This window comes from Thermoplasmatales archaeon (assembly GCA_026127925.1).
Taxonomy (GTDB): domain Archaea; phylum Thermoplasmatota; class Thermoplasmata; order Thermoplasmatales; family Thermoplasmataceae; genus JAKAYB01.
This window is the reverse complement of the sequence record JAJSLM010000005.1, coordinates 1-57,671: the sequence shown is the minus strand read 5'-3', so window position 1 is coordinate 57,671 and position 57,671 is coordinate 1. Positions and strand designations below refer to the sequence as shown.

54 protein-coding genes (1 of these 54 running past the window's edge) are annotated in these 57,671 nt (G+C 41.5%); 33 read left to right on the top strand and 21 right to left on the bottom strand.

Annotated features, from left to right (window positions below; genetic code table 11):
• Positions 1-744, top strand: the 3' portion of a protein-coding gene (locus tag LVQ96_05785; protein MCW6170664.1) for a trehalose-6-phosphate synthase. It extends 609 nt beyond the left edge of the window; the window shows 744 of its 1,353 coding nt (coding positions 610-1,353); its start codon lies beyond the left edge, outside the window; its stop codon occupies positions 742-744.
• 143 nt (positions 745-887) lie between these two features.
• Positions 888-1,187, top strand: a complete 300-nt coding sequence (locus tag LVQ96_05780) for a hypothetical protein (protein MCW6170663.1) — start codon at positions 888-890, stop codon at positions 1,185-1,187.
• Positions 1,188-1,251: 64 nt separating this feature from the next.
• Here the strand turns inward: LVQ96_05780 and LVQ96_05775 are convergent, their stop codons facing one another.
• A complete protein-coding gene (locus LVQ96_05775; GenBank protein MCW6170662.1) occupies positions 1,252-2,241 on the bottom strand; it encodes a hypothetical protein in 990 nt (329 codons plus the stop codon).
• A 227-nt stretch (positions 2,242-2,468) separates the two neighbouring features.
• Here LVQ96_05775 and LVQ96_05770 point away from each other — a divergent pair, with 227 nt between their 5' ends.
• The 4 genes from LVQ96_05770 (at position 2,469) to LVQ96_05755 (ending at position 6,499) form a co-directional block, all read left to right on the top strand.
• A complete protein-coding gene (locus LVQ96_05770) occupies positions 2,469-3,413 on the top strand; it encodes a 3-hydroxyacyl-CoA dehydrogenase family protein (GenBank protein ID MCW6170661.1) in 945 nt (314 codons plus the stop codon).
• 117 nt (positions 3,414-3,530) lie between these two features.
• A complete protein-coding gene (locus tag LVQ96_05765; protein MCW6170660.1) occupies positions 3,531-4,982 on the top strand; it encodes a 4-hydroxybutyryl-CoA dehydratase in 1,452 nt (483 codons plus the stop codon).
• Positions 4,979-6,136: a thiolase domain-containing protein gene (locus LVQ96_05760; protein ID MCW6170659.1), complete on the top strand. Its 1,158-nt coding sequence runs from the start codon at positions 4,979-4,981 to the stop codon at positions 6,134-6,136. Before LVQ96_05765 ends, LVQ96_05760 begins: the two co-directional genes overlap by 4 nt.
• Positions 6,137-6,499 (top strand): OB-fold domain-containing protein, encoded by a 363-nt coding sequence (locus LVQ96_05755; protein ID MCW6170658.1) that lies wholly within the window; start codon positions 6,137-6,139, stop codon positions 6,497-6,499. It abuts the gene before it with no gap.
• A 10-nt stretch (positions 6,500-6,509) separates the two neighbouring features.
• Here LVQ96_05755 and LVQ96_05750 read toward each other — a convergent pair whose 3' ends face one another.
• The gene (locus LVQ96_05750) at positions 6,510-8,168 is read right to left on the bottom strand and encodes an AMP-binding protein (GenBank protein MCW6170657.1); all 1,659 of its coding nucleotides are present in this window, start codon (positions 8,166-8,168) and stop codon (positions 6,510-6,512) included.
• A gap of 400 nt (positions 8,169-8,568) precedes the next feature.
• Between LVQ96_05750 and LVQ96_05745 the strand changes: the two genes are divergently transcribed.
• Positions 8,569-10,245, top strand: coding sequence for an AMP-binding protein (locus LVQ96_05745; GenBank protein MCW6170656.1), 1,677 nt, complete (start codon positions 8,569-8,571; stop codon positions 10,243-10,245).
• 137 nt (positions 10,246-10,382) lie between these two features.
• Complete coding sequence (locus LVQ96_05740; GenBank protein MCW6170655.1) at positions 10,383-11,531, top strand: acyl-CoA dehydrogenase family protein; 1,149 nt, start codon at positions 10,383-10,385, stop codon at positions 11,529-11,531.
• Positions 11,532-11,837: 306 nt separating this feature from the next.
• On the opposite strand, the gene LVQ96_05735 is transcribed toward LVQ96_05740, so the two are convergent.
• From LVQ96_05735 to LVQ96_05725, 3 genes are all read right to left on the bottom strand, one after another.
• A complete protein-coding gene (locus LVQ96_05735) occupies positions 11,838-12,914 on the bottom strand; it encodes a 5-(carboxyamino)imidazole ribonucleotide synthase (GenBank protein MCW6170654.1) in 1,077 nt (358 codons plus the stop codon).
• Entirely contained in the window at positions 12,911-13,387 is a 477-nt protein-coding gene (purE, locus tag LVQ96_05730; protein ID MCW6170653.1) for a 5-(carboxyamino)imidazole ribonucleotide mutase, read from the bottom strand. The genes LVQ96_05735 and purE overlap by 4 nt, the downstream gene beginning before the upstream one ends.
• 361 nt (positions 13,388-13,748) lie before the next feature.
• A complete protein-coding gene (locus LVQ96_05725; GenBank protein ID MCW6170652.1) occupies positions 13,749-15,509 on the bottom strand; it encodes an amino acid permease in 1,761 nt (586 codons plus the stop codon).
• Between the two features lie 273 nt (positions 15,510-15,782).
• On the opposite strand from LVQ96_05725, the gene LVQ96_05720 reads away from it, so the two are divergent.
• Positions 15,783-16,550, top strand: coding sequence for an enoyl-CoA hydratase-related protein (locus LVQ96_05720; protein MCW6170651.1), 768 nt, complete (start codon positions 15,783-15,785; stop codon positions 16,548-16,550).
• A gap of 65 nt (positions 16,551-16,615) precedes the next feature.
• Here the strand turns inward: LVQ96_05720 and LVQ96_05715 are convergent, their stop codons facing one another.
• Positions 16,616-16,981 carry a NifB/NifX family molybdenum-iron cluster-binding protein gene (locus tag LVQ96_05715; GenBank protein MCW6170650.1) on the bottom strand — a complete coding sequence of 122 codons (366 nt, stop codon included), beginning with the start codon at positions 16,979-16,981 and terminating at the stop codon, positions 16,616-16,618.
• Between the two features lie 258 nt (positions 16,982-17,239).
• Between LVQ96_05715 and LVQ96_05710 the strand changes: the two genes are divergently transcribed.
• From LVQ96_05710 to infB, 7 genes are all read left to right on the top strand, one after another.
• A complete protein-coding gene (locus LVQ96_05710; protein ID MCW6170649.1) occupies positions 17,240-17,842 on the top strand; it encodes a hypothetical protein in 603 nt (200 codons plus the stop codon).
• Positions 17,843-17,978: 136 nt separating this feature from the next.
• Complete coding sequence (locus LVQ96_05705; protein MCW6170648.1) at positions 17,979-18,809, top strand: dihydrodipicolinate synthase family protein; 831 nt, start codon at positions 17,979-17,981, stop codon at positions 18,807-18,809.
• A gap of 98 nt (positions 18,810-18,907) precedes the next feature.
• The gene (rpl7ae, locus tag LVQ96_05700) at positions 18,908-19,303 is read left to right on the top strand and encodes a 50S ribosomal protein L7Ae (GenBank protein ID MCW6170647.1); all 396 of its coding nucleotides are present in this window, start codon (positions 18,908-18,910) and stop codon (positions 19,301-19,303) included.
• Between the two features lie 28 nt (positions 19,304-19,331).
• Positions 19,332-19,502: a 30S ribosomal protein S28e gene (locus LVQ96_05695; GenBank protein ID MCW6170646.1), complete on the top strand. Its 171-nt coding sequence runs from the start codon at positions 19,332-19,334 to the stop codon at positions 19,500-19,502.
• A 6-nt stretch (positions 19,503-19,508) separates the two neighbouring features.
• Positions 19,509-19,718, top strand: a complete 210-nt coding sequence (locus tag LVQ96_05690) for a 50S ribosomal protein L24e (GenBank protein MCW6170645.1) — start codon at positions 19,509-19,511, stop codon at positions 19,716-19,718.
• Positions 19,719-19,731: 13 nt separating this feature from the next.
• Positions 19,732-20,178, top strand: coding sequence for a nucleoside-diphosphate kinase (gene ndk, locus LVQ96_05685; GenBank protein ID MCW6170644.1), 447 nt, complete (start codon positions 19,732-19,734; stop codon positions 20,176-20,178).
• Positions 20,179-20,184: 6 nt separating this feature from the next.
• A complete protein-coding gene (gene infB / locus LVQ96_05680; GenBank protein ID MCW6170643.1) occupies positions 20,185-21,948 on the top strand; it encodes a translation initiation factor IF-2 in 1,764 nt (587 codons plus the stop codon).
• Between the two features lie 2 nt (positions 21,949-21,950).
• Here the strand turns inward: infB and LVQ96_05675 are convergent, their stop codons facing one another.
• From LVQ96_05675 to LVQ96_05665, 3 genes are all read right to left on the bottom strand, one after another.
• The gene (locus LVQ96_05675) at positions 21,951-22,829 is read right to left on the bottom strand and encodes a hypothetical protein (GenBank protein MCW6170642.1); all 879 of its coding nucleotides are present in this window, start codon (positions 22,827-22,829) and stop codon (positions 21,951-21,953) included.
• Between the two features lie 70 nt (positions 22,830-22,899).
• Positions 22,900-23,301: an adenosylmethionine decarboxylase gene (speD, locus tag LVQ96_05670; protein ID MCW6170641.1), complete on the bottom strand. Its 402-nt coding sequence runs from the start codon at positions 23,299-23,301 to the stop codon at positions 22,900-22,902.
• Positions 23,302-23,521: 220 nt separating this feature from the next.
• Positions 23,522-24,289 carry a hypothetical protein gene (locus tag LVQ96_05665; protein MCW6170640.1) on the bottom strand — a complete coding sequence of 256 codons (768 nt, stop codon included), beginning with the start codon at positions 24,287-24,289 and terminating at the stop codon, positions 23,522-23,524.
• Positions 24,290-24,345: 56 nt separating this feature from the next.
• Between LVQ96_05665 and lipB the strand changes: the two genes are divergently transcribed.
• Positions 24,346-25,035 (top strand): lipoyl(octanoyl) transferase LipB, encoded by a 690-nt coding sequence (lipB, locus tag LVQ96_05660; GenBank protein ID MCW6170639.1) that lies wholly within the window; start codon positions 24,346-24,348, stop codon positions 25,033-25,035.
• On the opposite strand, the gene LVQ96_05655 is transcribed toward lipB, so the two are convergent.
• Positions 25,018-26,568: an aldehyde dehydrogenase family protein gene (locus tag LVQ96_05655; GenBank protein MCW6170638.1), complete on the bottom strand. Its 1,551-nt coding sequence runs from the start codon at positions 26,566-26,568 to the stop codon at positions 25,018-25,020. The genes lipB and LVQ96_05655 overlap by 18 nt on opposite strands.
• Before the next feature lie 373 nt (positions 26,569-26,941).
• Between LVQ96_05655 and LVQ96_05650 the strand changes: the two genes are divergently transcribed.
• Positions 26,942-27,652, top strand: a complete 711-nt coding sequence (locus tag LVQ96_05650) for a DedA family protein (GenBank protein MCW6170637.1) — start codon at positions 26,942-26,944, stop codon at positions 27,650-27,652.
• Between the two features lie 297 nt (positions 27,653-27,949).
• Here LVQ96_05650 and LVQ96_05645 read toward each other — a convergent pair whose 3' ends face one another.
• Positions 27,950-28,816, bottom strand: coding sequence for a DUF929 domain-containing protein (locus LVQ96_05645; protein ID MCW6170636.1), 867 nt, complete (start codon positions 28,814-28,816; stop codon positions 27,950-27,952).
• A gap of 228 nt (positions 28,817-29,044) precedes the next feature.
• Here LVQ96_05645 and LVQ96_05640 point away from each other — a divergent pair, with 228 nt between their 5' ends.
• The 5 genes from LVQ96_05640 to LVQ96_05620 all read left to right on the top strand — a co-directional run bounded on the left by LVQ96_05640 (position 29,045) and on the right by LVQ96_05620 (position 37,194).
• Entirely contained in the window at positions 29,045-31,090 is a 2,046-nt protein-coding gene (locus tag LVQ96_05640; GenBank protein ID MCW6170635.1) for a hypothetical protein, read from the top strand.
• Positions 31,091-31,112: 22 nt separating this feature from the next.
• Positions 31,113-33,440: a DNA topoisomerase I gene (locus LVQ96_05635; protein ID MCW6170634.1), complete on the top strand. Its 2,328-nt coding sequence runs from the start codon at positions 31,113-31,115 to the stop codon at positions 33,438-33,440.
• A gap of 70 nt (positions 33,441-33,510) precedes the next feature.
• Positions 33,511-34,302, top strand: coding sequence for a hypothetical protein (locus tag LVQ96_05630; GenBank protein ID MCW6170633.1), 792 nt, complete (start codon positions 33,511-33,513; stop codon positions 34,300-34,302).
• A gap of 131 nt (positions 34,303-34,433) precedes the next feature.
• The gene (locus LVQ96_05625) at positions 34,434-36,104 is read left to right on the top strand and encodes an acyl CoA:acetate/3-ketoacid CoA transferase (protein MCW6170632.1); all 1,671 of its coding nucleotides are present in this window, start codon (positions 34,434-34,436) and stop codon (positions 36,102-36,104) included.
• A 112-nt stretch (positions 36,105-36,216) separates the two neighbouring features.
• Positions 36,217-37,194 carry a mannonate dehydratase gene (locus tag LVQ96_05620; protein MCW6170631.1) on the top strand — a complete coding sequence of 326 codons (978 nt, stop codon included), beginning with the start codon at positions 36,217-36,219 and terminating at the stop codon, positions 37,192-37,194.
• Between the two features lie 60 nt (positions 37,195-37,254).
• On the opposite strand, the gene LVQ96_05615 is transcribed toward LVQ96_05620, so the two are convergent.
• The 6 genes from LVQ96_05615 to LVQ96_05590 form a co-directional block, all read right to left on the bottom strand.
• On the bottom strand, positions 37,255-37,623 hold the full coding sequence (locus tag LVQ96_05615) for a hypothetical protein (protein ID MCW6170630.1): 369 nt from the start codon (positions 37,621-37,623) through the stop codon (positions 37,255-37,257).
• Positions 37,624-37,676: 53 nt separating this feature from the next.
• The gene (locus LVQ96_05610) at positions 37,677-38,183 is read right to left on the bottom strand and encodes a hypothetical protein (GenBank protein ID MCW6170629.1); all 507 of its coding nucleotides are present in this window, start codon (positions 38,181-38,183) and stop codon (positions 37,677-37,679) included.
• Positions 38,184-38,843, bottom strand: coding sequence for a hypothetical protein (locus tag LVQ96_05605; GenBank protein MCW6170628.1), 660 nt, complete (start codon positions 38,841-38,843; stop codon positions 38,184-38,186).
• Between the two features lie 257 nt (positions 38,844-39,100).
• Positions 39,101-40,960, bottom strand: a complete 1,860-nt coding sequence (locus LVQ96_05600) for an aldehyde ferredoxin oxidoreductase family protein (GenBank protein ID MCW6170627.1) — start codon at positions 40,958-40,960, stop codon at positions 39,101-39,103.
• A 125-nt stretch (positions 40,961-41,085) separates the two neighbouring features.
• Positions 41,086-42,969 (bottom strand): molybdopterin biosynthesis protein, encoded by a 1,884-nt coding sequence (locus LVQ96_05595; GenBank protein ID MCW6170626.1) that lies wholly within the window; start codon positions 42,967-42,969, stop codon positions 41,086-41,088.
• Positions 42,953-44,176 (bottom strand): molybdopterin molybdotransferase MoeA, encoded by a 1,224-nt coding sequence (locus tag LVQ96_05590; GenBank protein ID MCW6170625.1) that lies wholly within the window; start codon positions 44,174-44,176, stop codon positions 42,953-42,955. The genes LVQ96_05595 and LVQ96_05590 overlap by 17 nt, the downstream gene beginning before the upstream one ends.
• Before the next feature lie 111 nt (positions 44,177-44,287).
• Between LVQ96_05590 and LVQ96_05585 the strand changes: the two genes are divergently transcribed.
• The 4 genes from LVQ96_05585 (at position 44,288) to LVQ96_05570 (ending at position 49,314) form a co-directional block, all read left to right on the top strand.
• Positions 44,288-45,496 (top strand): substrate-binding domain-containing protein, encoded by a 1,209-nt coding sequence (locus tag LVQ96_05585; protein ID MCW6170624.1) that lies wholly within the window; start codon positions 44,288-44,290, stop codon positions 45,494-45,496.
• Positions 45,497-45,556: 60 nt separating this feature from the next.
• Positions 45,557-46,354: an ABC transporter permease gene (locus tag LVQ96_05580; GenBank protein MCW6170623.1), complete on the top strand. Its 798-nt coding sequence runs from the start codon at positions 45,557-45,559 to the stop codon at positions 46,352-46,354.
• Complete coding sequence (locus tag LVQ96_05575; protein MCW6170622.1) at positions 46,344-47,237, top strand: ABC transporter ATP-binding protein; 894 nt, start codon at positions 46,344-46,346, stop codon at positions 47,235-47,237. Before LVQ96_05580 ends, LVQ96_05575 begins: the two co-directional genes overlap by 11 nt.
• A gap of 262 nt (positions 47,238-47,499) precedes the next feature.
• A complete protein-coding gene (locus tag LVQ96_05570; protein ID MCW6170621.1) occupies positions 47,500-49,314 on the top strand; it encodes an aldehyde ferredoxin oxidoreductase family protein in 1,815 nt (604 codons plus the stop codon).
• Here LVQ96_05570 and LVQ96_05565 read toward each other — a convergent pair whose 3' ends face one another.
• On the bottom strand, positions 49,315-49,590 hold the full coding sequence (locus LVQ96_05565) for a MoaD/ThiS family protein (GenBank protein ID MCW6170620.1): 276 nt from the start codon (positions 49,588-49,590) through the stop codon (positions 49,315-49,317). It abuts the gene before it with no gap.
• A gap of 193 nt (positions 49,591-49,783) precedes the next feature.
• Between LVQ96_05565 and LVQ96_05560 the strand changes: the two genes are divergently transcribed.
• The 5 genes from LVQ96_05560 to LVQ96_05540 all read left to right on the top strand — a co-directional run bounded on the left by LVQ96_05560 (position 49,784) and on the right by LVQ96_05540 (position 54,622).
• Positions 49,784-51,028 carry an MFS transporter gene (locus tag LVQ96_05560; protein ID MCW6170619.1) on the top strand — a complete coding sequence of 415 codons (1,245 nt, stop codon included), beginning with the start codon at positions 49,784-49,786 and terminating at the stop codon, positions 51,026-51,028.
• Positions 51,029-51,218: 190 nt separating this feature from the next.
• Entirely contained in the window at positions 51,219-52,610 is a 1,392-nt protein-coding gene (locus LVQ96_05555) for a CoA-binding protein (GenBank protein MCW6170618.1), read from the top strand.
• Complete coding sequence (locus LVQ96_05550) at positions 52,594-53,244, top strand: acetate--CoA ligase family protein (protein ID MCW6170617.1); 651 nt, start codon at positions 52,594-52,596, stop codon at positions 53,242-53,244. Before LVQ96_05555 ends, LVQ96_05550 begins: the two co-directional genes overlap by 17 nt.
• A 150-nt stretch (positions 53,245-53,394) precedes the next feature.
• Positions 53,395-53,763: a cupin domain-containing protein gene (locus LVQ96_05545; protein ID MCW6170616.1), complete on the top strand. Its 369-nt coding sequence runs from the start codon at positions 53,395-53,397 to the stop codon at positions 53,761-53,763.
• Between the two features lie 94 nt (positions 53,764-53,857).
• Positions 53,858-54,622, top strand: coding sequence for a DUF973 family protein (locus tag LVQ96_05540; GenBank protein ID MCW6170615.1), 765 nt, complete (start codon positions 53,858-53,860; stop codon positions 54,620-54,622).
• Between the two features lie 321 nt (positions 54,623-54,943).
• Here the strand turns inward: LVQ96_05540 and LVQ96_05535 are convergent, their stop codons facing one another.
• Complete coding sequence (locus LVQ96_05535; protein MCW6170614.1) at positions 54,944-56,092, bottom strand: radical SAM protein; 1,149 nt, start codon at positions 56,090-56,092, stop codon at positions 54,944-54,946.
• A gap of 195 nt (positions 56,093-56,287) precedes the next feature.
• Between LVQ96_05535 and LVQ96_05530 the strand changes: the two genes are divergently transcribed.
• Complete coding sequence (locus tag LVQ96_05530; GenBank protein ID MCW6170613.1) at positions 56,288-56,458, top strand: hypothetical protein; 171 nt, start codon at positions 56,288-56,290, stop codon at positions 56,456-56,458.
• Between the two features lie 192 nt (positions 56,459-56,650).
• Here LVQ96_05530 and LVQ96_05525 read toward each other — a convergent pair whose 3' ends face one another.
• Complete coding sequence (locus LVQ96_05525; protein ID MCW6170612.1) at positions 56,651-57,256, bottom strand: hypothetical protein; 606 nt, start codon at positions 57,254-57,256, stop codon at positions 56,651-56,653.
• 138 nt (positions 57,257-57,394) lie between these two features.
• On the bottom strand, positions 57,395-57,671 hold a 277-nt coding region (locus LVQ96_05520), incomplete at its 5' end, for a transposase (GenBank protein ID MCW6170611.1).

The window sequence follows — 57,671 nt, the reverse complement described above, 5'->3', positions numbered from 1 at the left end:
AACATACTGAACGTTCATCCGAATAACAAAAAGAAAGTCATGGCAGTTCCGCTTGGAGTGGACTTTAAGTATTATTCGCATGAGCCCGTCAAACGAAACATATGGCAGGATAAAAAAACAAAACTAATATTCTCTATTGACAGGTTGGACTACACAAAGGGGCTCTCGAATAAGGTCGAGGCTATTGAGGCCCTACTGAGGAAACATCCAGACACACGTAAGCAGTTTACCTACGTTATGATAGTTACTCCAAGCAGGTACAGTGTTTCTGAATATCAGGAAATGAGAAGGGAATTAGAGATGCTTGTAGGGAGAATCAACGGCCTGTATTCGGACCTCTATTGGTACCCGATAATCTATATGTACAGAAGAATACCACAGGAATTGCTGTTGCAATATTATCGTTCAGCTGATATTGCACTTATTACCCCTCTAATTGATGGGCTCAATCTCGTCTGCAAGGAATTTGCGTCCGCGACAAAGAAGGGGACAGTAATACTTTCAGAATTTGCAGGCGCAGCAATTGACCTGCATGGTTCATTGATAGTGAATCCATATGATATCGATGCAACAGCTGACGCAGTATACAAAGCTTTGATAATGACCGAGGAAGATAAGTTCAATCATCTCAGGGAAATGAAAAAGAATGTGAGAACAAAAGACATTCATTGGTGGCTGTCAAGAATACTGTCCCGCTCTGATCGCTTATACACGGAATCACATCCCCAAAACATCTTGGAATAATAAGGGAATTAATGTCTGACAAGAGATAAAATACTATTCTCAAGAATATTTATTATGCGCCATCAGATCTTGTGATGTACCAAAAGATTTAAGAGTAGCTATTACAATAAACGTCTGACATATAGTCAGGAGAAAGAACAAAAATGGCATACCCATCAGTACTGGAACCTTACGCACCATACATTACGTTATTGTTAGTTTTCATCGATGGTCTTCTTTTCGGTCTATCAGTAAAGAAGGGTTTAGTTTCGATAATACTCTTGGTGGTTGCATTAGTCCTCGCTTATTTTGTCGGTCTGGACTTTATTCCTAAGATCAATATACTTAATGTAATACATACGGTCATACAGTATATGACTACTGTTAAATTTGGATCTCTTGTCCTTTCATTTGCCCTCATTTTGTTTATAGTGGGATTTGGAATAGGTGCTTGGAAAGGATAAGTGCATTCATTATCTCTTTTTTCTTTAGAATATTATTTATCAAAATATTACGTTTACTATTTTTTCATTTTAATTGTTTAAGGGTGCTTGAAAGCCAATAATCACGTAGATGTTCAGCCTTTTTCTTTAACGTGTCTCTCAACAACCTAAGAAAATTTACATCAACTTCGTCCCTTACAGCGGGACTAGTTTCAGAGTTATTTATTATACCTAAAGATTCGAGTTTAGAAATCTTATCAGGGCCAAATAATGGCGAAAAAAGTTCCCGTGTATGTTTTACCTCTATTGTATATATAACGTCCTTAAGGTATCTACTTTCTTCAAAGGCAGAAAACTCCTCGTGCAGCTTTACTTTTTCGAATGAATCCCCTATCCAGGAAAGTAGTTGTGTGAGTGTAGGCTGGTTTTCAAAAGAATAAGATCTTGATGGATAGAGGAATCGGATTCTGTTTGGAACCTTGTTTACGAATTCTGGATAAACATAAATTAGTCGAAGACTCGGGAAAGGTTGAATATCTTTTGCCATTTCATTAACGTCAAGATGGACCTCACCTTCTACGTTTAACATCAGCTGCGGTGGAATAAAATCATCAGGAATCATTAAGGTATTCTTGAGGCTAAATACAGCATCTTCAATAGATACAAGCTTATCATCTTTATTTATGGCGTCAACTAGGAAAAGATAAACATACAAATTTACTAGGGAATTAACAGATACTTCATCCGGAATTCTGATAACTTTATCTTCAACTTGGGGTAAGGATGATCTGCCGCCTTTCAGCTTGACGAGATCGAAATCTTGTCCGTACCTTTTTTCATGGTCAATCTGCAGGTAGCGTTGTTTCTCAACAATTTCCTGTATGTAAGAATCATTGACATTAATGTTTGCAGAGATTATAGGGAGAGACCAAGGTATGATGGTCTGTGATTCGGTGTCATCAATAGAAGAAAACGGCTTGAACAGTTTTTGTCTATAGCGTATGCTCCAGGTATCATACAGGTATCGTAATATCGTCTCATTTATCTCTGGTTCCTCATCGGGCAGGTTGGTCACTTCCTCTCATTTTTATAATGCATAATAAGGTTACGCGGGTGATCATGATCTATGTCCATAAGGCTGGAAGAATGCATTTCTAAACTTTTCGAAATTACCGGAGGCATTTGATTCACACGGACCTTTACAATTCCATGGTTTAAACACTTGTGCAATTCCACCCTTCCTATTTTCAAAAATTGTCTAAATAAAGAATTCTTTTAATAAATTACTGCGATAAACTCGACATGATTAGCAAAATAGGAGTTATTGGTGCTGGTTCAATGGGAGCTTCTATAGCGGAATTGTTTGCCTATAACGGTTATGAGGTCGTTCTGAAGGACCAGAACAAAGAATTGACAGAAAAGGGGACGAGAAGCATTGAGAAGATCCTAGATGACTTCATATCTTACACAACAAAGGCTCCTGAAAGGGAGATACAAAAGATCGAGAAGCTCGGAGTTAGACTTACCGAAGAACAGAAAGATGTAATACGAAAGAACCTTGGGTCCAGTATAAAGAAGGAGGATATAATCAGGAAAATACACCCTACAGAAACTTACGATGATATGCGCGAACTTGACTTTGTGATTGAAGCGATATTTGAGAATCAGTCTGTAAAGAATAAATTATTTGAAGAGCTTTCTGGAAAACTCAGAGAATCTACCGTTCTTGCATCTAATACATCATCTCTTAGTATAACTGAAATGGCTGCCCATTACAGATTTCCTGAAAAGGTTATAATTGCTCATTTCTTCAATCCGCCATATACATTACCACTCGTCGAGGTCGTTCCTGCTTTGCAAACATCGGAAGAAACGGTAAAAGATACGTTTTCATTGTTCCAGTCAATGAAGAATCACAGAGAAAAGATCATTCCTGTAAAGGCTAAAGAGAGAGCAGGCTTTGTTGTAAATCGTATCCTAATTCCAATGATAAACGAGGCTATGAAGGTCGTGGATGAAGGAATAGCGGATGTTAAAACAGTCGATATTGCAATGAAGAAGGGGGCTGGTATGCCGATGGGTCCATTTGAGCTCTCGGACTATGTAGGCGTGGACATTGTGTACCACGTACTGGAAAGCTTTAGAGAAGCGTTCGGTGATGAATACCTCCCCCCAGAAACGATGAAGCAGATGATTTCTGCTGGCTATAATGGGAGAAAATCAAAGAGGGGATTTTACACTTATTAGACGCCCCACCATTATTTTTCCATCGGATGAGAACGCGTTAACCACATTATCTACAGTAATGAAGTTCCCTGAGGAAACATTAATGATAACCTTAGCGATGAAGAAAGTGCGTTATTTATGCTGAGAAATGATGTTGAATTCAAAAAAAGTTTGCAGGACGGAAGGAGGTTATTTTACGAAGGTTCTGTCGTTGATGACGTAACAAAACATGAGGTTCTGAAAGTTGCTATCAACCATGCTTCCGATCTTTTCAAATGGCAAAACCAGAAACAATACTCTTCCTTATTGGTAAGACCCGACGATAAATATGGAAATGTAAGTACCTTTTACGTTGTCCCAAAAACAAAGGACGATTTGAAAGAGAGATTCAATGTCATTTATGAGACCACCCGTCTTGGACGTGGTATGTTCAACATTGTAAAGGCAATTGGTTCGGATGCTATGTTTGCTCTGATGATAGTGTCCCGAATTATAGACAATGATTTCAAGACTAACTATTGCGAGCGGGTAAACAGGTTCTATGTGGATACGGTTCAAAAAGACCTTGCACTATCAGTCGCCCAGACAGATGTCAAGGGAAACCGTGTACTTCGGCCTAGCGAACAACCCGACAAAGACATGTATGTAAGGATAGTTGAGAGAAGGGACGATGGAATCGTGGTAAACGGTGCAAAAGCCCACACAACCCAATCAGTCGCCAGCAATATGATAATCGTGATTCCTACAAGGAATATGACTGAGGCAGACAAGGATTATGCTGTCGCTTTTGCAGTTCCACCAAATGCAAAAGGAGTATCATTGATCTCGAGACCAATGAAAGCATCTGAAAGTGCACTCAAGGATCCTTCGCTTGTGATAGGAAACAACAATGCAGAAAATGAGACGCTGACAATATTCGATCATGTTTTCATTCCATGGGAAAGGGTTTTCATGGCAGGAGAGTGGAAATATGCGGGTTTGCTTGCTAGCATGTTTCCGACGTATCATCGGTTTACTGCAATAGCCTATAGAGCTGCGATGGGTGATCTATATCTTGGTCTTGGTAAACTTATTGCTGAGCACAACGGAACATCAGAGACGTCAAATATTAGGCGTAACATAGTTAACTTGATGACATACAAGGAAACATTGAGGCTAGCAGGAGTTGGGGCAGCGGAGTTTGCTGAAATGGATACCCAAACGGGCATTTATGTTCCAAATAGGGTTTATACGAACGTGGGAAAATTATTTGCTAATCAAAACTATCTTGATTCGGTAAAAAATCTTGTAGATATAACAGGTGGATTGGCATCGACGCTGCCACACAGCAGCGATCTAAATAATCCTGAAGAAAGGGAACTGCTTTTGAAATACCTTTCGGGTGCCATTGTAAGTAAAACGGAGGAGAGAATCAGGTTGATATCGACTGTTAGGGAAATAATCTCATCGTATGGCGCCCTTTTCACGTCCGCCATGTTGCATGCAGAAGGATCCATAGAAGCGAGTACTATTGAACTTTACAGAAGTTATGACTATGGTGAAAGTAAGAAGTTGGCCTTGTTTGCCAGCGGAGTGGTGGATAGATTATGAAGAAAGTATATGTAATCGGAACTGGCATGACAAAATTTGGGAAACTTGAGCAATCTGGCAGGGAACTGGCTATTGAAGCTGCAAAGGAAGCCATTCAAGAATCAGGCGTTGCGCCCCACGATATGGAATCGACCTACGTATCTAACGCATTTGGCATAGGAGAAAATCAATTGCACGTAGGTCCCATAATTAATAGTGCGCTTGGAATACCAGAGGTCCCGAGTCTTTCCATCGAATCAGCGTGTTCTGGAGGTAGCGCAGCATTCAACCAGGCATACATTGCGCTTTCATCTGGCTACTATAAAGTAGCGCTCGTTGTTGGTTATGAAAAACTTAGCATGAACAAGACTCCTGAGAACACAAGATATTTTGCAATGGCAAGCGATCATTGGTATGAAGGCATAAATGGCGTGACTTTCCCTGGTCTCTATGCGCTCATGGCGAGTGCTCACATGCATCTTTACGGAACCACTGAGGAGATGCTTGGCTCTGTCTCGATCAAAAACCATAGGAATGGCACCTTTAATCCTAAGGCACATCTTCAGAAGGCAATTGACATGGAAACCTACTTGAAAAGCCCAGTTGTTGCAAGTCCACTTAAGCTTTATGATGCGTGTCCTTTTAGCGATGGTGCTTCAGCAGTTGTGTTGGCGAATGAGGATTTTAACTTTGATGGTCAGGAACGGATTGAAGTCCTTTCATCTGCCAGAGCGGGAAGTCGGGCTACACTACAGGATCGCGAGGAACTTACTGGTATTCCTGGTGCACAAATAGCCACTCAGAAGGCACTTAAAACCGCGGGTATTGAACTTAAGGATATTTCTTTCGCAGAGGTCCATGACTGTTTTACCATAGCTGAATTAATGGCGCTTGAGGATATTGGCTTCTTCAAGAAGGGTGAGGCTGGAAAAGCTACTCTTGAGGGTCTTACTGCATTTGACGGAAAGATTCCGATTAATTCATCCGGTGGATTGAAGGCCAAGGGGCATCCGATTTCGGCAACCGGTGTCGCTCAGATTGTTGAGATTCACGATCAGATGCTTTACAAGGTGGACCCTCACAGACAAGTCAGCAATCCCTCGATAGGGTTGACGCATAACGTGGGTGCAACGGGGGGCTCTGTGTCCATAAATATTTTCAGGAGGTCGAGATAAATGCACAACGTGAGGGATTATGTTTCTGGGCTCAAAAATGGCAGGTTCCTTGGTTATCATTGTCGATCCTGCAATCATGAATGGCTAACATCGGTTGAACTTTGTCCTTTCTGTGGCTCCAGTGAAATAGAAGATAAGGAGTTTCCTCGAAATGGCAAAGTATTAGCATACACCGTACAGCATGTTGTTCCTGAAGAGCTTCAGCAGAAGGCGCCATTCGCGATTGCTGTTATAAGGCTTGAAAACGGAGCGAAACTACAGGCAAGGATCGAGAACTATAAACCGGAATTGGGAAACCTGATAGGCAAAAGCGTTCATCTATCAGGAGGAAATGAGAACGGACTTCTTTTCGATCTGAACTGAGATTTTCGGTTCACGTTCTTATTTTTGAATTCTCTCTTTCCTGAAGGAGTCTCCAGTCGATTTTTCCTGACCCGGTTTTTGGAATTTCGTTTACGAATTCAATTACTCTTGGATATTTGTAGTCTGCCAGGTGTTCCTTGCAGTGTTTAATTATGTCATCTTCATGAATATTTCCCTCAAATCCAGGCTTAGGTACAATTACAGCCTTGACCTCCTCTCCGACCCTGTTGTCGCGAGTGGATATAACACAACATTCTTTTATTCCAGGAATCCCATAAAGAACATTTTCCACCTCAAGTGGCCAGACCTTGAAACCCGCCCTGTTTATCATTCTCTTTAGGCGATCAACAATGAAGAAGAAACCGTCTTCATCCATATAACCTATGTCACCGCTACGCAGATATGGGATTCCATCGATATCAATCATGGCCTCCGCAGTATCTTTTCTTTTACCAAAATATTCTTTAAACTGGGAAGGCCCGTTAAATACTATCTCCCCTATTTTGCGAGGATCAAGAACCTTCCCGGTATCAGGATCTATTATCTTTGCATCGACACCAAATTGCGGGATTCCAATGCTTCCTGGTTTTCTCTTTCTTGTCGGATTCACGTGCGTCTGTCCCATCATCTCAGTCATTCCGTAACCCTCAACAAAATTAAGATGAACAAGATTCTCAAGTCTTTCGAGAAGTGGTTTAGGAACAGCTGCCCCGCCTCCACCAATAAATGTCAAAGACGAAAAATCACGTTTTTCAAGATCCGGCATGGCAAGCAGATCAGCAATCATGGTAGGAACTGTGACCCAGTGTGTCACTTTAAATTTCTCAATGCTTTCCACAGCGGCCTGTCTATCCCACCTATACAGGGGAACAATCGTCGCACTCTCATATATCGGACCAAGCACTGAGAACGATAAGCCTGTCACATGGAAGAAAGGTGCAACGGAGAGTTCTACTGATGCCGGAGTGACGCCTCTCCAGTAGGCAGATGCCATTGCATTTGCAATTATTGAACTATGAGTGTGGACACAGCCTTTCGGAACAGCAGTTGTACCAGAGGTATAAGCTATCATCGCGGTGTCGTTTGATGATATCCTTTCATGATCAGAATCGCTATCGTGTTCTATTGCATCATCCCAGGACAATGCGTTGTCCCTATCATAGTTCTTGTTTATTTGTGCTGGCACGGGAATTGAGTGTAAATTAGGTAGAAAGGAACTAACACTGCCGGACATTACTTTTAAATCAAGGCCTGATGCAACGCTCTGGACGTTAGTTAAAAGATCATCTGTTGTAAGAATAAGTTTCAACCCACTGTCTTTTGCTATAAGGGTCAACTCCTCCGATTTCAGCATTGGATTTAACAGGACAACGATACCACCTGAGTTAATTATGCCAAAAAATGATATGACCCAATTAGGGGAATTCTGCATGGAAATTCCAACGCGATCTCCCTTCTTTATTCCAAGACTCTTTAGGGAAGCGGATAGTCCAAGAATATGTCTCCAAGCCGTACCATAGTCTATTCTATTCCCGTAAAAAATCATAAATGGTTTTTCCGGGTACCACTCTGCGGATTTCTGAAAAATCTTATCAACCGATATCTCCGGGTACTCAAGGGTTTTTGTTATATTCTCATTCCAGTTTCTGAACCATACTTTTTCAGTCATAATAAAATATAACATAGAAAACCATTACTCTTTTTCATTGATAGGTAATTGGACATTTTGCCCCCAAATGTCGATCAGGGCATTTTTATTCACAAAGTTCAAGAGATCAAGTGATATGCAGAATGTGAAACTGTGGGGTGAAAAGGATTGGATTGTATAAAAGTTTCAACTGAGCTGTATCATTCTTTCAGATTACTTGGAGAGTAATTTGAGTACTTTTTTATCAATGTGAAACTTTTTCTGGTTCTTAGCGATTAAAATAGATCGAGCGACGCGGGGAATATTCTTTATTTCTTAAGTAAAGAAATTTGATAATATTCTTCAGGTATAATGATAAAGGAGGATTATCATTACAAGAGAAGGAGACAACTTTATTTAGCGCTAACGACATGTCTTTTAGATGTTTCCACCTGATCCGACAAAAAAAGAAGGATTCTATGATCTAGAGGTCTATCAGGAATGTCTAGAAAAGTACAACTCTATCGCCAATCTCCTGAGAGAAAAAGCGAAAGAAAATGGAGATAAAACCTGGCTTATATTTGAGAATGGAATCAGATATACTTACAGGGAAATGAATGAAATAACGGATAAAATGGCCTATTCTTTAATCGGACTTGACGTTTCTCGCGGCGACAGAATTGCAATTTTTGGTCTTAATTCTCCAGAATGGATTATTGCCTATTTCGCTGTCCTGAAGGCTGGGGCTGTTCCGGTAACTGTTAATACAGCTTTTATCAAAGATTCATTGTTATATAACTTAATCCAGCCCGAAGCTAAATATGTTTTCGTAGACTCAAGACTGCTTCCCCAGTACCTTGAGGTTGTTGATCAGCTTAAACTTGTTGAAAATACCATAATTTTTGGTGATATAGAAGATAGGTACAAAGACAAAATCAGTAAGTACGTTGAATTTGACAAACTTGCAAATGTAGCTGAAGCGAAAATACCAGGGATTAGTACAAGCTGGAACGATCCGAGTGCAATGATACTAACGTCAGGGACTACAGGCAGGTCCAAAGTTGTTGTTGAGACGAATTCTGAGTTTCTACTCACAGCTTTGGACATGATTGATGCAGGTGGAGTGAATGCAAACAGTGTAGTTTACGTGTACCTACCACTCTTTCATATAATGGCGCTGGATCTTGCAACAATATCCTCCATGCTTGCAAACTCAACGCTTGTCCTTGTTGAGAAATTCAATCCACGCGAGTTCTGGAACGACGTAAACAAATATGGTGTTACGCATTTCCATGCTGTTGGACCTATACTGGAAGCGCTGTTGAAACAGCCTCAGTCGGAAATCGAGAGAAAGCACGGACAACTCATAGCGATAGCTTACTCATCAAAAGAGATCTGGAATGCTGCAGTGGAGCGTTTTGGTATTCGGATCACAGGCGGATACGGGGGAACAGAAGCAGGTATACCAGTAACATCTCCATTTAGCGTTGTTATTTCTGGGAGGAATCCTCCCGGCAGTTGCGGTAAACCTGCGCCGCCTTTTGAGGTCTCCATAGTAGACAAAAGAGATCTTCCGGTAAAAATGGGCGAGACAGGGGAAATTTTGATCCGACCAAGGCTTCCTTTTGCCACCTTTAAAGAGTACTACGGAATGAAAGAAGAAACGTTCGAGGCTTTCAGAGATTTGTGGTTCCACACGGGTGATCTCGGAAGGTATGATGAGAACGGCAATATTTACTTTGTTGACAGAGCTAAAGATGCAATAAGGAGAAAGGGGGAGAACATATCATCTTTCGAGGTTGAACAGACATTACTTAAGTATGAACGTATAAAGGATGCTGCTGTCGTACCTCTTAAATTCGAAAATGGAGACGAGGAGGTTCTGGCGGTTGTTGTCCCGATGGATGATAGATTATCACCAGAGGAGATTATTGACTATTGTATCGGTAACATGCCGAATTTCTGGATTCCAAACTACATAAAGATGATCCCGAACCTACCAAAGACACCAACTGGAAGAACCGAAAAATTTAAACTAAAAAACATGAAGGAAAGTGAGGCTATAAAGATGACAGATTATATTGCCAAGAAACTAAAAGTATCGAGGAATAGTTCCTAATGATTCTTCTTTAATCCTTTCAAGTCAGGTGAATTTTCTAGCATGCTTTAATGTCATGGAAAAAATACAATCCTCGTCGAAATAACAAACAAAATTTGAACTACTCTTGTCCGATTGCAAGCAAAACGGTGAATAGGATGGACTTTAATTTGCCAAATGATGTATTCTCAATAAAAGAACTGACTGAGGAATTTTCAAAGAGAGAGATTGAACCAAATGCAAAAAAGATTGAAAAAGAACCGACGATGGTCAAAGACATTCTAACCAAAATGGGAAAATTTGGATTGCTTGGCATTACCATTCCCGAAAAATTTGGTGGCGCAGGGCTGGATTACCTGACTTTTGGCGTGATAGTGGAAGAGATAGCGTATCATTCGGCTTCACTAGCTCTCTCCTATGGCGGACACAGCAATCTGGTACTGGATAATATTTATAGAAATGGCACAGAAGGACAAAGGGAGGAATTCGCAAGAAAGCTTGCACTCGGTGAATGGATTGGTTCCCTCTGCCTGACTGAACCTGGAGCCGGATCCGATGCAATTGGCGGGATGACAACAAGTTACAGGAAAACGGGCAATCGTTTCATAATAAATGGCTCAAAAATGTTCATAACAAACGCTCCAATAGCGGATGTTTTCCTTGTTTATGCCAGAGAATCTTCAAACTATTCTGCATTTATTTTAAGGCGCGAGGATGGAGTTCAAACGCCTGGATTAATAGATAAGATGGGAATGCGTGGATCTCCAACAGGTGAAGTCGTGTTCCGTGATGTTGAGGTGGATAGAGACCGAATCCTTGGTGAAGAAGGTGGTGGAAAAAGAGTAATATATGAAGGTTTAAACGCGGAAAGGGCTACCATGGCATTCCTTCCCTTGGGGATAGCGAGGAGAGCAATGGACGAAGCAGTAGTGTACGCGAAAAAGCGAAAGCAATTCGGGAAACCCATATCTGATTACCAATTGATACAGGAAAAAATAGCGTACATGTTTACAAGGCTAGAAGCGGCAAAATTACTTGCCTATAAAGCCATAATTCTAGCACAAGATAAGGTTTCTGATCCAAAATATGCTGCTGCTTCCATTATGCTGGCTTCTGAAACGGCAATTCAAATAGCGAAAGATGCTGTGCAGATACTTGGAGGTTATGGTTACACTACAGATTTCCCAGTGGAAAGACTTCTAAGAGATTCCGTGATCGGAGAAATTGCTGCCGGCACTACCGAGATACGAAAACTTGTAATAGCGCGTTCAGTTATAGAATCTTATAAGGACGAAATGACCAAATGAACTCGGAGATCTTACATTCCTGCTCAGATGCCTACAATAAGGGATTTTTATTCGATTAAATTCATTGACTACCTATTTCTCATCTTCCATTTTATCAGGAGGACCGAATTCAAAGTGGCATCCTATCTTTGCAGTTGACGTGTAGGTAATGATCAGTGTATCCTGGAAAGCTGGGGGATGCATATTGTCAGAGATTAGGCCTGAAAGATCAAAACGGGTATTTTTTTGACTGTAGTTACCTATAACCGGGCACAAGAGATTGAAAGTTATGAGCAAAGGATCGACAACGGTCCGGTGACGAGATAGCTAGATAAAATCGTCTATGTGGTTTCCGTATATTATTTTTTCAAGCTGTGATATTCTTTCTTTAACGATTTCAGTTGTTTCGCCAACGACATTTACATGTCCCAATTTTCTTCTTTTACGAACCCCGCTCTTTCCATACCAGTATATTTGTGTAGATGGCACCTCAAGTATCCTAGTTCTTAACTGCGAATCTAAATCTCTGCCAATTATGTTTATTATCCCGCTTGGTGAAAGTAGTACCGGATCCGGGATGGGAAGACCAGTAATTGCCCTGATATGCTGCTCAAATTGTGAAATTGAAGAACCTAAGAGTGTATGGTGTCCAGAATTGTGAACCCTTGGGGAAAATTCATTAACGTAGGCTTTTCCATCTTTTATAAAGAATTCAACGCCCATCGTTCCTACGTAATTAAGGCCTTTTAGAAGTTTCTCAACTATAGACTTCATTCCAAAGTCTGAAAAAGGAGCGACATTGTACAATAACATTCCGTTTTTGTTTACATTTAATGAGGGGGCGTGGAAAGAAATCTTTCCATCGATAGACCGCGAAGCAATAAGCGACGCTTCAGCGTCAAAGTCCATGTAATCTTCAACAACATATTTTTCATCTGGCATACCATCAGGAATCTTTCCGCCTGTTATGAGAAACTGCCCCTTGCCATCATAGCCGTACATGGCGGTCTTGGCAATGCACTTCTCAGGTAATTCCAGTTGCTCAAGCGCTGCCAAGGAATTTGCAATCCTAAAGTGAACAGTGGGGAGAGACAGGTCTTTTAGAAATTTCTTTTCCTTAGATCTATCCCGTTTCAGCTCTATAGGGAAAAGCCCTGGTTTTAGCTTGTTCATCGAATCTGCATATTCGAGAACCCTGCTATCAACATGCTCGAATTCATAAGTGACCACATCGCTAGAGTCAACGAACTCCTTGAATTGATCATAAACAAAACCATGATCCGAGATCTTAACTCCAGGATAACTCATTTCCTTATCAATTGCATTAAAATTATAACCAAGTTTTTTCGATTCATTAATCATCATCCAGCCTAGCTGGCCACCACCAATGATACCGATGTTCATTCTAGTTTTTCCTCTAACACTTTTCTTGTTTGAGATTCCATGAAATTCTCCAGCTTCTTGGCCACTTTACCATCGCTCAACGCTAGAATTCTCGCAGCAAGGATACCCGCATTTCTGGAGGCCCCTATTGCAACAGTGGCGACCGGAACTCCGGAAGGCATTTGTACTATAGACAATAGTGAATCGATGCCTTTCAAATTTTTAGAAGGAATAGGAACGCCTATTACCGGAAGTGTAGTCAGAGCAGCGGTCATCCCAGGCAGGTGAGCGGCACCTCCAGCACCTGCGATAATGACCTCGATACCACGACTTTTAGCTGACTTAGCATAATCGTACATGTAATCCGGCGTCCTGTGAGCAGAAACGATCTTCATCTCAGTCTCAATTCCAAAATCTTTGAGAGCGGTACTAGCATCAACCATGTATTCGTAGTCACTCCGACTTCCCATGATAATTCCTACCTTTACTGTCATCAGTATGAAATTTATAACTAGTATAAAATAGGTTAACGTTTCCCTGCTCCTGAATTTTGTAAATATTTAGAAACAAAGCTAAGAGTGTTTGATTTCATTGGAACAAACTCTTAACGTTCTGCATATGGTACATCTTTAACAGGGTTTCAGGGCGCAGGTTTTGCCATATTGTTTGACTCACTTTCACGGTTCTGCGGACCTATCACCATTCCGGCTGTGTTAAACATGGGAATATTGATTGTTACAACCAATGAGTATTTGTGGAGTGGATTTCAGATTGTTACACCTAAAGTAGATTGTAGTTTCATGCGACCTTTATTTGATTGGAAAGTTATATTCCCTGGTGCAGTAATTGATGAAACTAAGCGGTATCGTTAGCCTCCGAAACATCGTAATCGTCCAACGATTTGGTTCTATGGCCTGTGATCTGCGCCCAGAAGTAGAAGAGCAATCCGGCCGCTGCGGCAGAAATGAAATCGTAAGGGAATTTGATAAGATTGTACCCCCCATACTGGCTTGGACCGATCAGTGAGAGAAATTCTATTGCAAGAAGAGCAAATATAAACCACGAACCATAAATAATATCTGACTTTTTGTTTTCAGAATATAGGCTTATTAGAGCATATACAGCCAAAGATAGAGCTATTACAATGGAAATAATCGCGTATTCCAGATTGTAGAAATAGTACAGGAATAAGAGCATGAACAGAGAAGCAAGAACGACTGATGTTGTGAGGATGAGGAGCGTTATAAACTCTTTTTTTGAAACCTCAAACATCTTGCGGTAGAAGTACGTGAACATGAACAAACCAGCCAATGTGGCAAAAACAACTTCACCAGAGAGAGGCCATCCGGACCAATAAACTACTAAAAATGTAAGGATGAAAGCAAGCGGGGCAATAACTTTAGAGTATCTGAGCTGGAAAGGCCTTTCAGTTTTCGGTGAAGTTTTTCTTAAAACGTTTATCGAAGCGGGACCGACAATGTATGCAATAACAAGCGTTGATGTCAAAATGCCTATTAGTAGATGCCATCCTGGGAATTCATAAATAAAAAACAACCCCAATATAAAACCAAGAACCAGGGCTCTTGCTGGCACATGTTTGCTGCTCAACTTTGAAAACATCTTTGGGGCATAACCAAACTCGGACATAGATTGGAATATTCTGGAAGGATAGGCAGCGTAGCTTATTCCTGCACCTCCGGGTGATATAACAGCGTCTATCATCAGTATTACTACCAACCAGCCAAGACCAATAGCGGAGGCAACCTGAGCGAATGGCCCTCCAACTATGGAGGATGAGAGTGCCCCCCAGTCACCTGGGGTGATACCAAAGACATCCCAGCGAATTCCACCGACAAAAGCTATCTGCAGGAGGACATAGAGGGCCATAACCAAAACAAGAGCAATAATGACCGATTTCCAGATATATGTTTTATTTTTTGCCTCACCCGCCATGTTTACGGCAGCCCTGAAGCCTTCAAAAGAAAATATGACTCCTCCCAGAACCAATGCGTAAAATACCCCAGAATAACCGTTGTAAAAAGAGCCGTAGGCCGTGAAATTGGTCGCATGGAAGAAAAATGGTATCAGAGTAACAATTACGAGAGCAGGAATTGCCCATTTCCATACCATGACTCCGGTTAGAGTGTTTCCAAACATTTTCACAGAAAGAAGATTAACAAGAAGTATGATGACCAATATGACGACTGCCAGAATATATCCTAAAAGCTCAAGTGAACCGGTAGGTGACACAATCCCTTTTATAAAAAAAGACAGGTAGGTCACAGATGCAATAGCTTCTATGGGGGGCGTCATTACATCAGACAGCCATGCCCCCCAGCCGGAAATGAAACCTACGAGTTTCCCATGAGAGAACTCCCCTATCGGGGTCGACCCACCTGCCCTCGGGAAAGCAGAAGATACCTCCATGAACGTCAAGGCAATGAGCAGGACAATAACTCCGCCCAGGAGCCATGAGAACACAGAACCAAAAGAACCGGCATAGGAACTGGTATACATTTCCGCGAAGAGCCACCCAGATCCTATCATACCCATCGAGTTTAACATGACAAGGTTAAGCAATCCTAGATCTCGTTTGTAACCATTCGATTTTTGCATCTACACGCAAAGATACGGTATAATATAACCCTAATTATTAAAAATATTCAAATGTTATAACACTTTATCATATTTCGAAAATTGTTGTAATACTTGCGAAAATCGTATAAAAATGTGCTCTACCCATCAATCATTATAGCTTTATAGCTGCGAGCTGAACATTGGCTAAGGAAAAATAAATTTCTGGCGTAAAGATAACGGAAATGTATTTGCCAACGAATTTTAGTAAAGCGATAACATTATGATCAAAGGTTTGTAGGGGGACGAATTAAAGTGAAGAACATAATTGTTGAAAAGAGGAATGGCATATTTATTGTGAAATTGAACAGGCCAGAGGTGAGAAATGCTATTAATCTGCAAACTGCGGATGAGCTTGATCGGGCTTGGCAAGAGTTTGATGAAGACCCAGAATCAGATGTAGGAATAATTGCATCATCATCGGAGAATTTTTGCTCAGGTGCTGATCTGAAAGATATAGAAACTCTATCGCAAAGAGCTATGAATCCAGGTGGTCCTTTGGGGATGACCAGACGGACTTTGAAAAAGCCTGTCATAGCAGCAATTCCCGGTTACTGTGTTGCGGGAGGATTCGAGATCGCCCTATGGGCAGACATAAGAATCTGCGAAATTACCACGAAGTTTGGCTTTCTGGAGAGGCGTTTTGGTGTACCCCTAATCGACGGGGGCACACAAAGACTACCATTAATCTCCGGACTTGGAAACGCGCTTTACCTCATACTAACTGGGAAGTTGATAGATGCTAATGAGGCCCTTAGAATGGGTATAGTCAGTGAAATCGTGCCAGAAGGAAAATTGCTTGAAAGGGCAATCGAGTTAGCCGAATTAATACTCAGTTATCCTCAACTAACGTTAAGGAGTGACAGAGATGCTCTATATTCTGGTATTGGGATTGATCCGGGCATAATGTATGAGCAAAAAAATGGTTTCTACGTGTTGCAAAGCCATATTCCGGAAGAAGGATCTAGAATCTTTACATCGGGTAAGGGGCGAAAAGGAGCAAATCTAAGGAAGGAAAAATAATTTCCATTCAGTCAAGCGCCATGGAAATAGAATTATTCTAACAGTATTTTTATTCATTTTTTGAACTATAGTTCATGATGTTCTCTATGTCCCCCTTCGTGTGTTGGTTCTTCGGTTTCCTTAAGTTTTCCGCTGGACACAGCGTGAATTGCATCTTCTATACTCATTCCGTTTGCCAAAAATATTTTCGCTTTTCCTTTAAGATAGTTTACACCAGGTCTTCCAATTTCATTAACAATTATTGCATCTGCTCCGTTCTCTAATGCACTTCTAAGCATCACAACTCCCTTGGCGGCTTTTGCAGCTTTTCCAGGGTTTTCTATTTTCTTGAGCAGGATATACGTTCCATCCTTCAGATCAAAGAAGTGTATTTCCTCACACTCGCCAGGATCAGCAACTAGGTCGTTTTTTGTGGCAATTGCAACTTTCATAAACACATATTTTAGGCAGTCTTATAAACATTGCCGAATGTTCTCTCGTTTTCCTTCGAAGCCAATAAAAGCGATAATTTAGTCATTCCTATCCGATATGTTTCGTCGCCTGCGTCAGCGGTTTTAACTTCTAAAGGGTCTAAATTTACCGACTCGGCTGCCCATTTCCCAACCACTTGGAGTTATTTTGATATGTATAAAATACCGCTAGGTATTTATAGTTCTATTCACTAATACATTGTAAGTGTGATATAAATTATGAGCGGAGATCGTTTCGCATATTACTTTAAGACAATATTGAATTCTAGTTTGGAAGATGTTCAGGAAATAGCGTACCAATTCGAGAATGACAGAAATATTTCTATTGGAGAAGCTCAGGAATTGGAGCGAATGCTGGAAAAGCATCAAGAAATGTTTAAGCCACCGGACGTTTACGTTGTAAATGCCTCAACCGGTAATGAGGAACTCCCGCCAAAGTCGGAAATTGACAATTTTGGAAATTCCTCTATTTATGTGGGATCGGAAAGGGCATTTGGAGTAGAGTGGAAAATATACTCTCCTTCTCCAGGATTCATAAATTCTCCTGTGAAGAAGTGGTACTATAATCGCCAAATTTCAGAACTATTGAATGGAATTCTTGTTGACGTTGTACCAGGTAAACTTGCAAATTACTTTGACTACCCTCCATGGGTTCTTGGCACGAAGTATGCCCCTAATTCAAAATACGTTCCCCTGAAGGAACTTGTGTTGAAAGCCATTTATAAGGGGTACATCGATGACTTCGAGCAGCTGTACTATTTTGGTATACCTCGGGAACTTATCAACGTCATAAAGTCACAAAATTCGAGTGAGACTTTCTAATTGCTTTCGGGACTCAAATATTTCTCGTCCTTATTGCGGTCTTTTTCTTGGTTTTTATTATTCTTCGATTTCTGAGCATGTTTATCTAAAATTATTGTTTCCAAAATGTTAATAGAAAATGCGGTAATTACTGTTTATGAAATACAAAGGAATCATTTGTCCTATGTTAACGCCTTTCAAAGCCGATGGAAATATTGATTATGAGGCAACTGAGGTTCTAATTGAACATCTGAGGAAGATTGGTATAAATGGGCTCTTCCCCCTGGGAAGCACCGGTCTTTTTCCTTTCTTAAGAACAGAAGAGAGAAAAAAGTTTTTGGAATATGTGATAGAATATTCTCATGGCCTGCCAGTACTTGCAGGTGTAGGCTCATCCTCCACGGATCAGTCTGTAGAACTTGCACTACACGCAAAACAAGCAGGCGCAAATGCGCTTGTCATAATGCCGCCATATTATATTACTCCCGGGCAGCCTGAGATAATAAAGCACTTCTCATCGATTATTCAGAAAGTCCATATGAGCACGTTTATATATAATATCCCGCAGCTTGCAGGGGCGCGGATTGAACTACAGACTATAGAAACTCTGAAGAACAACTTCCCAGATATAGTCGGTATGAAAGAGAGTTCCGCTGACATGCGTTATTTCTCTTCTATTATGAGATTTTCGTCCAACGATTTCTCTATAATCCAGGGCCAGGATGATCTATTGGTACCGTCTCTCTCTATAGGTGCTGATGGTGGTGTTTGCGGTCTTACGAATTTCTCTGGAGATGTCGTTGAAGCCTACAAGGCATTTGAGAGTGGAGAGTATTCCAAGGCGAAAGATATACAGATAAACAAGATCGTGCCACTCCTTGAGAAAACAAATGTATCGAGATTTCCATCTGGTTATTACAAAGCGTTCTATGAAAAATTCAACCTAAAGGGTGGTTACCGTTCTCCAATGACTGAACCAAAAAGGTAATGCTAACTTTAGGAATATAGCAAAAAACTCAAGAAACCGCGATAAAGTATAAATATGGTTTTGCTCTTTGTGTTTGCCTTAGTGAAGGAGGTTCAAAAATGGATAAAGAAAGTTATGTGAAATTCGAAACTCCCGAGTTGACAGAGAAGAAGTTATTGGATCTTGTTGAAAACTCGTTTAGAAGTGGGAAAATAAAGAAGGGAACGAACGAAGTAATAAAGTCTATCGAGCGCGGAGAAAGCAAGATAGTTGTGATTGCCGAGGATGTCTCTCCACCGGAGGTAGTTTACTATCTCCCGATGTTATGCGAGGAGAAGAAAGTCCCATATGCCTATGTCAAGAAGAGATCGGATCTTGGATCAAAGGTTGGTATTGCTTCAGCTGCGTCTGTTTCGGTTACAGACTTCGGTAAAAGTGAAGACGTCTACAAGCAGATCCTTGAGGAGATCTCAAACGTTAAGAAAGGATTGAGTGATCAAAGTGGCGGAAGATGAAGCAACTCCTGCTGAAGTAGTAGAATTGATGGGCCGGACAGGAATGTGCGGCGAAGCAACAACGGCAAAAGTCAGAGTTCTTGCAGGGAGAGATCAGGGAAGAATCATAGCCAGAAATGTCATGGGTCCCGTAAAAGTTGGAGACGTCCTTATGCTCAGGGAGACCGCTCGGGAAGCCAGAAAACTTTCCATGAGGTAAATCTAGATGATAACAAAGAACTGTACATTCTGCGGGAAGACTATCGAGCCTGGTACCGGTATTATATACGTACGCAAAGATGGCAATATTCTCAATTTCTGCAGCAATAAGTGTAAAACGAACATGGTTATACTCAAGCGTGTTCAGAGACGTGTCAAGTGGACTGGCGAGTACCACACCATGAAGGAAATAAGAAAGCAGGCTGTTAAGCACTGATTTCGGTGGTATTATGGATCGAACACTTGTTCTTATAAAGCCCGATGGAGTTAAAAGGAGACTTGTTGGAGATATTCTGAAGAGGTTTGAGAAGAAAGGAATGCGAATTCTTGGAATGAAGATGCTCTTGCTCTCAAAGGAGAAGGCGCAAATGCATTATGCGGTCCACAAAGACAAGCCGTTTTACAACGACCTTGTCAATTACATCACTTCAGGTCCAATAGTTGCAGTTCTTCTTGAAGGAAACAGGTGCATAGAGGTAACCAGGCTGATGTGTGGGTCAACCGACGGGAGCAAAGCTCAGCCTGGAACAATTAGGGGGGACTATTCTTTAAGCATTGAGAAGAACATAATCCACGCATCCGATTCGAAAGAGAGTTTCGATTACGAATACCCAATATTTTTTAGTAATGAGGAAATACTTAATTTTCAATACGGGGATGAGATGAATATCATCTGATGAGCTATGCAACAGAATGATTTGCAACAAAATAGACTCAGGGAACCCATTGTCAGTGTCCTGGGTCACGTCGATCATGGCAAAACAACTCTGTTAGATGCTATTCGCTTAACGACAGAAGCAAACAAGGAAGCTGGCGGAATTACCCAGCGCATCGGCGCCACGGAAATCAGATCCAAGGACCTCATACTTCGATCACACGGCATGTTGAGCGAAACAAATCTCCGTATTCCGGGTATCCTCTTTATAGATACGCCCGGACATGTTGCTTTTTCAAACATGAGGGTGCGTGGAGGTGTACTGGCAGACATAGCCATACTCGTCGTTGATATAAACGAAGGTTTCATGCCCCAGACATTGGAATCTATAAACATATTGAGGAAATTCAAGACACCATTCGTTATAGCAGCTAATAAGATTGATCTCGTTCCTTATTTCATACAGTTAAAGAATGAAACCCTGAAAAATGTGATGAAGATCCAGAGAAATGAGTACATTGATGAATTTAACAACAGGATGTATCTCCTGATGGGGCGCCTCTCGGAACTCGGTATATCCGCTGATCAGTATGACAGGATAACCGACTTTACAAAAGCAGTTGCAATCGTCCCGGTAAGTGCGAAGTACAACATAGGCATGGCCGAACTAATGGCTGTTCTGGCCGGATTGTCGCAGAAGTTTCTGGAAAAGGATATCAGGTTCGAGGCATCAAATTCCAAGGGAACTGTGATAGAGGTCAAGAAAGAGGAATCCGTGGGCACTACCCTGGATACGGTTCTTTACCAGGGAATACTCAGGAAGGGGGACGTTATAGCGGTTAACACAAAGACCGGTCCCGCGGTCACAGGCGTGAAAGCACTGCTCGTTAATTCCGGTTCAAGAGGAAAAAGACTCGTGGAGAAAGACGAGGTTTATTCCGCAGCCGGAGTAAGGGTCCTGATCCAGGATAAACTGGACATAGTAAACGGATCGCCTGTAATTGTAACCGATGGAAACAGGGAAGAAGCTTTTCGTGAAATAAGGGAGAATTCTACCGTTAACGTTGAGCTCAGCGAGATTGGAGTATCTATCAAGGCCGACGCCATCGGCTCCCTGGAAGCTCTGGCCTATGAGCTGAAGTCGCTGGGGATATCTATACGAAGTGCTGAGACCGGCGACGTCACGAAGAAGGATATAGTTAACGCTGAAACGCTTAACGACTCTATTGACCGGCTTATTGTTGCTTTCAGCGTCTCAATGACTCCCGATGCTAAGGAGTACCTGCTTTCTTCTGATGTTGGCGTTATCAGCGGTGGAGTCATTTACTCCATTGTCAACGAAGCCTCTGAATGGTTGAAGAAGAGAAAAGAAGACCTTCTGGAGCAGAGAAAGCGTGACTATTCGATCCCATCCAAGTTCATTATTCTACCCCAGTACATTTTTAGGAGCACGAAGCCCGTCATAGTGGGGGTATCAGTTCAGGCAGGTCGGTTGAAGGTTGGAGACAAGCTAATAAGATCTGACGGAAGGTTCGCAGGCACGGTTAAGAGCATAAGAGAGAACGATACTTCAAAGCAGTTTGTCGATGCTCCTGCGGAAGTTGCCGTATCGATTGATGGTGTTACCCTCAACAGGCAGATATTCCCCGAGGAGCCCATATACGTTGATATCCAGGAATCCGTGGTTCCTATTCTCAGAAAGGAGAAATTGGATGATGATACGATGCAGGCTCTGGAAGAAATCATAAATATAAAGAGGAAAGAGAATAAATTCTGGGGAACGAGAGCATAACCTCATTCCTTTATCCCAGTTTCGTCCATTTTTTTGCCTTTAGCCGGCAGGGTGAATACCATTAATATCAGGATCAAAGAAATAACCGCATATAAAGAATACAGGCCTGAAGCTACGTCGACCCTGCTGAACAGGAAAGTGATGCCCAAGAATAGTACACCCTTGTAAATGGAACTCCCGATGGCAATTCCGATAGTCATCTGCCAGATCTTCTTTCTCATGCTCAGTATAATAGTAAAGATTTCAGGAAGTGACCCCGCAACGCCAATGATAATGAACGAGGAAGCGAAATATCCTATGTGAAAGGAAACGGACAATGAGGAAACATAATCAACAACCGCATAAGAAGCCGTCCCTATAAGGATTAATGACATAATAATTGACAAGGAATCTGTTTTCCAAGTACCCTCTGTTACTTTCGTAACTTTTCTTCTCCTTGATATCTGTGTGTATCCAAGAAACATCAGAATGAAAATTAAGCCGATATACCACGGTGCTGTCCTAAAAAATACACCGACAAATACCAATATCAAGGATGCAGCCAGAAAAATAGCCAGGTCAGTCATGAATTTTTTCGAAATCAAACGCCCAGAAATTGCCACTAGAATCACCGTCAAGATAAGCGTAAACACATTGGAACCCTGGATGGTTCCGAAGCTTACGTCTCCGTGGAGTTCGATGGTAGCAAATATTACAACCGCCGCCTCATCGATAACAGTTCCAAAAGATACAAGGAACAGACCTGTATTTATGTTGGAAATGTTTCTGGACTTGCCAAAAATTAAAAGGTTATCAAGAAAACTGTCTCCTCCAATATAGAATGCAAGAAGGGCGAGAACTATACCAAGGAATAAAATATATTCTGGGAACTTTTTAATCACTAGCGAAAAAATTATAAAAAATATAGAAAGGATTGTGGATAAAATGATAAAAGAAAATCTTCCTCTCAATTTATCCCGGGATTGATACCTGTTCTGCGGAGATCGAGTTTATCTGGGTATTTATCGCTGTCCCTCTCTGGACACGCCTGCACTCAACGAATTGAGGCTTTAACTGTTCTATCGCAGAATCCAAAGCTCTTTCAGCGTTTAACGGATCGCCACATGTGTATATGTCCATTGTTACCAAGCCATGCTCCGGCCAAGTGTGGAACGACAGATGAGACTCCGCTAACAAGACAATTCCGCTTGCTCCAACGGGTTTGAACTGGTAATAGTCCGAAGATATCTTAGTCAAATTGCCATCTACCACGGCTTTCTCAACAATAGGGTAAATGTCATCGACCGAAGAAATCAATCTCTCGTCTATCCCGTACAAGTCCGCCAATATATGAAAACCTACTGCCACTTTCATCTTCCTCCATTTTTTCACCTCAAATTACTACAAGCGCCTGTATAAAAGATGATTATTTAAATATTTATACGTGTAGTGATTTTTAATTACTATTCACGCAGTTTGATAATATTGTAAAGCCATAGGAATGTAACTGAATATATAGATTAGCATATTAATAAATATATACTATTGTTCCATCAATTATTATTCTAAATAAGCGTGTGTATAGTCTACGCCATTATTTTAGATAAACTATCTCCGTCTTAATCTCCCTATATTTTCCCTGTAGGACCTTGAGATCATAGAGAAGATAGCGAAATCTTCTAACAGAAACGAATAGTTCTGTCGAGACACCTCTCACCGCGGCCTCAAATGATGCATTCAGAGAAGCAAACTCAATCGAAATATGAATCCCTGCCTCGAGGCAAACAGTTTTTGCAAGCTCCCCCACGACAGCTACCAGGGCCTCTCTACCTCGTGCAATATCCTTAACCTGCCCTGTTATCATCGACTTCCGTTCATTATCGGCAATATCCGGCAGAACAGCTATGGTTACCGTGCCAAAGTTCACCTTTATCATCCCTTCAATCAGGGAAACAAGGGCGGTTTGACTTTTCAATGACCCCTCCTTGACTGAAGCTTTTACCGCACCTTCCTTTCGGGTTGCATGCAGGTAACCTTTGAACATATAAACATAAACAACGCTTCCAGTTGGAATATCCTCATCCGCTATGACCTCCCATGTGGCGAATTCATCAAGCCTTGAAAGATTCTGGGAAACAAAATCCCTCATGGAGGTCAGTCCAGACTCGAGAAAGATGTAGCCTAACTTCGAGACATTTCCGTCCTTTGTGAGTAGTTTTTTATTCTTCAGGATCTTTGTATGGTACTGAACACCCTGTATAGTAATGCCAACATTTTTGGCTATCTGGCTCGGCATCTTCACCCCGTCCAGGATATTCGTCATTATCATTATTTGAGTCAGTGTACCTTGGTCAGGAAGCATGAAGTAGTAACGGAAGAAGATATATATTATTTTGATTGCTCTCAAGAAGGATAAAGTTGACAAATTTCGATCCGAAAAGAAAGGCGATTGTGGCCAAACTCGGGACCGAAGACTATGCCCGCGTTTTAAATATACAACACCGCCTAAATTCTGCTAGAAACTCGGACAGAATAGGGGACGTTGTAATCTTTCTCCAGCATAATGACGTATACACTGCAGGTATCCATTTCAAGGGTAATGTTTCGGACTTGCCTGCGCCATTCTACCAGATTAATCGTGGCGGATATCTCACCTATCATGGGCCTGGCCAGATAGTGGTATATTTTATTCGAAATCTCCACGCAAATGGGGAAAACGTGAAGGAACTGATAGAAAAGATCCAGAACTCGGTGATCAGCACTCTTAATACCTTTGGAATTACCGGAAGGGGGTTGTTCAATGAGAAGACGGGAGTATGGGTCGATGATAAAAAGATCTGCTCTATCGGGTTAGGAATCGAAGGTTTCTCAACTCTTCATGGAATGGCTCTCAACGTAGATACCGATCTCAATAAGTTCAAGGCAATCGACCCGTGCAATTTTGATCCTGAGGTAATGACCAGTATATCACGGCTGATCGACCGCAAGATCACTGTAGATGAGGTACAGCCAATTCTCGAGAAGGAGATATTCAAAAACCTGTGTATAGGAGAAAAAGAATTTATAAATTCAATTGAGAGTTTAGAGAAATTATCTCTCAATTGTTAGCGACTGTTCCCTTAGGAATTGGGGAAGGTAGTAGTATGACCCAGTGCCTTTTCCGCTGCTACCACTAAGTTTCCATCCGACGAAAGGCTGGGAGCCAACCATTGCACCGGTTGTTGCACCCTTGCTTCTATTTGCATATACTACGCCAACTTCTACGTTGTCGAAATAGTACTTGATTTCTGCTTCGTCCTCCGAGAAAATGCCACCAGTGAGGCCATAGTCAAACTTGTTAATTTTGTCAACGGCTTCTTTCATACTCTTAACCTTGATTATGCATAAAATTGGCAGGAACTGTTCATTCTGCACGAGCTCGTCATCCTCAGATATATCCGAAATAACAGTGGGTTCAACATAGAAACCAGGTTTATCCAAAACTTTTCCTCCATAAAGGATCCTGCCACGTGTCCCAAGTTTACTAAAAATTCCTTTATATTTTTCAAAAGCCTGGCGGTTAACTACCGGACCCATGTAAGTGTCCTTTTCTCGTGGATCGCCCACCTTTATTTTGGAAACTCGTTCCGTCAGCAAGTCCAGAAATTTATCATAGACCTTTTCGTGTACGTAAGCGAGAGAAGCGGCACTGCATTTTTGGCCCGAGTAACCAAAACTTGCCTTGTAAAGCCCATTTGCCGCCTTCTCGAGGTTTGCCTTATCAGATACTATTACTGCATCCTTTCCCCCCATTTCGGTAATGATTGGTTTAGGCCTTTTCTTCTGGGCGGCGGAAAAAATGCTCATCCCAACATCTCTCGAACCAGTGAAGACAATGCCTGCGACCTTGTCGCTTTCGGATATGTATTTTCCAATTACGGATCCGGATCCTGCCACAAAGGCAAGGGCATTCTTCGGCACTCCGCTTTCATGGAGCATTTTTACTGTAAGGTATGTCGCAATTGGAATGTCGCTAGAAGCCTTCAGAAGGACTGAATTTCCAACCGTTAGTGGACCAGCCGTCATTCCGACAGTTATTGCATAGAAGTTGAATGGGGGGATTACAGCGAAGGTGCCGTAAGGTTTCATAATGCTGAAACTGTCCTCTTCATCATAACCCTTCCCAGTTATTTTCGAAAACCCTTCGTTCTGTACCATATTTAGTGCATAATATCTCAGAAAATCAATTCCTTCGTCTACGTCAGCAATAGCTTCCGTCCTGTTTTTTCCATTTTCATATGCGAGAAGAGCTGCGATCAAAAACTTATTTTTTGCAATTCTATCCGCAGCAGAAAGCATAATTTCTGCTCTCTTGACGTATCCCATGTTGTACCATCCCTTCCACCCTGAATTTAGAATATCCATTGCCTTGTCGATAGTTTCAGGGGAAGAGGCCTGAAATTTAGCTACGCTTTCTCCATCTATTGGAGATATGTCATCAAATGTTTTGCCCTCTTTTTCCTCGTTTAGAATAATGTTTGGATATTCTTTTCCAATATACTTTTTAGCCTCAATTAGAGCCTTATCGTAAAGTTCATGAAACTCTTTTTCTCTGCCTTGTTTCTGCATTCTCAAAAACGTTTTCTCATTCTCAAATGTCATATTGGGATATCGCACGATGACACATAAATTTTCTTCGCCAAGTGAATAGTACAAGTTTATCTCAGTTTGATCTCATTTAACTAAGTCGCACGAAGACTTTGAAAACTTCGACAAACTAACTCGGGAGAGAAGCGCGACAAATTAATCCAGAGAGTTTTTTTCTATGCAAAATGAAGCTATAACAGATACTATTTACGGTTAATGAAATAAATTAAGAAGCTGGATAAAAATTCACAATCGGAGTGGCAGTTTCTTTATGATACGGGTTAAAATAGCTACTAGAAATAATGATAAACCCTAAATGCCATCATATACCCGTGTATGGTTTCACAGTGCAATGAAATATTTTAGACATAATGTACAAAAGTATATTTTGTACATCCAGATTCTTCTCATAATAGCAATTATACTCAGTTCTATAAGTATCGCGAATGGTTTTCTTCATTTCATAAATCCCAACATAAACCTTAGAAACCTGAGCTTTGGCGTTTTTGAACCAGTGTATCTTCTCGGATATCTTGGTATGTTCATATTGGTAGCGTTTGCACCTCTACCAGATTATATAATCGTGCCATTTTACGGCTATTTGGCATTCGCTGGCATATTCAACGTCTATGCGACGTTGTTTGTTTCAGTCGGTGCAATGCTTTTTCTTTCAGTTATAGAGTACTTTGCAGGGCGTTACGCTGGGAGAGCACTTTTGCTTAAGGGCCTCTCTGCATTTAAGATCCATGAAGAAGATCTCATGCTAGCAGACCTTTGGATTGAAAAGCATGGAACGTTTTCAATATTCCTTTCAACATTTGTTCCTTATATAAAAACGGTCATTGCCCTTGCCGCTGGAACGTTGAAAATGAATTTTACCAAGTTCTTGATTTCCAATTTCCTTGGATATTTCATAAGATTCGTAGTATTATTGTATATAGGGTATGGAAGTTTCCGAATTCTTTTGGTGATTTTTGAGGGAAGATTCTTTCTTGATTTTGTTATTGCAGATATTCTTTGTGGATTATGCCTAGGTCTAATTTATGTTGAAAAATATTATCACAGTAAAAGTTATCGATCAAGGACCCAGAGCGCCTGAAAAGAAGTTTATGATTTTTCTTAAAAATGATTAACTGCAATATCTTTTCTGGGTTCGTTATTAGTTTATTTTTAATTGTTATGATTGCCCCTCTCTTCGAATTTTTAATTTACCTCGATAATTCGTTATGGATTTCTTCAGCATAGAGGAACTGAGTTTGAAATTAACGAGTATTTATGTATGTATATGCGCTGCGGTAAATTTGCTTCAAAATATGCAGTTTTGTGTGGGTCTCATGACTTATGATGTGTACCAATTTGCATTGTAAATTAGCTCATATCCCAATCTTAAGTTAAATTAAGATACTTGTTTTATAGCGCCTAAAACCGAGCTAACTGCAGAGGAAGGAATAATACTGAGATTGTTTATAACGTGAGTTGGCTTAAACGCTGTTGTGGAGTTCTGACGCAAAATACTTGGGTTATAGATTGGTCCGTTGAAAAGCCAAGCACCGTTAGGTCCAGTTATAATTATGTTAGTGTTTACATGAGTAAGATTGAAATGAAGAAATGAGCTTACTTGATACCCAGTTACAGGCAAGACATAGAGGTACTTGTACTCTAGACTAGATACAGAAGCAGGAACACTCTTGTTTATCTCGTTCAGCCCGACTGAAACAAGCGAAGTATTCTTGATTGGCGTATTATTTGATGCGTATCCAGTCATCGTTTGATTGTAAACGTACACAGGGGTAAAAACAACATTTTTGTAACTGAAACTCTGATTGAATATTAGACCCGGGGTATTACCATATACGTCTCCGCTTAAGGACTCATGCAAAGCCACCCATCCGTGTGCCGAGAGATTAGTATTAAGATACTGATTCAATGCAATATAAAAAGGCCAAGAATCGGCAGCACCAAACGGGCAACCATACCAGGAGAAATAATAGATATGTACATTGCTCCCGAAATTGGAATTAGATATCTGTTCTCCACTACCCCATGGAGTAACTGAAGGAGCACTAAATGATCCATCAGAGTTTAATGATGGAAACTTTATTATGTGAAATCCAAAAAGACCTCCAACAGAAGCAATAACTGCAACTACAACTATGACACTTATTATTTTCTTGTAATTCTCTTTCTTCTTTACAATAGAAATCTTTTGCTCATTTTTTACCTTTCTACTGTATTTCCTTCTCTTGTATTCTTTGTTCGTCATTTTTATCGATATTTCGTATGTTCTTATATTTTGTAATGAAACTTGTTATTTATATTTTCCGACCATTAGTTCTTTTTTCGTTGTTCACAAAGCTTGATTTCGCTATATTTTTCAGAAGGCCTTATTCCGGTTAAAACGTCCTTGTGCACTTACGCAAAAATAAGGGCCTGCAGACGCGTATAAGTTATATATGCTTCATAACTATTTTCCTGGTGTAAGGTAAGATTTTTGAACATAACCAGAAGCAGAAAACTTGTGATAGTGTTTACTCTTTTAATTCTTCTAATTTTAATTTCCTCATTGGTCTATCTTCATGAACAGATAAAATCACCTGCCACGGTCCCTGGGAAGATTAATTCTCAGGAATACACATTGGATCTTCTCAATAATTCCCTGATCCGCGGCAACTATGTTAATACAGGGAATGGTCTTGTTCCAATTGCTATTTCATATGATCCCGTAAATAATCTTCTGTACGTTGTTAACCATTTTACCAACAATGTATATACTATTAACGCTAATCACGGTAATCTTGTAAACATTATACAAGTAGGATCTGATCCACAGGCCATAACCTATGATCCTCTGAACGAGAACATCTATGTTGCAAATCAGGGCAGCAATAATGTCAGTGTAATAAGCACCTTCACTAACAAAGTCATAACGAGCATAAGTGTGGGTGACGATCCTTCAGCATTGAACTTCGATAACTTAACAAACATGCTCTATGTAGCTGACTCGAGCGCGAATAGTTTGTCCTTGATAAACACCAGCACAAATGTTTTCGTAAAAAGCGTTTCGATCCCTTCGCCTTCCAGCATCATTACATATGATAGAACGGGAAACCTATATGTTGCGGATTATGCTTCAAACACCGTTACTATCTTGAACGCATCTACTTATGTAAGAGTAGGGGCCCTCAGTGTTTCTTCGGGTCCTGCAGGCTTGACCTATGATCCATCAAACGGTTACATCTACTCTGTTGGTGAGAAATCAAACTCAGTTTCTATCATTGACCCTGAAAATTCTGAGGTTATATCTAATGTAGAAGTCGGGAAGACTCCATTTTTTGCTATCTTTAATCCCTTCAGTGGTTCCATGTTCATTCTAAATTACATCTCAAATAACGTTACTATAATAAATTCCACGACAGACGAAACCGTTGGAAACATTGAGGTAGGCCTCAATCCGTTCTCAGCAGGGTATGATTCACAGGACAGAGAAATATACGTTGTCAATGAGTATTCTGGCAATCTTTCAGTAATAGACGCCAGAAATAATGACGTAATAGGAAGTATTAGAATAGGGACCGGTCCACAGGGGATGGCATATGACCCATCTGATAAAGATATCTACGTAACGGATGCACTGTCAAATTTTATTTATGTTATCAATTCGAGCGATAACAGGATTGTTGGGAATATAACTGTCGGGGTCGGTCCAGCAGCCATTTCATACGATTCAGAAAATTCACAACTCTATGTCGCGAATTACGATTCTAACAATGTTTCTGATATTAACCCAGAGACTGACTCCGTAGTTGACAGTATAACGGCTGGATTAGGCCCGGCAGGGATCACATTTGATCCCCAGAATGGCTTGTTGTATATCATAAACGAAATATCTAACAATGTGTCGGTACTCGATCCTTATAGCAATACATACATTGCCAATATAGGGGTGGGACAGAGTCCTTTCCAGGCCGCGTACGATCCACAAAATAATAATATCTATGTTGTTAACTTTGCATCCAACAATGTCTCGGTTATAAGCTCACTATCGAACAACGTTGTAAGTACCATTGCTTCTGGATCCGGACCTCAGGGGATTATATACGACCAAAAAAACTCGCTAATGTATGTGATTAATTATGTTTCCAACAGCGTTACCGTAATCAATCCTCTCAATGAGGCCAGTGTTCAAACCATAAGCGTAGGTTCCGGGCCCGAAGGCATAGCTTTTGATCCTGTCAACGGGTACATCTACGTAGCCAATGAGAACTCCAATAATGCTTTTTTGATAAACACCTCGGCAAATGCAACCATAGGCGAAATAGACACAGGGGCTGGTCCATTTCGGATTATTTACAACCCATTGAATGAAGATATCTACATAACAAACCAGAATTCGGGGAGCCTCACAATTATCAATAGCTCCTTTTCTTCTAGTCCAAGCAACAATGTGAAAGAGTATTCAGTTAATTTCCCGCAACATAATTTCTTCAATCAATCTGGTTGCAGCAATTTTCAGAAAGTGAAAATATCTAAATGGTGATTGCATTAGCCCTTTGATTTAGTTGGCTGAAGAATCTAACATTAGAACTCTAATAATTACAGAAAAGGCGGACGCAGCAAGAAGAATTTCCTATATCTTATCCGGTGGTTCATCCAAACAGAAGAGGGACCGAGCAACAAATTATATTGAATTCGCTTCAGAAAAATTTGGTAACGTTGCCGTCGTGCCCCTTAGTGGTCATATCGTACAGCTTGACTTCAAAAAGGATATGCAGGACTGGAAAACTACCGATCTCGAAGCTCTTGTGAACTCAGAAGTCATTAAAGAGGTCACGAACAAGACGGCTTTCAACACGCTGAGCAAATTTGGGCCAAAAGCCAGTGTCATCGTTGTTGCAACTGACTATGATCGTGAGGGGGAGCTCATTGGTCTTGAATCCATAGAGCTTATTATGCGAAGTTGTAAGACTCTTAGACTAGGAAATATTAAAAGAGCCAAGTTCAGTGCGCTGACTTCCGAAGAGGTGAACAACGCTTTTGAAAATCAAGCGACGCTGAGTGAAACCCTAGCTATGTCTGCCGCAGCTAGAGAAGAGATCGACCTTTACTGGGGTGCTGCCTTAACACGTTTCTTCTCTATTACGGCTGAAAGACTTGGTAAGAACTTTATCTCAATCGGCAGAGTTCAGACACCAACCTTGGCTCTGATCGTCGAGAGAGAACTTGAGATTATGAGCTTCATACCGGAGCCATTCTGGACAATAGACATTACATTCAATAAGAAGAGGGACTTTGTTGCTCATTATAAAGATCAGCCGATCGCTGATAAGGAAAAGGCTGATAAGATCTACTTGGCTGTAAAAGGTCAAAATGGTACCGTTATGTCTTTCGAACGCAGGAATGAGAAGATCTATAAACCGATCCCATTCAACACAACTGAATTTTTGCGGGAAGCATCTCGTATAGGTGTAGTTCCTGCCAAAGCTATGAACATAGCGGAATCGCTATATAATCGTGGCCTTATCAGTTACCCAAGAACAGATAATACAGTTTACAACAAATCTATAAACTTCAAGAACGTCCTTTCAAAATTACTGAATTCTGAATTCGAATCAGATGTAAAAAAGGTTCTGGATCAGGATGCAATTATCCCTTCCAGGGGAAAAGTAGAGGCTACTGACCATCCGCCTATATATCCTGTTTCTGCTCCAAAAAAGGATACCCTTAAAGGAGATTTCCTCAAAATCTATGAACTAATTTTGAGAAGATTCCTCGCGACACTATATCGTGTTGGAGAACGAGAGGTAACTGATGTTGAGTTAAACGTGAATTCGTATCCCTTTGTTTCAAAAGGATCGAGGGTCCTCGACTACGGGTGGCTCGAGCTTTATCCTTACAGGAAGGTTGAAGAGGTGATAATACCAGATCTTGAGGCGGGTGAACTTGTCAATGCAAAGGAATGGAATTTGAACGAAGAAAAAACGAAACCGCCTTACAGGTATGATTACGCTTCCCTGATTAAGAAAATGGAGGATCTCAATCTAGGCACGAAAAGTACGAGGCATGACATAATCGAGAAATTGCAGGCCAGGGGTTTCATAGAGGGTAACCCTGTTCGGCCGTCACACCTCGGCATGGGACTTATCGAGGCCCTTCTTACTGTGAAGTCTGACATTACAAAACCGGATATGACAGCGGAACTTGAGAAGGATATGGATGAAATAGCAGATGGAAAGCAGAAAAAAGAAGCAGTGGTAGATGTATCGAAAAAGATGCTCTTAGATATTCTTCAGCAATTCTATCAGAAGAAAGACCTCATTAAAAAAACAATTCAGGATTCGCTAAAAAAAGGGACCCCAATAGGTAAGTGCCCAATCCACAACGTTGACATATCGGTGATAAAGGGCAGGGATTTTGTTCGCGTAAAATGCGAGGATGAGACCTGCAAGATTAATTTTCCTGCCCCCCTAAGGGGAAAAATTCAACTTCTTGAAGAAAAGTGTCCGGTATGCGGTCTTCCAGAGATCAAGGTAATAAGACAGGGGCAGTCTCCGGATATAAGATGTATAGACCCTAAGTGCTCCTTCAACTCTGAAAAGGATAACATCGGGAAGTGCCCAAAGGATGGAGGGAACCTTGTTATTAGGCAATCAAGATTCGGAAAAAGATTTCTCGGATGTTCAAATTATCCGAAGTGCGATGTAACTTATCCATTGCCACAGATGGGGTACATAAAGAGCACGGGGGAGGTTTGTAAGTACTGTGGGGCGCCGATTCTTGTCGCAACAAGAAAGGGTGCATCGTGGACGTTCTGTCCCAAAATAGACTGTGAATTTAATAAGGAGATGAGAGCGACTCGTGCCAAGCGCACTGCGAAACAGTCTGCCTGAGGTATCAAGCTTAATCCTTTTTATTTCTTCGTCCCTTTTTGCAGTTTTTATCTCTACTATAGTTTTATCAGTGGAGCCTTCTGTGGCTCCCAGCAGCCCTACAAGCGGCATATTATACATAGTGTACTACCTTGTTGCAGCTGTAGTTTTTTCTGCCGTTATAATCCTCCTCTCCAAGAGATTTAAAATGAATTTCCTTAAGTGGGTATTTATTGCACTCATAGGATTCATGGTATTCTATGTCTGGAGTTATGTCGGTGCACTAATCGCCCAGACCTACCTTGAATATTATGCAATCGTAATTGGGGCGCCAATAATCATCATGGCTCTTTTGATAGTAAAAAGTGAATGGTACGTTATTGATGTAGCGGGTTTCTTCCTATGTGCAGGTCTAGCTTCTATTCTTGGAACGATCCTGGGGATATGGGCTGCTGTAATATTCCTGGCCGCTTTTGCTATCTATGACTATATATCCGTCTATAAAACCAAACACATGGTCAGCCTGGCAAAGGTTGCAGTCGACGCCGAGCTTCCAATGCTGTTCATTTTTCCAAACGACACTTCAGAGAAACTTGGAAAAATAGAGCTGACGGACGAGGGTGTAGGAGGTCACAAGGCCATGCTTCTCGGTTTTGGAGATATAGCCTTTCCTGGAATAATGGTTGTCGCTTCCGGGATTTACGGATTTTCAATCGGTCATCCTCTGGAATTTATCCTGCTCCCCCTGCTTGGAGGCGTTGTGGGTATGATGCTTCTGGTTACAGGCAAGATTAAGAAGCCAGCACCAGGGTTGCCATTCCTGAATACAGGTGTAATTCTAGGATTCCTGGCCTGTTTTCTCTTTTTTGCCTTTGTTTTATGAATTTCGTATTCGTTCGTCGGCTTTGGTTGATTTGCCTTCACAAAATAGAGAATTGGATAATTATTACAAATTTCATTTTTGCTTGAAATGTTAGGGTGTGTGTTTATAAGCTATAAAGCGTTGAATTCTTTATGGCAACCATAGTTGAAAATAATAATGATATACATGAAATAATTTCAAAAATAAGAGATGGTTCTACTGTTGCGATTTCGGGCTTTAATATTTCCGTTGCACCTTCCTTTCTGATATCAGAAATTTATGATAATTACAAGAGCACGGGACATCCTCGTAACCTCTTTATTGAGGCCGAATGTCTCCCTGCGTCGCCAGGCAAGGGGTTGGATCTCGTTGCAAAGGATCTCTATGAAAACAAGGACGAGAATTTCATTTCTGGGACAATGCTTCCGTTCCTTGCATGGTCTCCTTGGCTTCAGAAAATGACGAGGGAAAACCTTTTTGAGGCATATACATTCAGCATAGGGACGGCTGCTGCATGGTTCAGGGAAATAGCGGCTTCCCGTCCGGGTCTCATTACCTCCGTTGGTTTGGGCACATTCCTGGGTCCTGGTGAAGATGCGGCTTCGATGAATGAAAGGGGAAAGAAGGCGAGAAGATGCTATACTTCGGTATTAAATATAGAAGGAAAAGATTACTTGTTCTACAAGGCCCCCAAACCGGATGTGGCAATGATACGGGGAACAACCGCGGATGAAGTCGGGAACATGAGCATGGAGGATGAAGCAATATTTGGTACCGTGTTGAATATAGCTCAGTCAGCAAAGGCCCAGCCAAACCCCGGTATTGTAATGGCACAGGTAGAGCGGATAGCAAGATTCGGTTCTATAAGCCCGAAAGATGTGCACGTTCCCGGGCCAATAATAGATTACGTTTTCATCTCGCCGCCGGAATTTGCATGGCAATCCAGTACAATACGCTACGATCCTGCAATTTCCGGAACGATAATCCCACCTGATCCGGTGAAGGCTAGACGTGGAAAACTGACGCCAGAAAACGTGATAGAAAGAAGAGTGGCCCTGGAGATTTCTAAACTTGTGATGCAACTTTCCAGGCCGATCATCATGAACCTTGGGATAGGTATTCCCACCTTTGTATCAGATATAATCAAGGAGGAGGGTATATCTAAGTATGTTTTTTCCACCGTAGAATCCGGTCCCTGGGGAGGTATACCATTGGGGGGAGAGAATTTTGGTGTCTCAATAGGCCCATTTGCCACGATCACCATGCCAGATCAGTTCAACCTTTATGAGGGAGGTATCATAGATCTCACTTCTCTCGGCTTCCTTCAGATAGACAGGGAGGGTAACGTTAATCCCTCCTTGCTTGACAACAGGACACCCGGGCCTGGCGGTTTTCCAGTCATATCTTCAGGATCGCCTCGCGTCTATTTTGCTGGCAGATTCACGGCGAATGGCTTGAAGGAGTCTGTAGGGAATTCCGGAATCACGATACAAAAAGAGGGCGATATCTTGAAGTTTGTGAATAAGGTTTACAAAGTTCTTTTCAATGGAAAGATAGCGCTGAGGGACCGAAAGGAAATAATCTACATTACCGAACGTGCTGTATTCAATCTTACAGATAAAGGCCTCGTTCTAATAGAGAAGGCCCAAGGCGTTGACTTGGACAAAGACATACTTGAAAAAATGGAATTCAAGCCTATCCTTTCTGAGGAAATAACGGAAATGGATCCTAGGATATTCCGAAACAGGCCTATGGGGCTTAAGACACAGATCGAAAAGGGATTGAAACAAAGGTCAAGACAGAGTATAATTTCCACGAATTGACACTTTTAAGTGATCCATTTGAGTGGTTTATCTCAATCTATCGTGGTTAGATTTTGCTACGATTTTGATATTTGAGGAAGCATTTTTTAATATTTTTCTGCGATACTTACCCATGCTAAACTTTGTCCTTTCTGAAATACTCCTTGAATCTTCCCCGAACAGGTACTGGAAAATGCTCTATCAGATAGGAATCCGTGATGCCGTCGGTGTACTTCCTCGGAATTTCATGGACTGGAGGATGAGCTTCGAGGAGGAGCCATGGGGATATCTCTCTCTAAAAAAGTACAAGAATATGCTTGAAGACAACGGCTTCAATCTAAGAGCCATTGAGGACAATCCCCCCATGGATAAGATTCGCCTGAATCTCCCAGGAAAGGAGGAACAGCTGGACAGTATAGCAAGGATGATCGAGAATTTCGGAAAGTTAAGCATCGGCTTATGGTGCTACAACTGGATGGCAGGTATAGGCTGGTCCAGAACCCACAGCTACGTTGAAAGTAATGTAGGGACTGTATCCTCATTCAGTATCGAAGATATCTCTGGATACAGGAATGAGAAAGTCAAAACAGATAAAAGTTCTCTGTGGCATAATCTTAAAGAATTTCTTGACTTCATTGTTCCGATCGCGGAGGACAACAATGTGAAGCTTGCGATGCATCCTGATGATCCCCCTATTGATGAGTTCGCGGGAATTCCAAGGATAATGAATTTCATCGAAGCCTTTGACAAGCTACTCGAACTTAACAGGAGTGAATTCAACGGCATAACTCTGTGTCAGGGTAACTTCACGCTTATGACGGAGGATCTTCCCGGTACGATCAGGCACTTCGGAAAGAAAATATTCTTTGTGCACTTTAGGGATGTTCTTGGAGACAAGAACAATTATGTTGAAACTCAACTCGGCTACGGCAAAACCGATCTTGCCGGTTGCATGAAGGCATACGATGACATAGATTACAGTGGATTGATGCGTGTCGATCATGTCCCGACACTTGAATGCGATTCTGCTGATGTCCCAGGATATTCATATCTTGGGAGACTCTACGCGATCGGGTACATAAGGGGACTTTTCCAGTACGTACAAAAATAAATACCTTTACCTTGAGCTATTATTCTTTGTATTTCTCCTGGCATCCATTTGTTTTGTTCACTATAGTAGAGATTTAAGCCATTTGTTGATGCTCTTAGCATAGTCAACGGCGTCTTCAAGAGATACACGGTTCAATATTATCTGGATACTGGGCATGTTGATCATTCTTCTTACTTCTGGATCTGTTATTTCAATTTTATTTGGATTAAGTGTGTAGTGATCACAAAGAACCCTGAGTTCAAAGAGAATTTGATATTCCATGCTCAAATTATTTATTGTAATATCTCTGCTGAATTCCTTAAGTGGAAATCTGTCATTGTGTTTTCCACTTCCTTTTTTCCCTAGTTTACATAATTTAATCTCAGACCAATAATTAAATAAAGAAAAGTACAAAGAGCTGACTGTTCTTCTCATTTCAACTTCTGTCATGGAATCTAAGTTCCGTGATAATTTCGTTATGAACTGTGTTGGATCTAATCTGTTCATCCTTGAAAACCTTGCAAACAAAATACCGCTAGGAGTCCTTTAGTCAGTACCTGTTTACTGATTAGATCACTCTCGATTTCTTTCCACTCTTTCCGATTGGCTCTTTCAAAAATCAATCTAAAAAAAAGCAGATCATTGGTATCTTCATCAAGGACATAGTCTAAGTACGGTCCACCGTAATAACCATAGTTTTGCCCGAGGTAATCTAGTAATTGAGCTAGCTCTAAAAGCATCTCAGATCCAGATTCGGATTGTAAGTCATTTGCCGCGAACTCTTCGATTACCCGGCTCAGCGTAGCCTCTCCAGTATACTTTCTGATGATGTTTATAGCTACATTTGACTTCAAGAAATTGTTGAGTTGTTCATATTTTGTCCACTGGCCCGATAATTCTGGATAGAAATCATTCCTAGAATTACTTATGTTTGACCCATTCAGATCAAAGCTTGTGTCCAAAGCAGTTGTTGACGTTGAATCTGCAATGTATACAGATCCAAAAACCATTTATGCTACCTCCTTAAGATAGTTCATTAGTTTTTCTGCATCTAAAAACGCTTTGGATATTATACTATTCTCAAAGTATATCATTCTATAAGTCATGGTTATTGAGATTTTGGTAGGGTCCTGAATTAAAGGTTCGATGTTGATCTGTTTCCAAGGTTGAGATCGAATATCATCCTCAGATAATATAGCGTCGAATATTCTTAAACCAAACAATTTCGGATCGCTCATTGTCTCTAATTTAGGTAGTTTAATTCGTTTTTCTCTTAGTTGATTTCCTTCTTCCACCAAATTTAAGTATAACTCATAAGCAAAGACTCTTTCTTTCAATCCCGCTTTCGCTATTAATTCATTTATCATGTTTACTGCGTTTTCAAATTCCTTCGGATCGTCTCCCTTCCGTACGGTAAATTGAATGACACCTTTTTCACCCGATCTATATGTAATGTTCCCAACCGTCACAGTGTTGTTCTCAATTTCACCTATTTTCCGAAAACCAGCTTGAATATTTAGTGGCGTCCCTAATCCTGGAACTAATAAAGTAGGGATTTGGTAATCCGCCTTAAAACTACCCTCTATCATTATAATTGCAGTGACATCTTCATTTGTCAATTTGTTGTTTAAAATTACAGTTATATTTCCGGACATACCTTTTATAGGCATATGAATACCGCCTAAAAAGCTTTTTAATTTATAGAATTTTCAATTTTTATTCAATGGATACGGGTTATAATTGCTCATTAATTTCTAATTAGTATTGCTCTCGTGTAGTAGAGTTATTTTTCCAGTAAATCTATCATTAAAACTTGCGACCCAGACGTACCTAATTTGGCCATAATTTCTTTCCTGCGTAGATAATCCAAGATTATCCACAGGTGCCATTACGGGCCGCCTTGAAATAGAGAGGTAAAAACTAAGGATTAAGCCGTGACAAGCTCAGGCTCGATCTGAAGCTTTTCTATTATCTCAGAGGAGGGTTTCCCGTCTTTTGTCAACCCAAGTTCTTCAAGGTACTCATTTCTCAGCGAATTATAGTCTACTGTGATACCAGCAGTTATTCCAGACCTCAGAGGGGGAATACCCATAACCCTGTCAGGGGGTTTTATGTCATACTGATTTACTGACTGCTTTGCGTTGAACTCGTGCCTCAGAATCTGGATCCTCCAACCTATCGATATCAGATCGCCCGATGTGAAATCAATGCCCATTATTGCCTTTAAAAATTCGGAATAGGGGTAGCTGTTCTGCCAAATGTTTGTAGAGAACTGGCACATGCCTGTTGAATTCATGATCTCGTTTCCGGCAACAGCAAGCAACTGTAGGTGAGCTTTCCCGTGATATTCGTACCTTGGTATCTTGGTTCCAGAAGCTTCGTGTTTGAACGGAAGAACAAGTTCAGAACCTTCATTGAAGCCAATCGTTCCAGCAGTGTGCCTGCCAGGGGTTGGATCGGAAATGTATGTTGTTCCAATACTTGGCATAAGTCTAGGGTCGTGCATAGGGAGATCCTGGCCACCAATATCCATTGCAAAATTGCTACTATTCTTTCCTATCACCTGCGAAGCATAATGCTGTCCCATTCCAAGAATTTTTCCGATACCTTCTGCCTTGCCTATAAGCTCAACAAGCTTTACCTCAGCATCTGGGTTTCCAAAACCTATCTCAAAACCAATATCATCTTTGGTCAGTACTCCGTTTTCGTAGCATTCATTTGCAAAAGCAATGGCTGCCCCCGTTGTGATTATATCAAGACCGTACCTATTGCAGAGCTCAAAGCTCATAGACATCGCATCCAGATCAGCTATCATATTAAGTCCACCAAAAGCGCCAGTACCCTCATACTCGAGCCTGTGTCCCTCTATGTCGCCATACCTTGTACTTCGCTTGATGTGTCCGCCACATGCAAGAGTGCACTGTGCACAACCGTATGATTTTAGAACGTCTTTCCTGATCATCTCACCGCTGATCTTCTTTGCGTTTTCTTCCCCGAAGTCCTTGAAGCCGGAAGCAGCCCAATTTTTTATCGGTGTATCACCGTTGAGATGTGACGGTTCGGTTGTCGCAGTAGTGCCAAACATGTGCCACGGGTCCACGAGATTCATTGAATTGCGAAACTGAATCTGTGCTTTCTTTATGGTGTCCATCAACATGCTTTCGTCATAGACTGGGACTTTCTTTGTTCCCCTTGCGAAAACACCTTTAAGTTTTTTTGAGCCCATTACGGCTGCAAGACCAGAACGGCCTGCCGCCCTTCCAAACTCGTTCATTATGGAGGCCGCGTACATCATTTGTTCTCCTGGGACACCAATTACCATTGCCTGCCCTCTAGGATCGATCTTCTTCAGATCAGTTTCTGTCTCGTATGCGTCTTTGCCCCACAGATTTGAGGCATCTTCTATCGAATAATTTCCATCCACGATCTTGATAAAAACTGGTTTCTTGGCAATACCCTTTACAAAGAGGGCATCGAAGCCACTGTTAATTAATTCCGGGGCAAATTTACCGCCACAGTTGGAGTCACCCCACGTTCCTGTCATTGGTGATTTTGCGACTACTTCCAGTCTTCCTCCAAGTGGGGCATTATGGCCATTAAACGGGCCAGAGGCAAAACACAGGATATTCTCAGGGCCAAGCGCATCTATTTTTCCTTTTATCTCTCGATTTAAGATATATGCAGCTAGACCAACACCTCCGAGGTACTTTTTGTAAACATTCTCATCCAAGTTTTCGACCCAGCTCTTGCTTTCAGAGAGGTCAACCCATAAAATCTTTCCATTCATCCCAAACATAGTTGGATATTGCTCCATAATATTTCAGTATTTACAATAATCCACCAACTACCCTTACTCGGAGACAAATATTCCTCTTTGCGCATTTAAGGAAATGAAAGGCCCGACTTATTCAACTATAATTTTATGATTCCACCGGTATCGTCTACCGGTTGATAACCTATAAATTCACTGATGTATCTTCCTATTTCTTTCAGATTTGATAAAAATTCTTTCCCCGTTGCAGAGTCATAGAATTTCTTAGACATGAGGATATCGAACTCCTCCTCCCTTATTGGGTTGAACTCAAGTCCCAATTTCTCGGCATAATACTTTAGAGATATTCCAGCATCAGCCCTTCCCTGTGATATTGCTCTTGCAACTCCAGCCTCTGTATTAGTTTCCCACAGATAACCGATGAGATTCCTTCTTATTTCCGAATCCTGGCCAAGCATTTCCTCTATGAGATCGCGTGTTCCTGAGCCTTTATTTCTGTTGACGAAGATTAACTTTTTCTCTGTTATTTCAGAGAAACCAGATACCGGAAAACGAGACACAAACCCCCTAGTCCTGAGGAAGCCGCGAACCAGGTAGCATTTTTTTCGAAGCACCTCATCCATTACAGATACGTTGTACTTTCCATCTTTAAGTATATGAATGCCTGAAATGTCAGGTATCCCTAATTTCATGGCGTTGATGCCTCCCCAGGAGCCAACATTCACTATCTTTGCCTGTCTGTCGACACCCAGGATTATAGTATCGAGAAGGGGATCGTTACTCCCAATGCTTATAACGCTAGACACATGTTCGTTTATTGGCATGTAGTCAACGCTTTCTCCAGCTTCTACGTACTTAACGTCGGAAGGTATTGAGATGAGGCCATCCGCATACAGGATTCTGCTAATAGATCCAGAATTACCCATGATGGGAAAGCATCGATTGTCTCTGGTCGAAATGACCGGTAGAATGGTTTCCTGTGATCTCTCTGCATTTATTCTGTATGGCACTGTGGTTTTTCTCGTAAATCTTTCGGCTGAACCCATGGCTTGCAGGAGGGAAGGCACAACTATGTAATTAAGAATCACGGCTGAGGACAGCGGGAAACCGGGCATTCCTATGAACAGTGTATTCTTAATTTTCCCGAAGAATGTTGGTTTACCGGGTTTTATATTCATGCCGTGAAACATGATCTTCCCACCAACCTGCTCAACAATCCTGTACAGAACATCATAAAACCCAGCAGATGTTGAACCGGAACCCATGAGTATATCAAATTTATCGACATTGCTCTCTATTAGTCTCTTCATTTCATTCTCATCATCTTTTACTATGCCTAAAAATGTGGTTGAGGCCAGACCGGTATGGCTAAGCCGGGAGACAAAATATGGACTGTTAGTATCAAAAATTTGACCCGTTACGAGGCTGTCACCAGGTTGAATGATCTCGTTTCCGGTTGAGAATATGCCTATATTGATTTTTTCGTAGACCCAGACAGATGAAATCCCTGAGGCGGCGAGTGTCCCAATTCTTTCAGGAGTTATGATTACCCTTGCCGGAAGGACAAGCGCACCCATTGAAATATCAGTGCCGGCAAAAGAGATGTTCTCTCCGGGATACACTGATTTATAGATTTCTATATATTTCTCGCTTTCTCTGGTATCTTCTATCATCACTACTGCATCGCAGCCCCTGGGAATTATCGCACCAGTGGCAATATATATGCAGTTTCCATGAATGAGTTCTGGGGCAGAAGAATCCCCTGCCATGACACGTGACTGGAGTCTCAGTTTCTTCGGACTGTCTTCCTCGGCTCCCTCCACATCTTCGTGGAATACGGCATAACCGTCCACCTCGGATCTATCAAATGATGGGACGTCATATTTTGAGAACACGTCTCTCGATGATGCATACCCAAGCGATTCGCCTATCTCCACTTCCCTTTCTTTGAGATGAGTGCGAATCTCACCAGCGATCAGGTTGACAGCTTCATTGGAACTAACCAAATTATGAAATATTTTCATTATAATCACCTATTAATTTTATGTTAACTTCGTCTCCATCTTTATAGCCCTCAAGATTGTCCTTAACGATGAGGTATCCATTTGCCCGGATTACAGAGCTTATAACTCCAGAACCGGTTGTCCTTAACGGGTCGGCGTACAATTTATCATTTTCTTTAAACAGTCTAACCCTGACAAACATCATAACACCATCGTTGTTGTAAATTGATCTAGTGAGAATAGCCTTAACTTCTCTACTAGAGGACGATTCTATGCCAAACCATGACGCCAAAGCTGGGTGAATAATGTAGTCAAATGCCACAAGAGCAGCTACTGGAAGTCCAGAGATAATGAAAATAGGTTTTTCATTGAATAATCCGAGCCCGGTGGTTCTACCCGGCTTGATCTTGACACCATGAAATATTATCCTCCCGTTTTCCGAAACTATGTCGTGCATCAAATCAACAGAGCTCGGACCGGACCCGCCAGTTACGATTATTACGTCCTCACGCATAGATTTTAGAGCATCAATAATTTTTTCTTTGCTATCGACAACATTGCCATGAAAATTAGTGCTCATCCCAAGACCATGGATTAGGGAAGAGAGCATTGGAGCCGTGGAATTGTTTATTCGTCCAGAAACAAGCTCATCCCCAGTTGAGAGGATCCCTACAGATGTATCAAGTACCTTTACATCTTCAATACCCGCCTCAATCATGGCTGCCAGATGCCAAGGCATTATTTTCTCACCCGCATGCAATATAATATCCCCTTTACGCAGGTCTTCTCCTGCTCTCATTATGTTTTGAAATTTTCTTACCTGTTTGAAAACTAGGACGTGATCATCGATCGCTTCTGTATCTTCCTGCATAACAACTGCATCGGATCCTTCAGGAATCATGGCGCCGGTGAAAACGCGGGCACATTCCGTTCCCTGCAAATTAAAGTTTGGTGTTGTGTCAGCATTTATAGTTCCAACAACCCTCAATGAAGCTGGATTATTTCTGGAAGCACTCAGTGCATTTTCAAATTTAACAGCAAAACCATCAACAGCGCTTCTGTTATGAGGTGGAAAAGTTGAGGGGCTTGCAATGTCCTCAACAACGAATCTTCCCACAGATTCTTTAACACCTAACGTTATGGATCTCTTTTGAATTTCCAGTTGGTCAATTCTTTCTAGGACAATATCATACCTTACGAGAGTTTTGAAATCCATCTGAAATTGCATTACATACTCCCCTATTAGAATTTCTTAGTTTGACTCTGAAATCATGCATTTTTCATAAATAGTATAGACAGACTGGAAAAAAGCTTAAACAGGAATTGAATCCTATTAAACATGAGTAATGGAAAACCTAAAGTTATCGTATATGTAATAGTGTTCCTTCTCGTTGGAATCGCTGTTGGCGGCATTGTAGGTTATTACGTCCCGCACCCTTCAACAAAACCTTCAGAAAGCATTTCAGTTTTTGCCGCAGGCTCACTCGCTTATGCCCTTGGCGATCACTTCAATCCTTACTTCAAGAACGCAACAGGGATTACGGCTGGAAGTACCTTCTCTGGTTCCGTGAGCGGAGCAAGATCTGTCCAGAGTGGGACGCATTATGACGTATTCATAAGTGCCGCAGCTGGTGTCATTCCTAGTTACCTATCCAATTATACGGACTGGATGATAATTTTCGCAACAAATGAAATGGCGGTTACCTGGCTTAATCCTTCATATAACATTACACCTGGGCAATTCTGGTTCGAAAATATTACAGCTCCGAAAGTTACCGTTGCTGCATCTACTTCACAGCTTGATCCAAGCGGTTTTCAGGCCATAGAAATGACAAAACTCGCAGGTGTTCTATATACAGGATGGGACAATACAACGTATGGGAAATACGTCAAGGAGGCATTTTCAAGCAACTTTTCACTGTATATGAGATATAACAATGCCTGGAACGCATGGTTCGCTAAGGATGGGAAACTTGCAACTGATGGTTGGGGAGGAAATTATAGCGTTAACGACTCTATGGCCCTGTATGATCAGGTTTTTGGTTATATGCTCCTCCACCATTACACGAAACTTACCACGGTAGAAATTGGCCTTGATGGATTGCTGGAGGCCCATACTGCAGATTATGCACTGACTTATAAATCTCAGGCAATAAACCAACACCTGTACTATTTCCAAAACTCCAATGGGAGGAACGGAATACCGTCGTGGATTAATCTTGGAAGCATATCGCCTAGTCACGTTGCATTCTATGCCTCGGTAAACTCAACAGGACCAACAACACCTGACGATAATATCGGAAACATGCCTGCAACACCGATATTCTATTCGGTATCCGTCCTCAATGGCACCTCAAATCTTCAGCAAGCCTATTCGTACGTCTATTATCTTATAACTGGTTCCGGCATTGGCTTTCTCAAATCCAGCGACTTTGATCCCCTGCCTATAGCCTACGGATACAATATTAGCAACATTCCAGTTTCATTAAGGCCAAGTGTGGAATCGATTCCGTCCTATATCCCGTCCTCAGCATACACTAAGGCGTGAGCTCATCTTTGCTTTTTCCCTTTGACAAACTTTATTTTCTCTTTTGTGTAATCACCTCCTATGAAGAGTAAGCTTGTTTGGCTGTTTTTTCCAGTGGTTGTAATATACCTCCTGTTTCTCTTTCTTCCGGTACTACGTATTCTCACGTTTAATTCCTTCAGTTACTTGATAGCAGACTCAAAAAGTGGCATCCTTACTAGTGTATATTACACATATCTAATTGCCCTGGGAGTTGCACTGATTGCGGTATTATTTTCACTTCCCTATTCCTATGTTATGACCCGTAAAACTGGGATTGGATATAAAGTGGCTGATAGCCTCGTTGAAATTCCTATCATGATTCCAAGCACCGTAGTTGGTGTAATGATGCTGATCACGTTCGCTCCGCAGATGCCTGTTGGAAAAATTATTGCACGCATCATACCAGGATACAGCTTTACCGATTCACTTTTTGCAATTATAGTAACCCTCCTTTTTGTATCATCAGCTTACTCGATTCGTGTTATAGGGGTAAGCTACAGGCAGGATATCCTGCGATACGAGGAAGAAGCCATGACGCTCGGGATCAGCGAGACGCGCAGTTTCTTCCTTCTCTCCGTTCCGCTTCTGTTGAAGCCCATGATCAGAGCCCTGATACTTTCATGGGCTAGGGCTATTTCTGCCGTTGGTTCCCTCCTCATAGTCGCCTATTACCTATTCCCGGGATTTATCAAAATGGCGGGGGTTTTCATTTACAGCCAGTACATAAGCGTGGGTCTCCCTCCCGCAGCGGCATCTTCAGCCATACTCATAATTACTGGAGTTGTAGCTATGGCTATACTCAGGTTAGCAGGTGGAAAGAATGCTATTGTCTATTGAAAATCTTACATTTAGCTTTCCGGGCTTTGATATCGATATACCTCATCTAGAGCTTCCTTCCGGAAAGAACTTTATCATGGGCCCAAACGGTTCGGGAAAAACAACTCTGCTGAAAGTTATAAATGGATTATACAGGCAACACACCGGTAACATTGAGCTCAACGGGAAGATCATAAATGACGTACCCACATGGAAACGGCAGATCTCCTACGTTCCACAAAATCTTCTGCTCTTTCCGCATTTAAGCGTTAGAAAGAACCTGTTGTTTTCTGTTGATCACGGAAACGGAAAGATGGAAATATTCGATGAGATCGTTGAGGACTTGCAATTGAAGGATCTTCTCGATAGAAAGACAGATGAAATTTCAGGTGGGCAGTCGCAGCGGGTAGCTCTTGCGAGATCAATAATAAGTTCGCCCAGCCTCGTCCTCCTTGACGAACCACTTTCTATGCAGGACATCTCCACTCGCTTGTACATGCTTTCCAAACTTGATGATCTAATGGGGAAGTATTCATTTTCGGTCATATATGTAACACATAACCAGTCAGACCTCGATTTTGGTTTTGATAGCGTCACCTTTATTCACGCTGGAAGAGTTGTTGAAAGTGTGAAGTCCCTTGAGGACATAAAGAACGTAGTCAGTAAGACCATGTTTAACGATGGCAATGTTGTGCAAATTGGCCAGGAATATTACACGTTAGATGAGAGATCCATTTATTTTTCCGATAAACCGGGACTTACCTATCGCTTCTGGAAGGGGCTCTCGTACAATGTCTATGCGCTGAACATCGATGGAAAAGAATATTTCCTGAAGCTGTCTCTTATGCCTAGTGGGAAGTACATGAACTTTGATTTGGAATCCGCTACGAGACTTTCAATCTGAGTCTTTCAGGTCCCTGAAATACATAGCTCCTGCACAGGGCGTGCAGAACGAAATAACTCTCCTTTCTGAAGAATCACATTGAGTTAATGGTACAAAGTGGTTTCGATCATGGAAGTTCATCTATGATTGCATTTCATTTTGCGTCAAGTCTTCCTGATGTCTTGTCCACGGAATAACCGATTTTGTCGAATTCTTTATTTTCCCGTGACTTTGTGATGCAAAAGCGTAAATATTAAGCTTGGATCGTTTGTATGGTATCAATATGGCTTATGGTGGATATACTGGAAAATTTCTTAGAGTAGATTTATCAAAGATGGAAGTAAAGGTCGAAGACACGAACATGAAATGGGCAAGAGATTATATTGGTGGTCAGGGCCTTGCAACGCGATACTTTGTGGATGAGGTTGATCCGCAGGTGGACCCCCTCTCTCCGGATAATGTGCTCATAATGGCTCCTGGTCCACTTACGGGCACGAGTGCGCCAACTGCGGCAAGATATATGGTTGTTACAAAAAGTCCTCTTACTGGAACAATAACAAGGAGCAATTCTGGTGGCTTCTTTGGGGCAAAATTGAAGCATTCCGGCTTCGACATGATCATTTTCAAGGGAAAAGCTCCCCATCCTGTGTATCTTTACGCTCATGACGGAAAAGCTGAGCTTAGAGACGCATCCCATGTATGGGGGAAGGATGTGTTCGAGACTGATGATACGCTGAAGCAGGAAACGGGAGTTAATGTTTCTGTTGCTGCAATTGGTCCAGCTGGCGAGAACCTTGTAAAATTTGCAGCCATTGTTAACGATAAGCATCGCGCTGCGGCGAGGAATGGTGTGGGTGCAGTCATGGGTTCCAAGAACCTAAAAGCTGTTGTTTCCTCTACTGGAAAGATGCCACTTATAGGCCACGCTGGGAAGTACAGAGACACTTTGACTGCTATGCTGAAGAAAATCAAATCGAATCCAGTAACGAGCAAAGGCCTACCTGCCTATGGCACTGAGGTATTGGTTAACATAGTCAATCAGTCCGGTATATACGGAAATGACAACTACCTCGATTCAGGTGAAGACCCGTTGGCTGATCTTGTTAGCGGTGAAACTCTCGCAGCTACTTACCTTATCCGAAACACGCCATGTTTTGCATGCCCAATTTCCTGCGGTAGGGTATCAAAGTACAATGAAAGGGAAAGTGAGGGTCCTGAATATGAATCAACGTGGGCGTTGGGACCGAATCTTGGAGTGCATGACCTTTATCCCGTTATTGCAGCAAACGATAATGCTGACAGATTAGGATATGATACCATAACAGCCGGGAACACTCTTTCTGCAGCTATGGAACTGTATGAAAACAAGAAGATACCGGACAAGGACGTTGGCCCAACCAAGCCAAAGTTCGGAAACACTTCATTCATTCTCGAAGCTTCGACAAAACTCGCCTACAGGAAAGATTTCGGTAACGAACTTGCGGAAGGATCCTATAGACTGGCGGAAAAATATGGCGATCCTGATGCATCTGTAAGTGTCAAGAAGCAAGAGATAGCGGCGTATGATCCGAGAGGCGCCTACGGTATTGGCCTAGAATATGCAACCAGTAACATAGGTGGCTCCCACATGAGAGCATACACTATCTCTAACGAGATTCTTGGGGTCCAGCCCATTTCCAACCCTGTTGTTAAGGAGGGCAAGGCCGCACTTGTAAAATATGTTCAGGATTTCACCGAGGTCATGGATTCTTCCGGACTTTGCCAGTTCCCATCATTCGCACTTGACCTAGACGATTATCTCGCTCTACTGAATGATGTCACGGGCTTCGACTATACTAAGGAAGAGGCCATGACAGCGGCTGAAAGGATCTGGAACCTTGAGCGTCTTTTCAATCTCAAGGCAGGTATCAAGCCTGAAGAAGACAAGCTGCCTGATAGGTTCACAAAAAAGGCATTGGAAAAGGGACCGCAGAAGGGGCAGACAGTGCCCATGGACTATCTCCTACCAGATTATTATTCTGTAAGAGGATGGGATAAGAAAGGATATCCGACAAAAGAGACTCTTGAGAGGCTCGATCTTTCTTACTATTCCCTCTGATCATCCACCGGCTACCGGTGGAAATATGTCTACTGAGTCCCCTTCCTTAATTTTTTCATTGATCCCATTTTTAAAGATTATGTTAATCCCGTTTACCAGGATGATGATATTGTTTCTAAGTGAATCTCCATCAAACATCAGGTTCGAGAATGCCTGTCCATATTTAGAAACCAGGAAATCTATAAGATTGTGGACTGTCGTATCTGTTAGATCTATCTTGTCTTCCTTAAGACCAGTAACGTCCCTTAGATTTGCATAGTACTTAACCGTGAACATATGATATTATGATCAATATCTAATATTCAATACTTTAGTGTATCCCTCAGCTAATTTTCCTCTTCTTTGGAAATCTTTCTCCGCTGGCAAAACTTGAAACTCGTTTTAAAATGAAATTGAGAGAATCCAATGCCCTTTGGTTTATTAAGATCAACAACAAGAATTAGAAATATTATGAAGGAATATCGTATGAATGTTAACAGAAGAGCATCCTTCCTCTACGGATAATTTTGGTAGAAAGGAAAGGATAAAGGCATTGACTTTTACTTCGTTGGGGCATTTTTCCAATGACCTTAATCTTCTCCTTTTTTCGATTCTCATCGTATACTATTCCAAGGATTACGGCATAAGTCTGGCCCTTCTAGGCGGCGTAGCGATAGTATACAATGTGCTCTCCGGTCTCTTGAGTGCACCCATAGGGAGCTACGCAGACAGAACAGGAGGATACAGGTTCCTGGTTGCTGCTGGGATAGCGATAATAGGTGCGTCCGTGGTTCTGTTTGCATTCTCGTTTCACTTTTCCCATTATGTTTTGCCGCTGATGCTTGTTTCTGCAATTGTTCTTGGGACAGGGCAGGCATTCTATCATCCCCTGGGAGCTTCGGTCTTAAGAATAACTTATGAAGCTAAGACATCGTCCGCATTGGGAATAAATGGATCTTTTGGTAGTGTGGGTCGTTCTGTGCTTCCAGTACTGCTCGTTCCAATGATTGTTCTGTATGGTGAGTTCCATACTCTCCTTTATCTTGCTGGTTATCTCTTTATCGCCTCTTTGATTATATTTTTCGGGCTGAACTTTATCAGTCCCATCAAGGATACCATAGAAAGAAAATTCAGTAAGCCTTCAGAAGATGCTTCGGATAAGGGAATTGAGCGCTATGAAAAGGCTATCTTCGTTCTCGTTTTGATAGTTTTCGTGAGGGCTATGTTTCTCACTGGAACTACAACCTATATTTCCCAATATTTGGTCGATCGGGTGCATTCTGACGCAGTTATGAGCTATATTGTAACAATAAGTTTCATTACCGCTGTAGTAGGGCAGCCAGTTTTCGGGCGCATAACTGAGATCAAAGGTGGGAAGTTTAGTATCATCGTTACTACAATCTTTTCCACGATCTTCTTTATCTTGTTTATGCTCTCAGGTTCCAATGTCATATTTGACACACTGACATACGCTTCATTCGTGTTCATGGCGTTCACGGGATTCCCTGTCCTGCTTGGTTATGTTGGCCAGATAGTTCCGAGAAGTGTGGTTACGAAATCGAGTGGCCTTGTCTGGGGATTAGGCAATACGGTTGGCGGTGGTGTCGGCCTCGCGGTAATGTCCCTGTTGTTATTCGTCAGGATCACTCTTCTTGACACCATGTGGTTAATGCTGGTGTTTGGTGTAGTTTCGTGCATACTCCTTCCCTTATTACCCAGAAGAATTAAGAGTTGATACACCCATTTTCTGTTTTGCATACACAGACTTCCCTTTACTATGTAATGAATGAGGCCCTGAACAAGAATAGATATTCGGTCGTCTTCAATAGGAATCTCAGTAGATCTCTCTGCAACGTCAATAAGTATCTTGCAATTCTTTCACGAAGGATACAATTAATAACTTGACAAAGGATTTCTTGTTCGTGATGGAAAGACTCTTTGATCCGGGATCGATTGCAATAGTGGGTGCCTCCTCGGATGCTACAAAGATCGGGCACGTAGTTCTGAAAAACCTTATTAGTTCAGGTTACCCCGGAAGAATTTATCCTGTTAATCCTTCAGCAAAAGAGATTATGGGCCTATACTGTTACCCCACCGTTAAATCGATACAATCAAAAGTAGACTTATGTGTTATAGGAATTCCAGCACTTGGTGCAGTATCCGTCTTAAGAGAGTGTGTTGATGCCCTTATTCCATACGTTATAATGATCCCGGGTGGATTTGCTGAAACAGGGAAAAAGGGCGAGGCTTTACAAAATGAAGTTAAGGACATCATTTCCGGAAAGATTACGCGGGTAATAGGGCCGAACACAGTAGGGATATATGTCCCTGGTAAGCAAGTTAACACCACACCTACTCCTGCAGAAAGAGTTGCCTTCCCTCCTGACGGCGTGATTTCTTTTGTGTCGCAGAGCGGTGCTCTTGGCCTACTTACTATGGACACAATTTCTGAGTTCAAAACCGGAATAAATGCTTTCATAAATATAGGAAACAGGGCCGATCTTGATGAGATAGACTTTCTCAGATACTTTCTCAAGGACAAGAAGACGAAAGCAATAGCTCTATATGTAGAGAGCATCCCAAGAGGAAGGGAATTTTACAAAGCTCTTAGAGAAACGAGCTGGGATAAACCAGTTATAATTCTCAAGTCAGGAAGAACGAATGTCTCTGCTAAGGCAGCGCAACTTCACACAGGTTCTCTGGCCACCAACGACAGAGTTCTCGACGGAATTCTTAAACAAGCGGGTGTAATTAGAGTCGCAAACGAAACAGAGCTCCTCGACGCGAGTAGAGCGCTGGCCTACAGCAAGCTTCCTCTGGGGAATCGTGTAGTTGTAATCACAACTGCAGGGGGCGTTGGAGTCCTGACTGTGGATTTTATAACCTCTTCGCGGACGGCAGTTCTAAAGATAGCAGAACTCTCTGATTCCCTAAAAGAGAAGATAAAGCACATCATCCTTCCTATAGCGTCAGCGGAAAATCCGATAGATCTCACCGCAGACGGAAGCGTTGAACAGATTGACAGGGTTATCGGATTGATTAACGAGAGTGGCGAAGCTGATCTTGTAGTACTCTTTGCGCTCCCCCAGACACCTAAAATGGATCAATCCATTGTCGATGTTATTTTCAAGTATAAAGAAAGTGGAATACCAATTATAGTTGGTGTACTGGGCTATAAAGAAGCTAGTGATATAAGAGTTAGCCTGGAGAAGAATATGATCCCATCATATCCCGATGTTTCAAGAACTGTATCTGCAGCAGAGCACCTAGTGATATATTCTAGGTACAGGAGGAGATTGCGTGAAGTCCCTCTATGAAATTTCACACGGGAACGTCATTGATGAGTACGCGGCTAAGAAAATTCTCTCGAGTAAAGGTATAAATGTTCCAAGAGGTTATGTTCTGGATGATGATGTTTCGCCGAATACTCCTTTTCCCTGTGTTTTGAAGGTTCTCGGCAGTGATATATTACACAAATCGGACATTGGTGGCGTGTTTCTTAACATACAGAATGCAGATCAGCTCAGGCAGGACATCAATGTATTGAGAGCACATTTCCCAAGGCACCAGTTGTTGATAGAAGAAATGGTTCCGGATAAAGTGGAAGTAATACTAGGTACAAATCTTGACAACACTTTTGGCCAGGTGCTGATGATCGGGCTTGGAGGTATTAGTGCTGAGATAGTCGGAGCTGTTTCATTTGGTTTGATCCCAGTGGAAAGAAGCTATCTGCAAGAGATGGTTGACGAGAGTCCGATAGGCAGGATCAAGGATAATTTTCGGGGGACAAAGATAGATACTGAAAAGCTGATCGATTATGCAATTATCGTTTCCGATTTTGTTAATGAATTTAAGGATGAGATACGAACATTTGACATCAACCCCCTTGTTTTCACCGGCAAAGAATGGTTTGCAGTTGATTCCAAGATAGTGCTGGTGAATAGAGATTAAGACTACCATTTATCTTGACCGTATAGGAACACCGATCAGGAGATAGCAAAGAAATGGCCTTAAGGCTGATTTCAGGCCTGAACGTGAAACTCGTGTAATTATTCGACCGGCTATCAATCAAATTTTTATACAGCCTATGCATGGATTATTATGCAAACTACAAAGGTGTCTCAAGGTTTTGTCCGTGACTCATATGCGATTGAGGGAAATGAAATGGATGGTGGGGCAAAGATTAGGTGGCTTATTACTCACCGCGATGGTGCGCCTACGTATTCAATGCGTCTTATTACAATTGAAAAGGGAAAATCTACGCCTCATCATCATCACGATTATGAACATGAGATTTACATTATTAGTGGGAAACTTGAGATCATGATTGGAAAAAACAAATCAATTGGAAAAAGCGATGACCATATCTTTATTCCTCCAAATATTGAGCATGGCATGGATGCCTTGGAGGATAGCAAGATCATCTGTGTCGTACCAATACGTGCAGCTCGTGAAATTCTGGGGGATTGAGTAACTGTTGTTTTGTCCCACAGGACCCTTGCATCCAGTTACGTAAATTGTACAGAGTGATAGATTTATATGGAATTCTTTATTGCAGATATAAATGACAAAACAGTGTCCGAATTGCTTTTTTGAGAATCCAGATTCAGCAAGATTTTGTGAGGTCTGTGGAAAACCACTCCAGCCTGCGGGAGTTCCGCCCCTATCTCCCGGTGCTCTTGATGCAAGAGTACTCTCTTCCATTAGAAAACTAAGATTCGCGTTTATAATAACCTTATTTTCGTCGGTTCTTTCTTACGTTCTATATGCCTTTGCATTTATACTCGATTCACACTTTGCCTCCCTCGGTCCATCTTACGTATCTTCACCAAACAGCAATCCATTTGCATCTCTTTCTGCATACTTTAGCTATCTTGTACCAATCCTGGTGCTATCGCTTCTTCTCACTATTGTCACTTATTATTTTATAATAGATTCTTTCAGAGGGTTAAAGAAGATCAGTTATGATTTCTCGATTGGTTACAACGGAGGCATCATGATACTCATATCAGAGGTTGCCGTTACCTTATTAGTATTGTTGCTTTTGGCCGTTCTTTTTCCACTTGTAGCTTCTCCAAGTAATGTTCCCCCTTCATCTCTTCCTCCACTACTTGGGCTTATTGTGGGTATACTCATCTTTGCTATCCCTCTTATTATCGGAATTATATTCCTTGCTGTTGGGATATACCGTGTGGGAGATCGTTTCGAGAGTGATTCTTTAAGAGCTGGTGCAATAATTAATATATTCATTCCTCTCGTTGCAGCAATCCTGATAATATATGCTACCACAAAAATCATAGAAAGTCTGAACACACCTGGTAGAAATTAATCACAAACTTATCGTCCTAAGCTCTTTCGTCATTATAAATAGAGCGAAACGATTATTCTTCGTTCAATTTTGTTAATAGTTCATTATTTGCATAAAAAATATACGTTGGCTAAATTAAAAACACGGATAAAAAATCAATTCATTACTTCTTTGGCAACGCGGATGTGGTCTGGAAATGTGCCTTTTGTTCATCATTTGGTTTTTGATCTGACTTTTTGCGACGAAGGAACGCCTTTAAGATAAAAACTATAGCAATCAGAGCTATGGCAATACCAATTTTTCTATCCTTCTTCTCCACCTGTGATGGCTGAAGAGCGCAATCTAGTGTTGGCGTTGTTCCACCTCTATATTGTATTTAGGAGGAATATAAAGACATGCTGGATCCTCTGCAAATGGGTCACCAGTATAAGCAAGGGCTCTAGCTCTTGATCCTCCGCAACTTTCCAGAAATTCGCAGGAACCACATTTGCCCTTAATCAGCCCGGAATGACGAGCATCAAGTACGTCTGTGTGTTTTGATATGATATCTTTAAGCTTTTCGTTACGTATGTTCCCAAGATTAAAAGTAAACAATCCTGATGGATAGACCACACCGTCCTGGCCTATAAACATTGTACCACGAAAATAGTGGTGTGGACTGCCAGTCCGGTGTGCAATGATTCCTGGTTCTTTCACCGTATTCTTACTTAATCGTGTTTCTCTGGTCAATCTCGTATATACTTCACCATTAAGAATGTCTGGGGAAATCTCCTTAATCTTGGGTATAACCCTTTTGATCGGGCTTTCTACCGTTCTTACATTTAGCCCATATTCAGAAAGATCAGAAAGCCAGTGATTTATCTGCATATACTGTTCTGCTGTGACATCCTGTAATCTAATTCCTCTTCCTGTCTTTATAAGGAAGAAGACCTCCCAAGCAGATACACCAAGGTCTTTTACAAGAGAGGCAAGCAGTGGTAGTTCGTTAACGTTTCTCCTCATTACAGTTGTATTTACCTGAACATTGATACCACGCTTTTTCATGCGCATAAGCAGATTCAGAGTGAGGTTGAAGCTTCCTGGAATTCTTCTCAACCAATCATGAGTTCCATCTTCTGTTCCATCTATACTCAGCGATACTGCCTTAACCTTGTTATCGATTATAAAATCGATGAACTCATCATCTAGGAGGGAGGAGGCAGCGGGACTGATTGAAAAAGGAAGGCTAAGCTCATGTGTATAAGCTATGATTTCCTTGATATCTTTTCTAAGAAGCAGATCTCCTCCCGTGAGGACAACTTCCGGGGGACTTTGTGATAATTCCTTTATCTGGTCCAGTAATCCCTTAATTTCTTGAAGGGTGAGCTGGTCAGGAGCAGGAGTGGTCTGGGATTCAGCTCTGCAGTGTCTGCATGTATACTCACACGCTTTCGTTGTCTCTATGAATATAAGTGATGGGACATAATCTGTAGTTGTTCTGTTCGGTATCATTTTTAACTGAATAATTCTATGTCCTATTAAACAGGGTAGCCTCATATGTTAGGGGATAACTTTCCTGGAGCGGGGGGATGAAATGCACTAATCCTTTTATCGCACGTCAAAACTAAATTGGTTTTACATTTATTGTCCTATACATTTTGATCAATTACAATTTTTTGAGCAAGAAAGTTCCGATCTTCAGAGGAGATGAATTGCGAACAAAAAATTTCTTGGACACGACTATATGCAAAGAGAATACCCATGAGGAGTCGGGAATTTAAGCCTGATAAGCCCGTTAAAAAGGGTGTGAGATGGAAAAGACCTTTAGACCTCATGATGAAGCCGCTGTCGATGAAGCAGGAATCTCCGATGCTTTAGCATGGAGAAGATGTCAGTAAGTAGTAGGACAAAAAACCTCTCTGTCATTATTATTTAAAAATCATAGTGCAATGATAGAACCAGATACAAGTAATCCTTCAAATGAATTATTAATCGAAAAATCTAATAAAATAAAAAAAGTCCTCCTCGTAGGAACGATGGAATAAAAATTATCAGATATTCAAAGAAAGCTCAGTTATCACTAGGTTTCATTGAACCCCTAGCAATTAACATAAGCAATCCAGAGATGAACCCGTTAAACAGCAAGGCCAAGACTCCAAACAAAACTGAATTGGAGTCATAGGCTTTTTGATATTCTCCCGAGTTGTACCAGTTTCTGATATGCATTATTCGGATCAGGCAGTATATTCCTATCACAAAAAATATTATATAAATTATTGGAGCTATAAGAAGAATACCTGCAAAAGCAAGTGCAACCCCGGCAGCAGCAGCGGCAGAAACAGCGGCAGTATACGCAACTATACCTAATATAAATTCTACAATAAAGATTACCTCAAAGATTATCGAAAAAACAAACGCAAGTGTAAGTAGCGTACCGGCGGAGCCACCCTCAGGCACACTTTTTAACTCTTTATGACTAATAACGTTCCCAGCACTGCCAACAACAACAACGTATTTGACGGTATGCCCAGATGAGTATGTCTCGATACCAATATTGTAGTTTTCTCCACTCTTCTCAAATCTGAACACGTTCATCGACGATGTTTGGATACCAGTCTGCGATGATATCCAATTTTTAGCAGCATCAGTATAAACAGAAGATTTATTTTCTTCCATGAACTTTAATCTGCAGTCTATATTTAAATGTTTTTATCGATTTATTTTTATTTACTACTCGAAACATCTTTACTACTCGAAACATCAATTGATAGTGTACATGATTTGCTGTAATTTTGAAAAGATCCTGTACATTCCCTAATCCTCCTCCATATTAATATATCTTCTCCCTGTTATCCACTCTTCATTTACGTCCATCATTATTGTCACAACAAGTCTCAGAAGAGACTGTTCCGACGGAAATGCCCCTATCTTCTTCGTTCTCCTCTTGAATTCCAGGTTAAGTCTCTCCAGCACGTTTGTTGTTCTCAGCCTTTTCTGGTACGATTCACTGTACGCTCTGTAATTGTACAGTGAGGGATACCATCTCTCGAACATCTCGGATGCTTTATCGAGACCCTCTTTAACAAGTGCG

Bases quoted from the DNA above. Each gene is read 5' to 3' on its own strand.
- LVQ96_05780 (MCW6170663.1), top strand. From the start codon at position 888: ATGGCATACCCATCAGTACTGGAACCTTACGCACCATACATTACGTTA.
- LVQ96_05770 (MCW6170661.1), top strand. From the start codon at position 2,469: ATGATTAGCAAAATAGGAGTTATTGGTGCTGGTTCAATGGGAGCTTCT.
- LVQ96_05765 (MCW6170660.1), top strand. From the start codon at position 3,531: ATGCTGAGAAATGATGTTGAATTCAAAAAAAGTTTGCAGGACGGAAGG.
- LVQ96_05760 (MCW6170659.1), top strand. From the start codon at position 4,979: ATGAAGAAAGTATATGTAATCGGAACTGGCATGACAAAATTTGGGAAA.
- LVQ96_05755 (MCW6170658.1), top strand. From the start codon at position 6,137: ATGCACAACGTGAGGGATTATGTTTCTGGGCTCAAAAATGGCAGGTTC.
- LVQ96_05750 (MCW6170657.1), bottom strand. From the start codon at position 8,168: ATGACTGAAAAAGTATGGTTCAGAAACTGGAATGAGAATATAACAAAA.
- LVQ96_05745 (MCW6170656.1), top strand. From the start codon at position 8,569: ATGTTTCCACCTGATCCGACAAAAAAAGAAGGATTCTATGATCTAGAG.
- LVQ96_05740 (MCW6170655.1), top strand. From the start codon at position 10,383: ATGGACTTTAATTTGCCAAATGATGTATTCTCAATAAAAGAACTGACT.
- LVQ96_05735 (MCW6170654.1), bottom strand. From the start codon at position 12,914: ATGAACATCGGTATCATTGGTGGTGGCCAGCTAGGCTGGATGATGATT.
- purE (MCW6170653.1), bottom strand. From the start codon at position 13,387: ATGACAGTAAAGGTAGGAATTATCATGGGAAGTCGGAGTGACTACGAA.
- LVQ96_05725 (MCW6170652.1), bottom strand. From the start codon at position 15,509: ATGCAAAAATCGAATGGTTACAAACGAGATCTAGGATTGCTTAACCTT.
- LVQ96_05715 (MCW6170650.1), bottom strand. From the start codon at position 16,981: ATGAAAGTTGCAATTGCCACAAAAAACGACCTAGTTGCTGATCCTGGC.
- LVQ96_05710 (MCW6170649.1), top strand. From the start codon at position 17,240: ATGAGCGGAGATCGTTTCGCATATTACTTTAAGACAATATTGAATTCT.
- LVQ96_05705 (MCW6170648.1), top strand. From the start codon at position 17,979: ATGAAATACAAAGGAATCATTTGTCCTATGTTAACGCCTTTCAAAGCC.
- rpl7ae (MCW6170647.1), top strand. From the start codon at position 18,908: ATGGATAAAGAAAGTTATGTGAAATTCGAAACTCCCGAGTTGACAGAG.
- LVQ96_05695 (MCW6170646.1), top strand. From the start codon at position 19,332: ATGGGCCGGACAGGAATGTGCGGCGAAGCAACAACGGCAAAAGTCAGA.
- LVQ96_05690 (MCW6170645.1), top strand. From the start codon at position 19,509: ATGATAACAAAGAACTGTACATTCTGCGGGAAGACTATCGAGCCTGGT.
- ndk (MCW6170644.1), top strand. From the start codon at position 19,732: ATGGATCGAACACTTGTTCTTATAAAGCCCGATGGAGTTAAAAGGAGA.
- infB (MCW6170643.1), top strand. From the start codon at position 20,185: ATGCAACAGAATGATTTGCAACAAAATAGACTCAGGGAACCCATTGTC.
- speD (MCW6170641.1), bottom strand. From the start codon at position 23,301: ATGAAAGTGGCAGTAGGTTTTCATATATTGGCGGACTTGTACGGGATA.
- LVQ96_05665 (MCW6170640.1), bottom strand. From the start codon at position 24,289: ATGCTTCCTGACCAAGGTACACTGACTCAAATAATGATAATGACGAAT.
- LVQ96_05655 (MCW6170638.1), bottom strand. From the start codon at position 26,568: ATGACATTTGAGAATGAGAAAACGTTTTTGAGAATGCAGAAACAAGGC.
- LVQ96_05645 (MCW6170636.1), bottom strand. From the start codon at position 28,816: ATGACGAACAAAGAATACAAGAGAAGGAAATACAGTAGAAAGGTAAAA.
- LVQ96_05625 (MCW6170632.1), top strand. From the start codon at position 34,434: ATGGCAACCATAGTTGAAAATAATAATGATATACATGAAATAATTTCA.
- LVQ96_05620 (MCW6170631.1), top strand. From the start codon at position 36,217: ATGCTAAACTTTGTCCTTTCTGAAATACTCCTTGAATCTTCCCCGAAC.
- LVQ96_05615 (MCW6170630.1), bottom strand. From the start codon at position 37,623: ATGACAGAAGTTGAAATGAGAAGAACAGTCAGCTCTTTGTACTTTTCT.
- LVQ96_05610 (MCW6170629.1), bottom strand. From the start codon at position 38,183: ATGGTTTTTGGATCTGTATACATTGCAGATTCAACGTCAACAACTGCT.
- LVQ96_05605 (MCW6170628.1), bottom strand. From the start codon at position 38,843: ATGCCTATAAAAGGTATGTCCGGAAATATAACTGTAATTTTAAACAAC.
- LVQ96_05600 (MCW6170627.1), bottom strand. From the start codon at position 40,960: ATGAATGGAAAGATTTTATGGGTTGACCTCTCTGAAAGCAAGAGCTGG.
- LVQ96_05595 (MCW6170626.1), bottom strand. From the start codon at position 42,969: ATGAAAATATTTCATAATTTGGTTAGTTCCAATGAAGCTGTCAACCTG.
- LVQ96_05590 (MCW6170625.1), bottom strand. From the start codon at position 44,176: ATGCAATTTCAGATGGATTTCAAAACTCTCGTAAGGTATGATATTGTC.
- LVQ96_05585 (MCW6170624.1), top strand. From the start codon at position 44,288: ATGAGTAATGGAAAACCTAAAGTTATCGTATATGTAATAGTGTTCCTT.
- LVQ96_05580 (MCW6170623.1), top strand. From the start codon at position 45,557: ATGAAGAGTAAGCTTGTTTGGCTGTTTTTTCCAGTGGTTGTAATATAC.
- LVQ96_05570 (MCW6170621.1), top strand. From the start codon at position 47,500: ATGGCTTATGGTGGATATACTGGAAAATTTCTTAGAGTAGATTTATCA.
- LVQ96_05565 (MCW6170620.1), bottom strand. From the start codon at position 49,590: ATGTTCACGGTTAAGTACTATGCAAATCTAAGGGACGTTACTGGTCTT.
- LVQ96_05560 (MCW6170619.1), top strand. From the start codon at position 49,784: ATGTTAACAGAAGAGCATCCTTCCTCTACGGATAATTTTGGTAGAAAG.
- LVQ96_05555 (MCW6170618.1), top strand. From the start codon at position 51,219: ATGGAAAGACTCTTTGATCCGGGATCGATTGCAATAGTGGGTGCCTCC.
- LVQ96_05545 (MCW6170616.1), top strand. From the start codon at position 53,395: ATGCAAACTACAAAGGTGTCTCAAGGTTTTGTCCGTGACTCATATGCG.
- LVQ96_05540 (MCW6170615.1), top strand. From the start codon at position 53,858: ATGACAAAACAGTGTCCGAATTGCTTTTTTGAGAATCCAGATTCAGCA.
- LVQ96_05535 (MCW6170614.1), bottom strand. From the start codon at position 56,092: ATGATACCGAACAGAACAACTACAGATTATGTCCCATCACTTATATTC.
- LVQ96_05530 (MCW6170613.1), top strand. From the start codon at position 56,288: ATGAATTGCGAACAAAAAATTTCTTGGACACGACTATATGCAAAGAGA.
- LVQ96_05525 (MCW6170612.1), bottom strand. From the start codon at position 57,256: ATGGAAGAAAATAAATCTTCTGTTTATACTGATGCTGCTAAAAATTGG.